The 49,866-nt window shown below is 62.1% G+C and carries 46 protein-coding genes (1 of these 46 cut by a window edge); 23 read left to right on the top strand and 23 right to left on the bottom strand.

Annotated elements, in window-relative coordinates:
* Positions 1–307: 307 nt before the first annotated feature.
* From E8E68_RS19750 to E8E68_RS19720, 7 genes are all read right to left on the bottom strand, one after another.
* Positions 308–907 carry a hypothetical protein gene (locus E8E68_RS19750; RefSeq protein ID WP_110743088.1) on the bottom strand — a complete coding sequence of 200 codons (600 nt, stop codon included), beginning with the start codon at positions 905–907 and terminating at the stop codon, positions 308–310.
* A complete protein-coding gene (locus E8E68_RS19745) occupies positions 907–1,605 on the bottom strand; it encodes a hypothetical protein (RefSeq protein ID WP_110743089.1) in 699 nt (232 codons plus the stop codon). The genes E8E68_RS19750 and E8E68_RS19745 overlap by 1 nt, the downstream gene beginning before the upstream one ends.
* Positions 1,606–1,699: 94 nt before the next feature.
* Complete coding sequence (gene pstB, locus E8E68_RS19740) at positions 1,700–2,461, bottom strand: phosphate ABC transporter ATP-binding protein PstB (RefSeq protein ID WP_017148287.1); 762 nt, start codon at positions 2,459–2,461, stop codon at positions 1,700–1,702.
* 76 nt (positions 2,462–2,537) lie between these two features.
* Entirely contained in the window at positions 2,538–3,431 is an 894-nt protein-coding gene (gene pstA / locus E8E68_RS19735) for a phosphate ABC transporter permease PstA (protein ID WP_280344002.1), read from the bottom strand.
* Positions 3,428–4,396, bottom strand: a complete 969-nt coding sequence (gene pstC, locus E8E68_RS19730; RefSeq protein WP_266031983.1) for a phosphate ABC transporter permease subunit PstC — start codon at positions 4,394–4,396, stop codon at positions 3,428–3,430. Before pstC ends, pstA begins: the two co-directional genes overlap by 4 nt.
* Positions 4,397–4,466: 70 nt before the next feature.
* Positions 4,467–5,498 carry a phosphate ABC transporter substrate-binding protein PstS gene (gene pstS, locus E8E68_RS19725; protein WP_110743092.1) on the bottom strand — a complete coding sequence of 344 codons (1,032 nt, stop codon included), beginning with the start codon at positions 5,496–5,498 and terminating at the stop codon, positions 4,467–4,469.
* Positions 5,499–5,866: 368 nt separating this feature from the next.
* Entirely contained in the window at positions 5,867–6,100 is a 234-nt protein-coding gene (locus E8E68_RS19720; RefSeq protein ID WP_110743094.1) for a hypothetical protein, read from the bottom strand.
* A 315-nt stretch (positions 6,101–6,415) separates the two neighbouring features.
* Here E8E68_RS19720 and E8E68_RS19715 point away from each other — a divergent pair, with 315 nt between their 5' ends.
* A complete protein-coding gene (locus E8E68_RS19715; protein ID WP_110743300.1) occupies positions 6,416–7,642 on the top strand; it encodes an MFS transporter in 1,227 nt (408 codons plus the stop codon).
* A 33-nt stretch (positions 7,643–7,675) separates the two neighbouring features.
* Here E8E68_RS19715 and E8E68_RS19710 read toward each other — a convergent pair whose 3' ends face one another.
* The 6 genes from E8E68_RS19710 to E8E68_RS19685 form a co-directional block, all read right to left on the bottom strand.
* Entirely contained in the window at positions 7,676–8,566 is an 891-nt protein-coding gene (locus E8E68_RS19710; protein ID WP_266031981.1) for an alpha/beta hydrolase, read from the bottom strand.
* A 26-nt stretch (positions 8,567–8,592) separates the two neighbouring features.
* Entirely contained in the window at positions 8,593–9,726 is a 1,134-nt protein-coding gene (locus E8E68_RS19705; RefSeq protein WP_266031980.1) for an aminotransferase class V-fold PLP-dependent enzyme, read from the bottom strand.
* A 121-nt stretch (positions 9,727–9,847) separates the two neighbouring features.
* Positions 9,848–10,717 carry an isocitrate lyase/PEP mutase family protein gene (locus E8E68_RS19700; protein WP_266031979.1) on the bottom strand — a complete coding sequence of 290 codons (870 nt, stop codon included), beginning with the start codon at positions 10,715–10,717 and terminating at the stop codon, positions 9,848–9,850.
* Between the two features lie 120 nt (positions 10,718–10,837).
* Positions 10,838–11,446, bottom strand: a complete 609-nt coding sequence (gene ttdB, locus E8E68_RS19695; RefSeq protein ID WP_110743098.1) for a L(+)-tartrate dehydratase subunit beta — start codon at positions 11,444–11,446, stop codon at positions 10,838–10,840.
* On the bottom strand, positions 11,443–12,351 hold the full coding sequence (gene ttdA / locus E8E68_RS19690) for a L(+)-tartrate dehydratase subunit alpha (RefSeq protein ID WP_110743099.1): 909 nt from the start codon (positions 12,349–12,351) through the stop codon (positions 11,443–11,445). The genes ttdB and ttdA overlap by 4 nt, the downstream gene beginning before the upstream one ends.
* A 10-nt stretch (positions 12,352–12,361) precedes the next feature.
* Positions 12,362–13,708, bottom strand: coding sequence for a dicarboxylate/amino acid:cation symporter (locus tag E8E68_RS19685; protein ID WP_280343991.1), 1,347 nt, complete (start codon positions 13,706–13,708; stop codon positions 12,362–12,364).
* A gap of 194 nt (positions 13,709–13,902) precedes the next feature.
* Here E8E68_RS19685 and E8E68_RS19680 point away from each other — a divergent pair, with 194 nt between their 5' ends.
* From E8E68_RS19680 to E8E68_RS19670, 3 genes are read left to right on the top strand one after another with little or no spacing between them, the layout of a single operon-like run.
* Positions 13,903–14,832: a LysR substrate-binding domain-containing protein gene (locus E8E68_RS19680; protein WP_266031977.1), complete on the top strand. Its 930-nt coding sequence runs from the start codon at positions 13,903–13,905 to the stop codon at positions 14,830–14,832.
* 26 nt (positions 14,833–14,858) lie between these two features.
* Complete coding sequence (locus E8E68_RS19675; protein ID WP_266031976.1) at positions 14,859–16,214, top strand: MATE family efflux transporter; 1,356 nt, start codon at positions 14,859–14,861, stop codon at positions 16,212–16,214.
* Positions 16,215–16,254: 40 nt separating this feature from the next.
* The gene (locus E8E68_RS19670) at positions 16,255–16,896 is read left to right on the top strand and encodes a TetR/AcrR family transcriptional regulator (RefSeq protein ID WP_110743103.1); all 642 of its coding nucleotides are present in this window, start codon (positions 16,255–16,257) and stop codon (positions 16,894–16,896) included.
* Positions 16,897–16,929: 33 nt separating this feature from the next.
* Here the strand turns inward: E8E68_RS19670 and E8E68_RS19665 are convergent, their stop codons facing one another.
* Together E8E68_RS19665 and E8E68_RS19660 are read right to left on the bottom strand one after the other, a co-directional pair.
* Positions 16,930–19,638 (bottom strand): glycoside hydrolase family 3 C-terminal domain-containing protein, encoded by a 2,709-nt coding sequence (locus tag E8E68_RS19665; RefSeq protein ID WP_266031975.1) that lies wholly within the window; start codon positions 19,636–19,638, stop codon positions 16,930–16,932.
* On the bottom strand, positions 19,635–19,877 hold the full coding sequence (locus tag E8E68_RS19660; RefSeq protein ID WP_266031974.1) for a hypothetical protein: 243 nt from the start codon (positions 19,875–19,877) through the stop codon (positions 19,635–19,637). The genes E8E68_RS19665 and E8E68_RS19660 overlap by 4 nt, the downstream gene beginning before the upstream one ends.
* Before the next feature lie 489 nt (positions 19,878–20,366).
* On the opposite strand from E8E68_RS19660, the gene gspE reads away from it, so the two are divergent.
* The 11 genes from gspE (at position 20,367) to gspD (ending at position 30,181) form a co-directional block, all read left to right on the top strand.
* Positions 20,367–22,055, top strand: a complete 1,689-nt coding sequence (gspE, locus tag E8E68_RS19655) for a type II secretion system ATPase GspE (RefSeq protein WP_280343985.1) — start codon at positions 20,367–20,369, stop codon at positions 22,053–22,055.
* Position 22,056: 1 nt separating this feature from the next.
* A complete protein-coding gene (locus E8E68_RS19650) occupies positions 22,057–23,256 on the top strand; it encodes a type II secretion system F family protein (RefSeq protein WP_280343982.1) in 1,200 nt (399 codons plus the stop codon).
* A 10-nt stretch (positions 23,257–23,266) separates the two neighbouring features.
* Positions 23,267–23,689 (top strand): type II secretion system major pseudopilin GspG, encoded by a 423-nt coding sequence (gene gspG, locus E8E68_RS19645; RefSeq protein ID WP_110743108.1) that lies wholly within the window; start codon positions 23,267–23,269, stop codon positions 23,687–23,689.
* Between the two features lie 2 nt (positions 23,690–23,691).
* Positions 23,692–24,132 carry a GspH/FimT family pseudopilin gene (locus tag E8E68_RS19640; protein WP_110743109.1) on the top strand — a complete coding sequence of 147 codons (441 nt, stop codon included), beginning with the start codon at positions 23,692–23,694 and terminating at the stop codon, positions 24,130–24,132.
* Positions 24,129–24,491 carry a prepilin-type N-terminal cleavage/methylation domain-containing protein gene (locus E8E68_RS19635; protein ID WP_280343977.1) on the top strand — a complete coding sequence of 121 codons (363 nt, stop codon included), beginning with the start codon at positions 24,129–24,131 and terminating at the stop codon, positions 24,489–24,491. Before E8E68_RS19640 ends, E8E68_RS19635 begins: the two co-directional genes overlap by 4 nt.
* Positions 24,488–25,096 carry a type II secretion system protein GspJ gene (locus E8E68_RS19630; RefSeq protein WP_280343974.1) on the top strand — a complete coding sequence of 203 codons (609 nt, stop codon included), beginning with the start codon at positions 24,488–24,490 and terminating at the stop codon, positions 25,094–25,096. Before E8E68_RS19635 ends, E8E68_RS19630 begins: the two co-directional genes overlap by 4 nt.
* The gene (locus E8E68_RS19625) at positions 25,093–25,806 is read left to right on the top strand and encodes a type II secretion system protein GspK (protein ID WP_266031969.1); all 714 of its coding nucleotides are present in this window, start codon (positions 25,093–25,095) and stop codon (positions 25,804–25,806) included. The genes E8E68_RS19630 and E8E68_RS19625 overlap by 4 nt, the downstream gene beginning before the upstream one ends.
* A 74-nt stretch (positions 25,807–25,880) precedes the next feature.
* Complete coding sequence (locus tag E8E68_RS19620; protein ID WP_266031968.1) at positions 25,881–26,846, top strand: PilN domain-containing protein; 966 nt, start codon at positions 25,881–25,883, stop codon at positions 26,844–26,846.
* A complete protein-coding gene (gene gspM / locus E8E68_RS19615; protein WP_280343969.1) occupies positions 26,827–27,441 on the top strand; it encodes a type II secretion system protein GspM in 615 nt (204 codons plus the stop codon). Before E8E68_RS19620 ends, gspM begins: the two co-directional genes overlap by 20 nt.
* Positions 27,438–27,950, top strand: coding sequence for a type II secretion system protein N (locus E8E68_RS19610; protein ID WP_280343966.1), 513 nt, complete (start codon positions 27,438–27,440; stop codon positions 27,948–27,950). Before gspM ends, E8E68_RS19610 begins: the two co-directional genes overlap by 4 nt.
* A complete protein-coding gene (gspD, locus tag E8E68_RS19605; protein WP_280343963.1) occupies positions 27,947–30,181 on the top strand; it encodes a type II secretion system secretin GspD in 2,235 nt (744 codons plus the stop codon). The genes E8E68_RS19610 and gspD overlap by 4 nt, the downstream gene beginning before the upstream one ends.
* A gap of 161 nt (positions 30,182–30,342) precedes the next feature.
* Here gspD and E8E68_RS19600 read toward each other — a convergent pair whose 3' ends face one another.
* From E8E68_RS19600 to E8E68_RS19585, 4 genes are all read right to left on the bottom strand, one after another.
* Positions 30,343–31,038 carry an anti-sigma factor gene (locus E8E68_RS19600; RefSeq protein ID WP_266031964.1) on the bottom strand — a complete coding sequence of 232 codons (696 nt, stop codon included), beginning with the start codon at positions 31,036–31,038 and terminating at the stop codon, positions 30,343–30,345.
* Positions 31,035–31,589, bottom strand: coding sequence for a sigma-70 family RNA polymerase sigma factor (locus E8E68_RS19595; RefSeq protein WP_280343960.1), 555 nt, complete (start codon positions 31,587–31,589; stop codon positions 31,035–31,037). The genes E8E68_RS19600 and E8E68_RS19595 overlap by 4 nt, the downstream gene beginning before the upstream one ends.
* Before the next feature lie 104 nt (positions 31,590–31,693).
* On the bottom strand, positions 31,694–32,221 hold the full coding sequence (locus tag E8E68_RS19590) for a DUF3455 domain-containing protein (RefSeq protein ID WP_266031962.1): 528 nt from the start codon (positions 32,219–32,221) through the stop codon (positions 31,694–31,696).
* A 152-nt stretch (positions 32,222–32,373) separates the two neighbouring features.
* Positions 32,374–33,756: a PLP-dependent aminotransferase family protein gene (locus tag E8E68_RS19585; RefSeq protein WP_280343956.1), complete on the bottom strand. Its 1,383-nt coding sequence runs from the start codon at positions 33,754–33,756 to the stop codon at positions 32,374–32,376.
* 121 nt (positions 33,757–33,877) lie between these two features.
* Between E8E68_RS19585 and E8E68_RS19580 the strand changes: the two genes are divergently transcribed.
* Both E8E68_RS19580 and E8E68_RS19575 read left to right on the top strand, forming a co-directional pair.
* The gene (locus E8E68_RS19580; protein WP_266031960.1) at positions 33,878–34,747 is read left to right on the top strand and encodes a DMT family transporter; all 870 of its coding nucleotides are present in this window, start codon (positions 33,878–33,880) and stop codon (positions 34,745–34,747) included.
* A 170-nt stretch (positions 34,748–34,917) separates the two neighbouring features.
* On the top strand, positions 34,918–36,771 hold the full coding sequence (locus tag E8E68_RS19575) for an ABC transporter ATP-binding protein (RefSeq protein WP_280343953.1): 1,854 nt from the start codon (positions 34,918–34,920) through the stop codon (positions 36,769–36,771).
* Between the two features lie 67 nt (positions 36,772–36,838).
* Here the strand turns inward: E8E68_RS19575 and E8E68_RS19570 are convergent, their stop codons facing one another.
* Positions 36,839–37,609 (bottom strand): IclR family transcriptional regulator, encoded by a 771-nt coding sequence (locus E8E68_RS19570; protein ID WP_280343950.1) that lies wholly within the window; start codon positions 37,607–37,609, stop codon positions 36,839–36,841.
* Between the two features lie 155 nt (positions 37,610–37,764).
* Between E8E68_RS19570 and E8E68_RS19565 the strand changes: the two genes are divergently transcribed.
* Genes E8E68_RS19565 through E8E68_RS19550 form a run of 4 tightly spaced genes read left to right on the top strand, consistent with a single transcriptional unit; the run spans position 37,765 to position 42,333 of the window.
* The gene (locus E8E68_RS19565; protein WP_280343947.1) at positions 37,765–38,574 is read left to right on the top strand and encodes a shikimate dehydrogenase; all 810 of its coding nucleotides are present in this window, start codon (positions 37,765–37,767) and stop codon (positions 38,572–38,574) included.
* 4 nt (positions 38,575–38,578) lie between these two features.
* Positions 38,579–40,312 (top strand): FAD-binding protein, encoded by a 1,734-nt coding sequence (locus tag E8E68_RS19560; RefSeq protein ID WP_280343944.1) that lies wholly within the window; start codon positions 38,579–38,581, stop codon positions 40,310–40,312.
* Positions 40,297–40,617: an NIPSNAP family protein gene (locus E8E68_RS19555; protein WP_280343940.1), complete on the top strand. Its 321-nt coding sequence runs from the start codon at positions 40,297–40,299 to the stop codon at positions 40,615–40,617. The genes E8E68_RS19560 and E8E68_RS19555 overlap by 16 nt, the downstream gene beginning before the upstream one ends.
* A 42-nt stretch (positions 40,618–40,659) precedes the next feature.
* Entirely contained in the window at positions 40,660–42,333 is a 1,674-nt protein-coding gene (locus tag E8E68_RS19550; protein WP_280343938.1) for an FAD-dependent oxidoreductase, read from the top strand.
* Between the two features lie 9 nt (positions 42,334–42,342).
* On the opposite strand, the gene tssM is transcribed toward E8E68_RS19550, so the two are convergent.
* The 3 genes from tssM to vasI are packed head-to-tail and all read right to left on the bottom strand — an operon-like array spanning position 42,343 to position 47,965.
* Entirely contained in the window at positions 42,343–45,969 is a 3,627-nt protein-coding gene (gene tssM, locus E8E68_RS19545) for a type VI secretion system membrane subunit TssM (RefSeq protein WP_280343935.1), read from the bottom strand.
* On the bottom strand, positions 45,966–47,423 hold the full coding sequence (gene tssA, locus E8E68_RS19540) for a type VI secretion system protein TssA (protein WP_266031952.1): 1,458 nt from the start codon (positions 47,421–47,423) through the stop codon (positions 45,966–45,968). Before tssA ends, tssM begins: the two co-directional genes overlap by 4 nt.
* A complete protein-coding gene (gene vasI, locus E8E68_RS19535; protein WP_280343933.1) occupies positions 47,411–47,965 on the bottom strand; it encodes a type VI secretion system-associated protein VasI in 555 nt (184 codons plus the stop codon). The genes tssA and vasI overlap by 13 nt, the downstream gene beginning before the upstream one ends.
* Positions 47,966–48,362: 397 nt before the next feature.
* Here vasI and tssB point away from each other — a divergent pair, with 397 nt between their 5' ends.
* Both tssB and tssC read left to right on the top strand, forming a co-directional pair.
* The gene (gene tssB, locus E8E68_RS19530; protein ID WP_266031951.1) at positions 48,363–48,866 is read left to right on the top strand and encodes a type VI secretion system contractile sheath small subunit; all 504 of its coding nucleotides are present in this window, start codon (positions 48,363–48,365) and stop codon (positions 48,864–48,866) included.
* Positions 48,867–48,883: 17 nt separating this feature from the next.
* Positions 48,884–49,866, top strand: partial view of a type VI secretion system contractile sheath large subunit gene (gene tssC / locus E8E68_RS19525; protein WP_280343929.1) — the 5' portion only. It continues 508 nt past the right edge of the window; the window shows 983 of its 1,491 coding nt (coding positions 1–983); the start codon lies at positions 48,884–48,886; the stop codon falls past the right edge of the window.

Genomic DNA, 49,866 nt, shown 5'->3' with positions numbered 1-49,866 from the left:
TTGAGGCTGATGCAGTACCTGGGGAAACAACTGGCTTGCTCAATTTTTAGAATCTAGCGCAGTGACCATTGTGGGAGCGGGCTTGTCCCGCGAACACCGGCAGAGCCGGTGCCATGCACCGTGTTGGATGCTTCGCGGGGCAAGCCCGCTCCCACAGGTCCCCCGCAGGCTTGAGGCTGATGCAGTACCTGGGGAAACAACTGGCTTGCTCAATTTTTAGAATCTAGTGCAATCCCTGTGGGAGCGGGTAAGACACAAGCGGGTTTACCCACGAAGGCTGCTACGCGGTCGCTGGCATTGCGTCCGTTCAGGAAGCGAGTGCCTGCGAACGCTGGCACGCGGGCATTTCGTAGCGGTGTGGTTGCTGCCAGGCCAGCCGTGCCTGCACATCTACCACCGCGTCCTTCACCTTCTGCGCCCAGTGCTCATCCTTCGGGCACACCACCACCACGCGGAAACCGTGGTCGACACCTTCCAGGCGCACACCTTCGGAATCATCTACGTGCAGGTCGATATCAAAAGCCGAAGGCAGCTTGGACGGTGAGTTTTCCAGCCCGTTCTGGGCCAGGATCCGCTGGTGCCGATCACTGTTGACCACACCATCGACATGAATGCCGTAAAGCATCAGCCACCGGCGGATGTAAGCCGGGGTGCGCCCCGACGAGGTATAGATCCAGATGCTGCAGCCTTGGCGACGCAGGTCGCGGATCAGTTCGCGGGTGCCGCTGCGCAGCGGCTCGCCCAGCCAGCGATGGACGAAACCCGGCAGCTTGCTCTGCTCCGCGGCGGCGTGCTCGGCCAGGCAGGCCAGCGTGTCGTCGATATCGAACGAGACGCGTACCTGACCGCGATTGAGCTTGCGTTCAATGGCTTGCCGCCCGCGCTCGAACAGGGATGCCTGTTGCATCAGCGGCCCCTCTCGCAGACCGACACCGGGGTGCCGCGCAGGAAGAACGTGTCGGCCGCAGGCGCCTTCGCTTCAAGGAAAGCGGCGTACTTTTTCTTGATCTTGGGTAGTTCGTACAAGGCCTTGACACCGTGTTTGGCGGAGTTGCGTATGACCGAGGACGGGTTGAAGTAACCCTCGGCGTTGTCCAGTGACAGCACAAATGGCGGTAGCCCGGCCCGCATCAGCAAATAGCTGACAATGAGCGAACCCGTGCGGTTGTTGCCTTCGATGAACAGCTGCGGCTTGCTGAGAATCCGTACATACACACCGGCTGCCCGCTTCCAGATCGAATCGCTGCGGTACGAGCAATACCAGTTGTACAAATCCTTGATGCCGCCTTCAACGTTGTTGAAAAAGTGTGCTTCGGTTGCCGCAAGGTGCGGGGCGAATTCCACACGGCGGGCTGGGTCGCTGCCACACAGCACAGTGGCATTGATCTCCAGCATCAGGTTCAGCTGTTGCAGGTCGAACAGGTCGATACCGCGAGCGACATAGTCGTCAATCAGCGCGTAGCCTTCAACCACATTCAGCAACACCTCGTCGGTAAACGGGTCCCGCGGTTCGGTGAAATGCTGGCTGAGTTCGGCAAAACGGCTCTGCACCTCGCGCAGTGCGCGCTCTACCGCTGACAGATCTAGACGACGCGTCGCTCGCATTGGAAATCCCGGGTAACACTTTAACGGAAGGTAACGCGACCGGGTCTTGCAACCTTCCTGGTCGCAACACCCGGCCACCTTGTACAGGAGCGACTCAGCTGAACTTGCCGCTGATGTAGTCACTGGTCAGTTGCTCGCGCGGGTTCTGGAAGATTTGCGCGGTTGGCCCCATCTCCACCAGGTAGCCGGTGCGGGTACCCTGGGAGATATCGACCGAGAAGAACGCCGTGGTGTCAGCCACACGAATCGCCTGCTGCATGTTGTGGGTCACCAGGGCGATGGTGTAGTCCTTCTTCAGCTCGACCATCAGCTCTTCCACGCGGCGGGTGGCGATCGGGTCGAGTGCCGAGCACGGCTCATCCAGCAGCAGCACTTCCGGCTCGGTGGCAATGGCGCGGGCGATGCACAGGCGCTGCTGCTGCCCGCCGGACAGCGACAGGCCGCTGACCTTGAGCTTGTCCTTCACTTCGTCCCACAGCGCCGCGCCTTGCAGGGCGTGCTTGACGCGGTCGCCCAGGTCACCCTTGTAGCGGTTCAGGCGCAGGCCGAAGGCGACGTTGTCAAAGATGCTCATCGAGAACGGGTTGGGCTGCTGGAACACCATGCCGATGTACCGGCGCACCACCACCGGATCGACGCCCTTGCCGTAGACATCCTGGCCAAGGAAGTGCACGTGGCCTTCGAAACGGAAGCCCTTCACCAGGTCGTTCATGCGGTTCAGGCTGCGCAGCACGGTACTCTTGCCGCAGCCCGACGGGCCGATGAAGCCGGTAATTTCGTTCTTGCGAATTGGCACATGGCTGTCACGCACGGCCATGAAGTTGCCGTAGAAGATCTTGTCCAGCTTGCAGTCCATGACAATCGGGGTGGCTTCGCTGGCCACGGGAGCGGCTCGTTGCACAGTGGATACGTTCAAGTGGATGCTCCCTTTCTCAGTACTTGGGCTTGCCGAAAACACGGCTAAGAATGTTGATGACCAGCACGATCATGACCAGCACCAGCGAGGCCGCCCAGGCGAGCTCCAGCTGGTTGTCGAACGGCATGCCGGAGAAGTTGTAGATCAGTACCGCAAGCGAGGCTGTGGGGTTCATCACCGCCAGGTCGCCGTCGTGGTAGATCCAGTAGTTGCTGAACAACGCGGTGAACAGCAGTGGCGCGGTTTCGCCAGCGGCGCGAGCCACGGCCAGCATCACCCCGGTAAGGATGGCCGGCAGGCCGGTGGGCAGGACGATCTTCCAAATTACCTGGGCACGGGTGCAGCCCATGCCGTAGGCGGCATCCTTCATGATCTTGGGCACCATCTTCATCGACTCTTCAGCGGTGAGCACGACGATCGGCAGCATCAATACCGCCAGCGCCACGCCGCCTGCCGGTGCCGAGTAGGTACCGGTGGTCATCACCACCAGGGCGTAGGCAAACACCCCGGCCAGGATCGACGGCAGGCCGGTGAGCATCTTGGCAGCAAAGCGCGCGGCATTGGCCAGTTTGCTGTCCGGGCCGAGCTCGGCGAGGAACACCGCGGCCAAAATACCGACCGGCACGGCGATGGCGGCTGCAATGCCGACCATGACGAAGGTACCGGCCATGGCGTTGCCGAAGCCGCCGCCCATTTCGAAGCCGGTAGGTGGCAATTCGGTGAACACTTCCAGGTTGAGCCGTGCGCCACCGCGGGTGATCAGCATGTACAGCACGGAAATCAACGGCACGCTGGCCACCAGCGCCGCGAACCAGGCCAGCGTGGTCAGGATCAGGCTGCGCAGGGCACGGCCTTCCAGCTTGCGCTGCAGGCTGGGCAGCGCGGCTACAGGGTTCGTCAGGTCAGTCATTGTTTGTTACCCCGCTGGGCGTAGAGCATGATCATCGAACCGAGCACGTTCACCAGCAGGGTGATGAACATCAGTACCAGTGCTGCATACATCAGCACCTCGACCTCGTTCGGGCCGGCTTCCGGGAAGTTCAGCGCCAGCAGCGCCGCCAGGGTATTGGCCGGGGCGAACAAGGACACGGAAATGGTGTTGGCATTGCCGACCAGCATGGCCAGCGCCATGGTTTCACCGAGTGCACGGCCCAGGCCCAGCACCAGCGAACCGAAGATGCCGGTGGCGGCGGAAGGCACCATCACCTTGAGGATGGCTTCCCAGTGGGTGGTACCCATGCCGTAGGCCGCCTGCTTGGTTTTCATCGGCACGCTGGTCAGCGCATCCTGGGAAACGGCAGCGATGGTCGGCAGGATCATGATTGCCAGGACCAGTGCCGCAGGCAGCAGGCCAGGCCCGCTGAGGGAGGTGCCGAAAAACGGGATCCAGCCCAGCTCGCTGTTCAACCAGGTAGTCACTGGCCGAATCGCCGGGATGACCACATAGATGCCCCACAGGCCGTAGACCACGCTGGGGATGGCGGCGAGCAGCTCGACGATGGTGCGAAACACCGCGGCAAGCCTGGCCGGAAGGAAATCCTGGGTCAGGAAAATGGCCATGCTGACGCCGAAGAAACCGGCGATCAACAGGGCGATCAAGGCGCTGTACAGCGTACCCCAGATCGCCGGCAGAATACCGTACTTGCCTTGGTTAACGTCCCAGACGCTGCCGAACAACACATCAAAACCGTGCTTTTCAATGCCGGGCAGTGCCTTACGGCCGACTTCGTAAACCAGCGCGAAGACCAGCGCCAGCACCAGCACCACACCAATGCGCGCAAGCGCACGGAAGGTGCGATCGACCAGAAAGTCTTTCGCAGACGGTGGCTGGCACGCGGAATCGGGGTTATCCGGTATGGCAAAGGGTGTGTTCATGGGCAAGTTCCGGGACAAGGGACAAACACCCCCGGCATGGCTTCATGCCAATACCGGGGGCGCCTGGGTATTACTGGATGTTGGCAGAGGCTTTACGCACCTGGTCGACAACCGACGGAGGCAGCGGGATGTAACCCATCGAGTCGGCGATGGTCTGGCCTTTGGTCAGGCTGTACTCGACCATTTCACGCATGGCCTTGGCTTTTTCCGGGTTGCCGTTGTCCTTGCGGAAAATCATCCAGGTATAGGAAGTGATCGGGTAGGACTTGGCACCGTCCGGGTCAGGCAGCCAGGCCACCAGGTTTTCCGGCATGTTCACCGCAGCCAGTGCTTCAGCACCGCTCTCGGCATTCGGCACGACGTATTGGCCAGCCTTGTTCTGCAACATGGCGAAGTCGACCTTGGCCAGCTTGGCGAAACCGTATTCGATGTAGCCGATGGCGCCCGGGGTCTGGCGGACGGTGGCGGTTACGCCGTCGTTCTTCGGCGACTTGATGAACTTGTCGGTGGCCGGCCAGTTGACGGTGTTGCCTTCGCCCAGCCCTTGCTTGAAGTCAGCGTTAATGGCCGACAGGTGCTTGGTGAAGACGGCAGTGGTGCCGCTGGAGTCGGCACGCACGACCACGGTGATCGGGGTGGCAGGCAGCTTCAGGTCAGGGTTGGCCGCAGCGATTTGCGGGTCGTTCCACTGGGTGATCTTGCCGAGGAAGATGTTGGAGTAGACGTCGCGCGGCAGCTTCAGCCCTTTAGGGTTACCCGGCAGGTTGTAAGCCAGGACGATTTCACCGGCGGTCATTGGCAGCAACTGCACGCCTTCGCCAACCTTGGCGATGTCTGCTTCGCTCATGGCCGAGTCGCTGGCGGCGAAGTCGACGGTCTTGTTCAGAAAGTCCTGAACACCCGCCCCGCTCCCTTTGGACTGGTAGTCGACAGTGACGCCAGCAGTGTTCTTGCTGAAGTCCTTGAACCAGGTCAGGTAGATAGGCGCCGGGAAGCTCGCACCGGAACCGGTCAGGCGAACGTTCTCCGCGGCGAAAGCCCCGGAAGTGGCGCAAAGCGAAACGGCAACGGCGAGTGCAGCAGACTTCATCAGGCGAATCATCGAAAAGCGCTCCTTGTGATGGCCGGCACACTTTGCATCAGCTGTGTTACAGCTTTGTGACTATTAAGTGGCAGAGCCTGCGGTAGAGCTTTTCAGCCGTGCCATGACGGCAGGTTGATGTCATGCCTGGGTGAAACGAACGGCTCACGCACAACGCCTGGCAAGCACCTGCGCGCTCCGAACGGGTAGCGGATAACACTCGCGGACTTCTGGCAACTCACGGGCAAGTCAGAGCAAGCAAAGCCAGATGATGGGAGCGCGCAGTGAAGGCATCAAAGGACGCTTAAGCATTGCCAAGGCTCAGCGGGCAGCGGCGCTAGGCAGCCACAGTTGAAGAGGCGTGGAGTGCTGCGCGTTCACATCCACTGTCAACCATTCCCGGCGATACCGGCGTCATCGGCACCCCGGCAGCGGTTGCGGCAGGCACATTCGAACTCCGCTTGGGCACGGGTAGGGAAATTCACGCTCAGGCGGACCTTTTCCAACGTGTCGTAGAGGTCATAGCCCTCCCCCAATGCGGCGGGAAAGCCAAGCCGCCGAGGATAAACCTCTTTCTGCAGTGGCACTGCGGGAACCACAACGAAGCGTGTCTGCATGATCATCCCTCTTCGGCAGTGCTTAAGTATTAGTACTGCTATGTGAAAGCATCAAGATGACTCATGCAATATTTTGGGTCAGCAGCGCGCCTCGGGGTGATGGGAGGGTGCCGGGTGCGAACGTGGCATCACCCGTTTTTGCGCGCCAAAGAAAGGTGCGACCGATAGCGGCCGCTCTGCGCAAGGCGTTTCATCGATTGCAATGATGATTACTATCACCCGGGCGGCCTGTCGAGCTGGCATGCCTGCCCCCTATAATCGCCGGCAAATCTCCCCTCTTGCGCCTGTTTCAGGCGACATCCCTCCTTGGAATTCGACACCATGCCAAGTGCCAGCCAGGCCCCTCGGGGCGTTCCCGAACACAATCAACAAAGCGTCGCCCAGCAGTGGCTGGCGATTCTCTCGGTCGCCGTCGGTGCCTTCGCCCTGGTCACCAGCGAGTTCCTGCCGGTGGGGGTACTGAACGACGTGGCCAGCGACCTCGGCATCAGTGCCGGCCTTGCCGGCCTGATGGTCACCCTGCCTGGCATCATGGCCGCGCTGGCCGCCCCGATCATTTCCGTGGGCGTTGGCGGGCTGGACCGGCGTTACCTGCTGATCGGCCTGACGCTGATCATGATCATCGCCAATGCCATCGTTGCCTACGCGGGTGACTTCAACCTGCTGCTGGTCGGCCGCGTGCTGCTAGGGGTAAGCATCGGCGGCTTCTGGGCCACCGCCATCGCCCTCAGCGGGCGCCTGGCACCTGATGGCATGGGCGTGGCCAAAGCCAACTCGATCATCATGGCCGGGGTTACCCTGGCAACGGTGGTCGGCGTGCCTGTGGGCACCTGGCTGAGTGGCCTGATGGGCTGGCGCATGACCTTCCTGGTTACCGCCCTGGTGGGTGTCCCTGTGTTGCTGGCACAAGTGTTCCTGCTGCCACGCCTGATGCCGGAAAAGGCCATTCGCATCAGCGACCTTCCGGCCCTGTTCATCAACCCGCAAGCGCGAGTCGGCCTGATTGCCGTATTGCTGATCGGCCTGGCGCACTTTGCCGCGTACACCTATGTTGCGCCGTTCTTCAAGCAGAATGCCGGCTTTGATGGGCCTGCCATTGGTTCGTTGTTGCTGCTGTATGGCGTGGCCGGCTTCATGGGTAACATTTTTGCCGGCTTTGCTGCCAACCGCAGCGTGCGGCACACCTTGATGCTGGTCGCACTCATGATCGCCGCCAGTACCGCCCTGTTCCCGTACTTCGCCACCGGCATGACGGGCGCTGCGATGCTGATCGCACTGTGGGGCTTTGCCTTCGGCGCGTTCCCAGCGTGCGCCAATATCTGGATGTTCGTCGTCGCGCCCAAGGATGTCGAGCGCGGCATGCCGCTGTTCGTGGCCTTGTTCCAGGTGATCATCGCCGTGGGCTCGTTCTTCGGTGGGCAAGTGGTCGACCACATGGGCACGGCGGTGCTGCTGAGCCTGGCCACAGCACTGGTGGGCTGTGGGTTTGTCACGGTGCTGGTGCTGGGTCGCAATGTCAGCAACAGCCTGGCGGCGCAGCCGGGCTAAGGTTGCCCAGCAGACTCCGATACCCGGCAAGACTCATCGACCAAGGAAGTCAGTAACCGCACCGGTGAACGCCCGCGGCTGGTCCAGCATGACGAAGTGGAAGCTGCCATCGATACGCGTGAAGCTGATATGCGGCGTTCCCGCATAGGCGTTACGGAAGGTCGCATCAACGCTGGCAGCGGGCATGCCATACAAGGGGTCATAGGCATACACGACCTCGACCGGTACCTGGATACGGCCAAGCTCAGGGCGCAGGTCGGTAGTCATCAGCTCATAGGTGGCATCGGCTACGGTTTGGCGGTCGGAGCGCAGCGCTGCGTCAATCAGCGCAGGCCTGGCCGCCGGAGTCTTCGCCAACCGTTCAATGGCTGTGCGTTGCATCGCTTCGGCCTGTGGCGCCGGGGCGCCCAACTGCGCATCACGTAATCGCGCAGCGTGTGGTGCAGCGGTTGCGGCGGTCGCAGCAGGGTCGATCAGCAGCGTATAGAAGGGCAGCGCATCGACCACCATCAGCCGCCCTACCCGCTCGGGATGGCGTGCGCCAAGCATCAGTGCCACCTCGCCACCCAGCGAATGGCCAATGATGGCTGGCGCCTCAAGCTGTTGGCTATGGATGTACTCTGCGACTGCTTCGGCTACTGGGGCAACTACGCGCCCGTCTACAGGAGGCACGCCAGGGGCACCGGCAAAACCTGCAACCTGCACCCGATGCAGGCGATACTGCTGGCGCAGGTTGCTGGTGAGCCCTGCCCATACTTCGGATGACGAGGCCAGCCCCGGGATCAGGATAACGTCCGGCCCGGCACCTTCGACCGTTACCGAAATGCGTTCCCCCCCCACAGACGTCGGCTGGCTTGGTGCGGCCAAGGCCGCAGTCAGCGACACGCTGGTACCGATTGCCGCAAGCAAAGTGCGGACACGCATGTTTGCCACTCCTTTGACTTCAACCTTCAGTTCACCATCACGTCTTCCAGTGCCTGCTGAAGTGTACTGACCGTGCGCTCGATATTGTGCAGTTTTTCCAGCCCGAACAGGCCGATGCGGAAGGTCTGGAAGTCGGCCGGCTCGTCACATTGCAACGGCACCCCGGCGGCAATCTGCAGGCCGTGGTCGGCAAACTTCCGACCGTTCCTGATATCGGCATCATCGGTGTAACTCACCACTACACCCGGGGCCTGGAAGCCGGTTGCCGCTACGCTCCTGATGCCTTTACCGGTCAACAGGGCGCGCACCCGTTCACCCAGTGTCTGCTGTTCGTTGCGCAGCTTGTCGAAGCCGTAAGCCTGCATCTCGTTCATCACATCGTTGAACCGTGCGAGGGAGTCGCTAGGCATGGTCGCATGGTAGGCATGGCCGCCCTGCTCATAGGCCTGCATGATTTGCAGCCACTTTTTCAGGTCGCAGGCAAAGCTGCTGCTTTGCGTCTGCTCGATGCGTGCGAGCGCCAACGCACTGAACATCACCAAGGCACAGCAAGGAGAAGCGCTCCAACCCTTCTGCGGCGCACTGATCAACACGTCGACCGCGCACGCCTCCATGTCCACCCAAAGCGTGCCGGAGGCGATGCAGTCCAGCACGAACAGGCCCCCCACCGCATGCACGGCGTCACCGACCGCCCGCAGGTAATCGTCGGGCAGGATGATCCCGGATGATGTTTCGACATGGGGGGCGAAGACGATCTGCGGCTTGTGCGCCTCGATGGCTGCCAACACTTCGTCCAGAGGGGGTGGCGCGTATGCTGCCTGGCGACCGGTTTCGACCGGTCGAGCTTTCAGCACCGTGGTAGCCGCCGGGATGTTGCCCATCTCGAGGATCTGGCTCCAGCGGTAACTGAACCATCCGTTGCGGATAACCAGGCATCGCTGGCCGGTGGCAAACTGCCGGGCTACCGCCTCCATGCCGAACGTACCGCTGCCCGGTACTACCGCGACAGCCTGGGCGTGGTAGACCTGCTTCAGGGTGCTGGAAATATTCTTCATCACACCTTGAAACACCTGCGACATGTGGTTGAGCGAGCGGTCGGTGTACACCACCGAATATTCGATCAGCCCCTCAGGATCAATACCGGGATAGAGCTTTGACATGCGGTGATTCCTTCGGCAGAGGTGTCAGTGGTATCGACCCTGCCTCAAGCCTTGGCAAATGACAAGGTCGATTGGCCAGTTGTAGCCCCTGCTCGAGGTCACCGCCACCCAACCCGAACGCCTATGTGGCGGGAAACTGCATGAACATTGAGGCCTGGTCACTGTAGATTTCTTGCAACGCGTATTTCTTTACCAGCGTAGTAGCACATTCACTCGCGGTGCTGTTCGGGTTGCGCTGGGCCCGCAAGCTTTCGAAGGTTGCTTGAACCGCTGCAAAGTAAGCCATGTGTCCGTCCACGACGATGCGAGTGCCAAGGTCCGCCAGGCCGGGGGCATCTCGCAACTCGCTGTTACCGTAGGTGATGAGCATGATCGGCGTGCTGAGCCCATCCGCAATAGCGGCGAGGCTTTCAAAATGCTTCACGCCCACGAGGCAAATGGCATCAGCGCCGGATTGTTCAAATGCCCTGGTTCGTTTGATGACATCCGTCAATGACTGGGCCCCCGCATGCGTGCGGGCGACTATCGCCAGCGACGTATCGGCCCTCGCTTCTTTGGCCGCGCGTAGTTTACCGACCGCCTCATCAAGACCGATAAGTTCGACCGCTCGCCCGCCAAAGCGCGCAGGCAGTAAAGTGTCTTCGATGGTGATCGCTGCAACGCCCGCCCGCTCGAGTTCGGTAACGGTACGCATCACGTTCAGCGCGTTGCCATAACCGTGATCAGCATCGGCAATAATGGGCAGACGGGCGACTCTACCAATGCGTGCGGCCTGCTCTGCAAACTCGCTCAGCGTGATTAAAGTCACGTCTGGGGCACCTAATACCTGCAGCGAAGCAACGGACCCACCTAAAATTCCCACTTCGAAACCTAGGTCCGCAGCGATGCGAGCCGACAAAGGGTCGAACACTGAAGCCGTACTGATACAAGTTTGACTTTGGAGTATTCTGCGAAAGTCATTACGCAATTCATGGTGGCAGTGGTTTCGCATGGCGATCTCTTGAAATGATCCAGTCAGCCGTGAAGTGAGGCTGTGCCAGGATCCAGAGGTGTCGTAAGGAAATTGAGAGAGGGGGCAGTTCAGGCCTGTTCGCTGAACTGCCCAGGCTCATCACTTGATGAATCGAACTTGGCTGTTGATCTTCTCGATGACCGCACCTTTGCGTTCGTTGAAGCGTGCCTTGTTCTGCTCGAACAGGTTGTTGCCCTTGGTGTCGATAGAGATGATCAGAGGCCCGAACTCACGCACCCGGTTGACCCAGAGCGTCTCCGGCATGCCCAGATCCTGCCATTCAGCCCGCTCGATTTCCTCGACCTGGGTGGCGGCCAGCACTGCGCACCCACCAGGGAACACGGCGTGCACCGCTTTGTTCTCCAGGCACCCGGTGGTGGTCTCAGGGCCCATGCCGCCCTTGCCTACGATCAGCTTGACACCGGTCTGCTCGATGAACTGCTTTTCGAACTTTTCCATGCGCATGCTGGTGGTCGGGCCGATGGAGACCATCTCGAAGGTGCCATCTTCTTTCTTCTTGACGATGGGGCCAGCGTGGAAAATAGCGCCACCCCGCAGGTCAACCGGCAGCTCCCGGCCCAGCTCGATCAGCCGGCGGTGAGCGACGTCACGGCAGGTCACCAGCTGGCCGGTCAGGTAGACCACATCACCGACGTTCAGGTTAGCCAGGTCTTCATCACTGATCGGGGTATTGATGATTTTTTTCACAGTACTACCCCTTCGTGGGAGAGGATGTCGTAGGTCAGGTCAGCGTTGATGCGGATCTTGCCGCGGCGGTGCGCCCAGCAACCGGTGGACACCGCCACCCCAATGGTCGAGGGGTGGCGCGCCGAAGACTCGATGTTCACGCCCATCACGCTGCTGTTGCCGGTCAGGCCCTGCGGGCCGATGCCGATTTCATTGAGGCCTTCTTCCAGCAGTTTTTCCATCATTGCCGCGCTTTCGTTCGGGTGGCTGGAGTCCACTTCGCGCAGGATGGCCTTCTTCGACAGGCGTGCTGCGGTCTCCACCGAGGTAGAGACACCCACACCTACCAGCAATGGAGGGCAGGCGTTGACACCCCGCGAAGTGATGACATCGAAGACAAATTCTGTCACCCCTTCATAGCCTTGGCCTGGCATCAATACCTTGGCCGAACCCGGCAGCGTGCAACCGCCACCGGCCATGTACACGTCGACGATGGCGTAGTCGGCATCGGGGATAATTTCCCAGTCCAGCCACGGGATCTTCGAGCCGGTGTTGGTGCCCGTGTTCTTCTCGATGAAGGTTTCCACCGCATTGTGGCGCAGAGGGCCGCGGATGGTGGCTTCCTTGGTTGCGTTTTCGAGGATGCCTTCCATTTCACCGAGCAGCGGGAAGCGTGCACCGGCCGAGATGAAGTATTGAATCACGCCGGTGTCCTGGCAGCTGGGCCGGTTGAGCTTGTCGGCGTATTCCTGGTTGTCGGCCATCGAGTCGTACACCGCAATGGCCAGCGGATTGGTTTCTGCGGCACGCAGCTTGGCGGTTTTTTCTTTGACGTCCTTGGGCAGGCGTTTGCCAATGTAGGCAGTAAACTTGGCCAACGTGTCAGTCAATGATGAGACGGCTGCTTCTTTCTCTGTGGTATCCACGGTTATTTCCTCAGTGCATCACAAGGTGTTTTTTTTCAGGGCTGTCGGCGGGTTGTGTCGCCATAGCCGGTAACTCTGTCTTTTCTTGCTCCCCGAAGGCTTTGCCATCCAGCACCTGGTTCATCCGATCGCTATCGAGTGCACCCACCCATTTCGCAATGGCCATGGTTCCGACCGCGTTGCCGATGGTGTTGGTGATGGCGCGGGCCTCGGACATGAAACGGTCGACGCCGAGCAGCAGCACCATGCCGGCGACCGGAATGTTGTCCATGGTTGCCAGGGTCGCGGCGAGCGTGATGAAGCCTGAGCCAGTTACCCCGGCCGAGCCCTTCGAGGTGAGCAGCAGCACGCCCAGTACGATCAGTTGATCCATGAGGGACAATGGCGTGTTGGTGGCTTGGGCGATGAAGATCGCGGCCATGGTGTAGTAGATGCACTGGCCGTCAGGGTTGAAGGTAAGCCCGGACGGGATAACCAGGCCGACGACGGGTTTGGACACCCCAACCTTTTCCAGCTTGTTCATCAATTGCGGCACTACCGACTCGGATGAACTGGTGCCGAGCACGGTGAACAGCTCTTCGCGCAGGTACTTGAGAAACTTCCACAGGCTGAAGCCCGACATCCGCGCGATGCTGCCCAGGATGATCACCACGAACAGGAAGCACGTGAGGTACATGGTCGCCATCAACTTGCCTAGCGACACGATTGAACCCAAGCCGTACTTGCCTACGGTGAACGCCATTGCCCCACAGGCTGCCAACGGCGCGACGCGCATGACCAGGCCAACGATGTAGAACATGCCGTGGGAGAAGGCTTCCAGCACGTCAACGACCGGCTTGCCCCGTTCGCCCAAATTGGCCAGGGCAATGCCCAGCAACGTGGAAAACAGCAGGATCGGCAGGATCTCATTCTTGGCGAAGGCGTCGACTACGCTGCCTGGAATCAGGTGCAGCATGAAGTCGGTAAAACCGCCCGCGCCCGTGGCTGCGGCTGAGGTGTAAGTGGAGATTGCCTGGGTATCCAAGGTGGCAGGGTCGACGTTCATCCCCTGCCCCGGTTGCACCAGGTTCACAACAATCAGGCCCAGTACGAGCGCAAAGGTTGACAGTACCTCGAAGTAGATCAGGGCTCGCGCACCTACCCGGCCCAGTTCCTTCATGTTTTCCATCTTGGCAATGCCCAGCACCACCGTCGCAAAGATGATGGGCGCGAACACCATCTTGATCAGCTTGATGAATGCATCACCCAACGGCTTCATGTCCGCGCCGACCTGCGGCCAGAACACGCCCAACAGGATGCCGATCGTGACCCCGATCAGAACCTGCACGTACAACTTGCTTACCAATCGCTTGGCCATTGCCGTCTCCGAATTATTGTTGTGAGTCGGATTTATGTGGCGACTGGGCTACACAGCGCGAGGCAAGCTCGCGCACAGGCTGGCAGCTAATAGCCCAGATTTTTTGTGGTTAATCACGCAGGGCTTAAGTTAATGGTTTTTTCAGAATGGTGTAATACAATGAAATTAAACTCATTGTTTACCTGGAGTTAATTATGAACCCCGTGTCTGAGCTTGCTTTCTTCAGTCAGCTCGTCGGGGCAGGTAGCCTGGCGGCCACGGCTCGCGAACTGAACCTCACGCCACCTGCAGTGACGAAGCGTCTTGCGCAATTGGAAAAGCGCCTTGGGGTTCGATTGCTGAACCGGACCACACGCAGCATCAGCCTCACGGCAGAGGGTGAGACCTATCTGGTCAATGCCAAGCGGATCCTGGAGGAAATCGAGGAGATGGAGCGTCAGGTCTCAAGTAGCCGCGCTGAACCAAAGGGATTGCTGCGTGTGAACGCGCCTCTTGGCTTTGGGCGTACCCATGTAGCGCCAGCCATCTCATCCTTCGCCAAGCGTTACCCCGAGGTGGAAGTCCAGCTGCACCTGAGCGACCGTCCGATCAATCTCCCGGATGACGCGATCGACGTGGCTATCCGTTTCGGTGACCTGCCGGACTCGAGACTGATTGCTCGAAAGATTGCCAGCAACCGCCGACGTCTCTGTGCCACACCGGGCTACCTGGACGCCTTCGGAAGACCCGAGTCTCCACGCGATCTGATGAAACATAACTGCATCGTATTGCGGCAGAACGATGCGGCATTCGGAACTTGGCGATTGAGTCGGGGGAAGCAGATCGAGTCGATAAAGGTTCATGGTGGCTTGAGCACCAATGACGGTGAGGTCGCACTGTGCTGGGCTTTGGAAGGGCATGGGATACTCATGCGCGCAGAATGGAACCTGGCTGATCACTTGCGATCCGGAAGGCTCGAAGAGGTGCTAGGGGACTACGAAACGCCTCCGGCGGACATCTATGCGGTTTATCTGGAGCGCCTGAATCTTTCTGCGAAGGTGTCATTTTTCATTGAGCACCTCAGGGAATGCTTCAAGAGCAAGGCGGATCAGCAGGCAAACAGCCTTGCGGCCTGGGCGCGTTGACACGGCTTTCCAGCAGATAATCCACCATGAAGACCTCAGTCATCACCTTCACACGCGGCAACATCGGCCACCATGTACTGGTGATGTCGTCGACAAGTGCTATCGCCCTGCTCGCCACGTTTCTCACGGATATCCTTACGCTTACCTATATCGCCCTGCTACACGACGAACCCTTGGTGGCCGCCGTCGGCATCGCCAAGACCCTGGCGTTTTTCAACGCTAGCCTGGTGACCGGCATCATCGTCGCCGCAGGCACCATGATTTCCCGCCGCATAGGCCAAGGAACCTGTGCTGCGCTACCGGCACTGATCAGCCACATGTTGCTCCTGTCGACATTGGCCGCGACCGTGATAGCGCTCATCCAGTGGCGCTATCTGGACTTTTTCGCCGACTTGCTGGGGGCAAATCTTCCGGCCTCCGCCGTTGCCCGCCCGTTCATCGCCATGACCTTGCTGGCCGCGCCACTCATGACCATCACCCAGGCGGCGGCCCAGGCGTTGCGTGCCAGCGGACACAGTGGCCGGGCCTTGGCCGTGGTGCTGACCGCGGCCCTGTGCCTGGCGCTCGTCGACCCGATACTGATTTTCGTGCTCGATCTAAAGCTGTGGGGCGCCGGACTGTCCTGCTTGTTCTCAGGCATCGTCGGGAGCGTTGTCGGCCTGGTTCAACTGCGCCGGCATGTGGGGCTGACCATGAACATACGCTGGCGCCTGGTACGCCTATATGGTGTGCGGATCAATCGAGTCGCCCTGCCCTTTACCCTGGCAAGCCTGGCCATGCCGCTGGCGCTTACCTACGCCATGGCGCAATTGGCCAAGTACGGCGTCTCGGCGATGGCCGGCATGGCGCTTATGGATCGGATATTGCAGATCACATACTGCCTTTATTTCGCCCTGCCGAGCGCGCTGGTACCGATCCTTGCGCAGAACCTGGGCGCCGGTGCCAGCCTGCGGGTACAGGCAACACTGCGCAGCGCCTGCAAGCTGGTGATCGGCCATGGCCTGGCAGTTTGGGCACTGTTGCTGGTAGCGGCGCCGTGGCTGGGGCCGCTGTTCGGGCTGTCCGGGCCTGGGCAACACCTGGTCGAACAGCTGTGCCGCTTCGGCCCCGGGTTGTGGCTGCTCATCGGCCTGGACTTCATTGCACTTTCGCTGTTCATCAGCAGTGGTCGGGTGTGGTGGGTACCCGCCTTTGCCTGGCTGCGCGCCACCGTGGGCAGCGTGCCGTTCGTATGGGCAGGTGCGCAGGCCTACGGGGCCAGCGGGGTCATGCTCGGGCTATGGTGTGGCAACGCACTGATCGCGGTCATTTCAATCGTTACCGCCGTTACCATCAATCGCCGGGCACGTATTGGCCGCACCGACACTGGATGTTTGCCATAATCAGAGCCCTGCACACCTCAACACCGTTCCCAGTGGGTTTATGTCAGAACAGGATCACAACGAGTCGGCCGTCGCACCGGCCACCAAACGCCGCCGCGCGCCGAAGGGCGAGATGCGCCGCGCTGCGCTACTGGATGCTGCCACCCTGGTCTTTGCCAAGGATGGATATGGCGCCGCGTCCATGCGGGATATCGCCGAGCTTGCCGGCATCACCACGGTCGGCCTACTGCACCACTTTCCCAACAAGGTCTCGCTGCTGCGAGCACTGATCGACCGCCGTGATCAGCGGATCACGGACCAATTCGCCACGCTTGAGATCGCGCCGACGCTGGACAGTTTCCTGGCCTTCGTGCGCATGAGCATGACGTTCAGTGTCCAGAGCCTGCCGGAATGCCAGGCAGCGATGATGATCGGTGTCGAGAGCCTATCGGAGCGGCACCCGGCCTGGCCTTGGTACATGGAAAAGTTCGAACTCACCCATGCCCACGCCCGAACGCACCTGGCCACGCTGATCGAGCATGGCCAGGTGCGGCCGGATGTGGATGTGAAAGCGCTGGCCACTGAAATCTTCGCCGTCATGGACGGCCTGCAGCTCCAGTGGCTGCGCGCCCCCGAACAGGTCGACGTGGGCGCGACGTTCGATGCCTACCTCCAGCGCCTGGCGGATACCATCCGCCCCTGAGCGACCGGTCCGTCCATGAACCGGCGGGCCGCTTCAGTAGGCCTGCGAAGCGCTGACCTGCACAGCCGCACGCAGCGGTGTCGGAAGCGGGTTGCTGTCGCGGGTGGTCAGGTGCTGTGGGATCAGGGTCAGCAAGGTGCGTTGCAGGGTCAGGTGCTCGGAATCCGGGCCCACCCAAACCTTGAACTTACCGGCATCGACATCCCAGCTGTCGGTGTTCTGCACGAAGTACGCCAGCGAGCGCGAATCGATCGGCAGGCTTACAGTCTTGCTCTCACCGGGTTGCAGATAGACCTTGGTGAAGCCCTTGAGCTCCTTCTTCGGACGGTCGACTTGCGGGTCGATCGGCTGAATATAAAGCTGGGCGACTTCAAAGCCAGCCTTGTCCCCGCTGTTGGTCAGGGTGAACTGGGCATTGATGGTATTGCCCGGTGTCATCACGTTGCTCGACAGCTTCAGGTCCGAATAGTCAAACGTGGTGTACGACAAGCCGAAGCCGAACGGATACAGCGGTTTGGCGTGGGTTTTGTCATAGCCTCGATAGCCCAGGTACAAACCCTCGCTGTAGTCGATCTCGGTCAGCGGGTTGTCGCCGCGGTAGGCCGCCGGGTCCGGATACGAGGCATAGCTCGGGTTGTCTTCGATGTGCTTGTCGATGGTCACCGGCAGCTTGCCCGACGGGTTGACCTTGCCGTACAGGATCTCTGCCAGCGCCTGGCCACCCTGCTGGCCCGGGAACCAGGCGTGCAGTGTCGCGCCCACCGTGTTGGCCCAAGGCTGCATGTTGGCAACGCCACCGCCGTGCATGACCACGATGGTGTTGGGGTTGGCCTTGGTGACGAACTTGATCAGGTCAGCCTGCTGGTCCGGCAAGTCGTAGCCGTGATCGGAGCCTTCGCCTTCGTTTTCGTAGTTGGTGCCGGCGGCGACCACCACGGCATCGTATTGCGCCAGGTCCTGCGGCGGACGCAGGGACGCCCAGCTCATCTGCACGCCGGCCAGACCGCCCAGCGCAGGGGTGAAGTTGCCTTGCACGCGGCGGTACTCGAGCTTGACAGTGTACGACTTGCCCGCCACCAGGGCTGCGCTCTGGCCGGAGGTGACCAAGGCGTTGACCACGTCGGAGGAGTACGGCACACCGTCGCTTTCCACCACCAGCTTGCCGTCGACCCAAAGCTTGTACGGGCCATCAGCACGCACCTTGAACACATGCTTGCCGGAAATGGTTGGCTTGATGGTGGCGGTGAAGCGCGCTGAGAACGCGCCGGCGGCCGGGCTGAAGCCGCTCACTGCGGTCGTGCCGTTGTCGGTCTCGTTAGTGCTGGTGGTCCAGTTCAGGTTCACCCCAGGCTCGACCCGGGTAAGTACAGGCGAGCCGCTCAGGGTGGCATTGCTGAAATACTCGGCTTTGACACCGGCATTGCTGACCTTGCCACTGCCCGGCTGATACCACACCGCCGTTTTCGGATTCAGGCTCAGCGCCGACAGATAGGTGACGTTGCTGCTGCTCGAGGCCAGCTGCTGCAGGCCGCTCAGTTCGGTGACATAGCTGTTGGGCGGCGAATTCGCCGTGCCGAACGGCGAAGCGGGTGCCTGGGCGGCCCAATCACCAATCACCGCGATTTTGGCCGTGCGCGCCAGTGGCAGCAAGGGCTTTCCGGCCGCCGTCTGAGCGTTGCGCAGCAGCACGATGGATTCACGCGCGAGGTTCAGCGAGGCACGCTGACCGTACTCGGTGTGCTCCAGGGGCTGCGCGCTATTCATATGTTCCTGCAGGTCGTAGCTAACGATGCCCCGCAGGTTGCGCTTGACCTTGTCATCGATCACATTCTGGGTGAGCTGGCCGCTCCAGAGGTACGGCAGCAGGTTGGCTTCGGTAAACTGCAAGCCCGACGGCATATCGATGTCGGTGCCGGCCCAGGCCCCTTTGAACGGGTCGTGGATAGCGTTGAAGTCACTGATCACCATGCCCTGGTAGCCCCACTCACCCTTGAGTACCTCGGTGATCAGGTGATGATTTTCACAGGCGTAGTCACCATTGACCTTGTTGAAACCGCACATGATCGAGGCGACGTTAGCGTTCTTCACCATGGACTCAAAGCCCGGCAGATACAGCTCGCGCAGGGTGCGCTCGTCGGCAACGACATTGACCGCCTGGCGGTTGGCCTCCTGCTCGTTAGCCAGGAAGTGCTTGCCGCTGGCCTGAATACCCTGAGCCTGGATGCCGTTGACCACGGCCGGCGCCAGCACAGCGCCAAGGAACGGGTCTTCGCCGCTCAGGTATTCGGCCGAGCGGCCGTTGTAGGGCGTGCGGTACAGGTTGACCCCTGGCGAAAGCATCTGTTGCCCGCCCGAAATGCGCGTCTCATAGGCAATGGCCAGGCCGAACTCCTTGGCCCGATTGATGCTCCAGCTCGCAGCAAGTGCAGACTGTGAAGGGTACTGAGCGCCGAAGGTAGCATTGTTGACGTGCACACCCATCGACGAGTCGTAGGCTACGGTGCCCTGGATGCCCCACTTGAGCAGCGGCGGGATCATGTGGCCATCATTGACCCGGGTGAAGTTGATCTTCTCGGCGGTGTTCATATTGTCGAGGATTGAGCTGACCCGCGCCTCGACTTCGTTGCCGCTGGCCGGTGCTGCGGCCAGTGCGCTGGATGCCTGGATCACGCCAAGCGCCAACAGGCTCAGGCCCAGGGTGTGTTTCAGGGGATTCACGCGGCGGTTCCTTGTAGGGCTCATGGCTGGCTGACCTGGGTCGGGGCGTCGCTGGTGTCGACAGGGGCATCGATCACGGCGTTCGAGGCTGCGGCCTCCTGGCTGACCCGATCGACGCCGGTGATGCGGTCGCGCTGAGCATCGAGCTGTTCGCGCGCGCTCTGGGTGGTCGCCTGTTGGCGAGTAGTCGAAGTGTCTGCAAAAGCATTGATATGCGTGGCCAGCAGTGCGGAACAGGCGAGCGGCAGCAATAGTCTATTCATCGAATAGTTCTCGATTGAAAGGTTTGAAATGAACGACATGGCCCGGGCCCAGGCATGCAGCGGGCATAAGTCTGGGCACTGTGAGGAAAAGTTCAAGCCGCCAGAAACATTCGGGCGAAGCGCAAGCCGAATAGACGCGAAAAAGAGGACTAATAGTGCTTTATTTCATATGTTATTAACGCTTCAAATCATAGAATTAACGGGGTGATTGGTTTTCTGTTGCCAAAATATTCACAAGAAAAGGATTTTTGGTCTTTTTTCACCAGATTATAGCAATAACAACCCTATCACAAAACCTAGTTGCAGTTAGGTTTAACAGTCTGATAAGCTCTCCCAGCAAACAGTAAAGTCCACACTCATTAGCGGGAATTTATCTCGACATACACTCTATTGCGCCTTTAAACACAACGACGTATTCTCCGGCCGTCTTTGAATTAGCAACTAATTGAATGCCTGCATATAGCCAGTACACTGCATAAAGCCATCATCATGAACTTGGAAATCCCTACCGCCGACGCGCTATGTGAGTGGCTGCAAAGTGCAGGCGCACTGCACGCGGCCGATATACAGCGCGCCGCCCGCCTGGGCGTGGCTCAGGGCATTTCCGAGGATGAAAAACTGCACACACTGTTGCGCCTTGGCGCCGTCAAGGCCGACCAACTGGCCGCCGCCTACGTTCACTTGACCGGCGCCGCGCGGCTGGGTGACGAGTCGGTCGAAGGGATGCCCAGCGCGACAGAACGGTTTGCCCGTCACCATGGCGTTGTCACCTTGAGCGAGACGGCCACCCATGTACGGGTGGCGACAGCCGTTCCCGTTTCCGCCTATGCCCTGTCGGCATTAGGCTATCTCGCCGACAAGGCCGTCGAGCCAGTCATCGGCACTGCCGAACAGGTGGGCGGTTTGATCGAACAAGCTTACGGGGCCGGCCGCTCAGCGATGGGCGCACTGGTCGAGGCACTGGACGACGACAGCGTCAGCGAAGGCGACATCGAGCACCTCAAGGACATGGCGTCCGAGGCGCCAGTGGTGCGCATGGTCAACCTGATGCTGCAGCATGCCGTCGACCAACGCGCCTCGGACATCCATGTCGAACCCTTCGAAAACCAGTTGAAGGTGCGTTACCGGGTCGATGGCGTGCTGCTGGAGGGCGAAGCGCCCCCCAGTGGCTATGCCCCAGCGATCATCTCTCGCCTGAAGATCATGGCCCGCCTCGACATCGCCGAGCGCCGTCTGCCCCAGGATGGCCGGATCATGCTGCGCATGCAGGGGCGCGAACTCGACCTGCGGGTATCCACCGTACCCACCAGCTTCGGCGAATCGGTAGTGATGCGCCTGCTCGACCGACAGACCGTCCGCTTCGACTTCGCCAGCCTCGGCATCAGCGGCCCCGTCTTGCGCCGCATCGAGCACCTGCTGGCACGCCCGCACGGAATTTTCCTGGTCACCGGCCCGACCGGCTCGGGCAAGACCACCACGCTTTACACCGCGCTCTCCGGCCTGAACAGTGCAGAACGCAAAATCATCACCGTCGAAGACCCGGTCGAATACCAGCTCACCGGCATCAACCAGATCCAGGTCAAGCCCGCCATCGGCCTGGGCTTCGCCACTGCCCTGCGCTCAATCGTGCGGCAGGACCCAGATGTGATCATGATCGGCGAAATGCGCGACCTGGAAACATGCAGCATCGCCATCCAATCGTCCCTCACGGGGCACCTGGTCTTGTCGTCGCTGCATACCAACAGCGCGGCAGCAAGCATCACCCGCCTTCTTGACATGGGCGTCGAAGGCTATCTGCTGGCCTCGACCCTGCAGGGCATCCTTGCCCAGCGCCTGGTACGCCGCCTCGACCCGCGCACCCGCATTGCCTTCGAAGCCCCGGCTGAACTGGTCGAGCGCCACCAGTTGCAGCGCTACACTGACCAGCGGCCGATTGTGCTGTACCGCCCCGACGAGCAAAGCCCGGGCGGCGGGTACCATGGCCGCAGCGCTATCACCGAGCTGCTGGTGATGGACGACGATCTGCGCAGCCTGCTGATGCGTCAAAGCGATGCCGCTAGCCTTGAGGCGGCGGCGCGTGACAAAGGCTTGGTCACACTTTACGAAGAAGGCCTGCGCCAGGCCCTGGCCGGCATCACCTCGCTGGAAGAAGTATTGCGCGTCACGGGTGGCGACTGACATGCCGGTCTATGCCTACAGCGCGCTGGACAGTGAAGGCCGCAAGCAACGAGGTGAAGTGCAGGCCGCCGACCAAGCCCTGGCTGCGCGTCAGTTGCATCAACGCGGCCTGCTCGTGCTCAGCCTCAAGCCAGCCAATCGGCTGCTGCGCACCGGCACGCGAAGCAGCGTGCTCAAGCCTGCAGAACTGATCAGCTTCACCCAGCAGCTCACCACCCTGATCAGCGCCGGCCAGCCGTTGGACAAAGCCCTCGCTACCCTGTTGAAGAACCTGCGCAAGCCAGCGGCAAAGGCCCTGATCGAACGCGTGCGTGACCAAGTCAAGGCCGGCGAGCCGCTGTCCCTGGCGCTGGAAGAACACCCGGCTACCTTCACGCCCTTCTATACCAGCCTGGTGCGTGCAGGTGAAGCGGGCGGTGTCCTGGACGTCACCCTGACACAACTGGCCAATTACCTGGAGCGCAGCCACACACAGCGCGCCGAAGTGCTCAATGCCCTGATCTATCCCGCGTTCCTGGTGATTGGCGTGATCGGTTCGCTAGGATTGCTGCTGGCCTATGTGGTGCCGCAGTTCGTGCCGATCTTCCAGGACCTCGGCGTACCGATCCCCTGGGTGACCCGGGCGATTCTGGCGTTGGGCGACTTCGTCAACGCCTGGGGGCTGACCAGCCTGGGCACCTTGACCGCCGCCTTCTGGGCACTGCTGGCGATGCGCCGCAACGGACAACGGCGCATCGCCCAGGACCGCTGGCTATGGTGCAGTCGCCTGTTCGGCCCGCTGCTGCAAAAACTCGAAACCGCGCGCCTGGCACGCACCCTTGGCACCTTGGTGAGCAACAGCGTCACCCTGCTGGCAGCACTGTCGATCGGCCGCGACGTCAGTGCCAACCATGCGCTGCGCGATCACGTTGGGCAGGTCGCCGAGGCAGTCCGCCAGGGCTGCAGCCTGCCCCACGCACTGTCCGCCGCCCCACTGTTGCCAGACTTGGCCCTGCAGATGATCGAGGTTGGCGAGCAGTCCGCCAGCCTCGGCGCCATGTTGCTCAAGGTTGCCGATGTCTACGACATAGAAAGCAAACGCACCATCGACCGCCTGCTGGCTGCACTGGTACCGACCCTGACCATCGTCATGGCGGTGCTGGTAGCAGCGATCATGCTCGCCATCATGCTGCCGCTCATGAGCCTCACCAGCACAATCTAGGAAACCACCCATGCGCTCCCGTACCCGTACCACCGCCCGTCAGGCGGGCTTCACCCTGCTCGAAATGCTCGCGGTCATCGTGCTGCTGGGTATCGTCGCGACCATCGTCGTGCGCCAGGTCGGCGGCAACGTCGACAAGGGCAAGTACGGTGCCGGCAAGGCGCAACTGGCGAGCCTGAGCATGAAGGTAGACAGCTACGCGCTGGACGTCGGTGCGCCGCCGGCCAACCTGGAGCAGTTGCTGCACAAACCGGCCAACGCCAGCCAATGGGCCGGCCCCTACGCCAAGCCGTCCGATCTGCTCGACCCGTTCGGGCATGCCTTCGCCTATCGCTATCCGGGCCAACACGGCAGCTTTGACCTGATCTTCCTTGGCCAGGACGGCGCTCCCGGTGGCGAAGGCTACAAGGCCGACCTGGGCAACTGGCAGTAACCATGGCCGCGCCGCTGCACCACCAGCGTGGTTTCACGCTGTTCGAACTGTTGCTGGTGATCGTACTGATTGGCGTAGCCACCCCATTGCTGGCAATCGGCATCAGCCGCGGCCTGCACAGCGCCCAGGAGCGAACGGCGCTGGCCAACATGGTCAGCGCCCTGCGCAGTGCGCGCATGCAGGCTATCGGCAGCGGCCAGCCGGTGCGTGCCGGCTTCGACCTGCAGCGGCGCGAGGTACACAGCGCCGGGCATGCGCCCGCCCGTTGGCCTGAAGATTTCAGCGTGCGCCTGCACACCGCAGAAGGCCTCGGCGCCGCCTTTGAGTTCTACCCCGATGGCGCAGCCAGTGGCGGCAACATCCAAATTGCCCGGGGCGAGCGGCACTGGCGTATCGATGTCGGCTGGCTGACCGGTCGCGTGACGCTGAAGTCCCTGCCATGAACCGACAACGCGGGTTCACCCTGCTGGAAATGCTCGCTGCCATCGCCCTACTGGTCATCGCCGCATCGGTCCTGCTTGGCGCCTTTGCCCAGAGTGGCCGCTCGCTGCAACAAGTGGCGCGCGCCGACCGGCAACACAGTGCCGCACGCTCGCTGATCGATGACATCGACCTCGGCACGCTCGAACCAGGCCAGCAGCGCGGCCGTTGGCACGGCCTGCCTTGGACAGTGGATGTGAGCCTGGCAGCTCTTCCGCCAGGCCGGGTCACCCTGTACCGGCTCGACCTGACCGTGGGCGAAGGCCGCTATGCCTCGCACTACAGTACCTTGCGCGCCCGCACCTCAGAGGGCCGCAAATGAAGCGCCAGGGCGGCTTCACATTGCTGGAGGTGTTGGTGGCGATCAGCTTGCTGGGCCTGCTACTGGGCCTGGTCGGCAGTGCATTGGTGGCTTCCAGCCGCGCCGTGACCACGGCTCAGCGCTACAGCGACAACCTGGACGAACGCCGCGCCACGCAGCGCTTCTTGCGCCAGTCCCTGAGCCAAGTGCTACCGCTGACCGGGCGCACGGCCGAAGGCCGCCACACCAGCACTTTCGAAGGCGCTGGCGACAGTGTGCTGTTCTATGCGCCGCTGCCAAGTTCGGTGGGCGGTGGGCTTTACCGCCAGCGCCTGCGGGTGCACGGCCATCGTCTCGAAGTGCAGCTGGCCAGGCTCGATGGCCGACAGTTGCAGCCCTGGGGCGAGCCACAGCGGCTGCTCGATGGCGTCGAAGCGCTGACCCTGCAGTACCGCGGCCACACCCCGCTGGGCAAGCCGACCGGCTGGCTAGCGCAATGGCCCTGGCCAGAGCGGGTGCCGCAGGCGGTGCGGGTCGACCTCCGTCTGCACGGCGGCCAGCAGGCCTGGCCAACGTTGCAGGTGAACCTGCTGCTGGACCTGTCCGGCGACGGAGGTCGGCCGTGAAGCGCCAGCGCGGTGCCGCACTGCTACTGGCGTTGTGGGTGATCGGGCTGCTGAGTTTACTGCTCGGTGGCCTGGCCGTCGCGGTGCACCTGCAACAGCGCCAGGCCCTCTGGCAAAGCCGACAGGCCCAGGCGGCGCTGGCCGCCCAGGCTGGCCTGGAGCTGGCCGTGGTCAACCTGCTGAGCCGTGATACTCAGCGCTGGCAACCCGATGGCCAGCTGCATGTCGAGCACTTTGCCGGCAGCACACTGCGCATCAGGGTGACCAGCGAGCGCGGCAAGCTCGACCTCAACGCGGCCCCGCCCGCACCGATCGAACGGCTGCTGCGCGCAAGTGGCGCCAGCGCCGAACAAGCCAAAACCATCACCCACGCTTTAAGGACGAGGCGCAACGAGGTACCCCTGCGAATGCTCGAAGAATTTCGTCAACTGCCCGGCATGAGCTACGCGCTATACGCGCACATGCTGCCGTCGATAACCGTGTGGTCGGGCAATGCCGAGCCCGACCCGAACCTGATCGAGCCGAAGCTGGCCCGCGCCCTTGGCCTGAGGCCGGGCAACAGCGTAGTCGCCGACGCCGGGCAGATCCTCAGCGCCAGCAGCGAGGCGACCCTGGCAGGTGGCTTTGCCGCACGCGTGCAGGCCACCTTTATCCTGCTGCCGGCCCACACCGGCGGCAAACCCTATCGCGTCCTGCGGTGGCAAGAGTGATGCCCTTGGCGAAACGCTGTGCGGCAGCCCTCGCTGCCTATCGGCAGGCCTGCGATGAATCGTGGCGGCACAGCATGGCCAGGCGCTGGCTGCTGGCCTGGCGCGCAGAACTGACAGGCCTGTTGCCGGCTGCGCTGGCCGAACGCCTCGGGCAGCGCAGTGCCCCGCAGGTACTCGGCTGGCCCTTGCCCATGGACCTACAGCCCGGTTGCCCCACCGTGCTGGTGCTGAACACCGGGCAAGTGCTGGCGCAGCGCATCTGCCTGCCGCAGGCAGCCACCCGCAACCTCAGGGAAGTGCTGACCTACGAGATCGACAAATACACCCCGTACACCGCCGAGCAGGTGTATTTCGTTGCCCGAGTGGTGCGCCAGCAGCCACCGAACGCCGAGGTCGAGCTGGTGGCCATCGCTCGCCAGCGTCTCGATATCCTGCTTGCCGCGTGCCGTGAACGTAGCCTGCCGTTGCTGGCCATTGACGTTCAGGGTAGCGATGGCCAGCGCCTGGCCGTTGACCTGCTGCCCGCCGGCAGCGACGCCGGCCTGCCCCGCCCGTCCCGCCTCGATCAAGCCTTGTGGCTGGGCCTGGCGGCCTGCTGCCTGCTGCTGATTGCTGTGTTCATCGCGCAGCGCCAGAGCCTGGTGACGACCATGCAGCAGCAAGTCACCCGCCAACGCATGGCCGTGCAGCACATCGAACAACTGCGCCAGGCCCTCGACAGCAGCGTCGGCGCCGCTTCGTACCTGGCCAGCCGCAAGGCTGGCCAGCCCACCGTGAGCGCGCTGCTGGCTGACCTCACCGATTGCCTGGGCAATGAAACCTGGATCGAGCAACTGGAGGTCCACGATGCTGGCGAGGTGACGTTCTCCGGCCAGAGTGCGCGCAGCAGCGCGATAATCGCCCAGCTCAAGACCTGCCAGACCCTGGAACATGCCCAGTTCCAGGGAGTTATCCAACCAGACAAGGCCACCGGCCAGGAGCGGTTTTCGATCAGCGCCCGGCTCAAGCGGGAGGTGCCCCATGCGCCCGCTCAACCCTAGGGAACGCAAGATCGTTGCGCTAGGCTTGCTCGGCCTGCTGCTCTGGGCCGGTTGGTCCCTGTTCGTCGACAGCCTGTTGCTGGCGCCGCTGCGTGATCTTGATGAGCAGGCGCAAACCTTGCGTGAACACCAACGCCGCTACGCCAGCCTGATGCTGCAACAGCCGCAGCTGGAAGCGCGACTGCGACAGGCGCGCAACGACCCGGCGCAGCGCGACAGCCTGCTGCCCGGTGACGACCCCAATGCCGTGGCCGCCGACCTCATGCAACACGCCGTCGAACAGGTACGCCGCCAGGCCTCGAACGGTGCCGGCTGCGAGGTGACCCAGCGCATGCCGATCGCTCCTGCGAACAGCGAAGATGGCCGGCCCGAGCCGTACCGCCCGGTCAAGGTCAGCTTGACCCTGGCCTGCGCCATCGAACCGCTGGCTGCACTGATGCATGCCTTGGAGTACGGCCAGCCCAGCCTGTTCATCGACCAGTTGAGCATCCGCCGCAGCACGGGGGCTCCAGCTCAAGGCCCGGCCGGGCGCCTGGAAGTGCATTTGCTGATTCGCGGCTATTTGCATGCTGCCAGTCCAGGAGCACAGCCATGAAGGCACAGACCCTGCGACTGACACTGCTGACCGCCAACGTGATGGTGCTGGCCAGCGCGGCTTGGGTATTCATGACTCCCGCCCAACCGCATTGGCTCGAAGCCCACGCACGCGCCAGCGCCGCCCCCAGCCCTCCGCCCGTGCGCCCGGCCGAACCCGCCAAGGCGCAGTTGGCCGCGGTGTGGCTGCATCCGCTGTTCAGCCCAGGCCGCCAGCCGGATGCCCACGGCTCGCAAGCCCAGGCGCCGGCACTGGCGGGGATGACCCTGAGCGGCGTGCTGCTGGACGGCGAACGCCGTTTCGCCTATGTGCGCGACGGCAGTAGACCGGCCACCAAGGTCGCCTTGGGCGGCACACTCGCCAGTGGCTGGACCTTGAGCCAGCTCGGCGCCACCCATGCAACGTTCACCCGTGCCGGGCAGACCCATACGCTCAACATGCCCCTGCTGCGTCTGCCTGCCCCCTCCACCGCACCCGCCCTCACTCTTCCGCGTACGACGACACCATGACCATGCCGCTATCTTCCCTGTTCCCCCACCTCACACTGCGGGCGCCTTTGCTCGGACTGGGTGTCGCCATCAGCCTCGCGGGCTGCGCCCTGCCCGGGCAAGACCTGCACAGTGACCCTGCTCTGCTGCAGCAAGCACTTGAAGGTGCCGGTGCCCCGGCCCCGGCGAGCCAACCGAATGATACGCCCCCAACACCAGCAGCGAGCGCTGCACCGAGTCGGCAGATCATCCAGGGCAACCAGCGCTTCACCCGTGCTGCGAGCCGGCCGGCCGCGACCGCTGGCAACGACCAAGGCGATATCGTCTTCAACTTCACCGATCAGCCGATCGAGGCGGTGATCAACAGCGTGATGGGCGACCTGCTGCATGAGAACTACAGCATCAGCCAGGGCGTGAAAGGCAGCGTCAGCTTCTCCACCTCTAAACCGGTGAACAAGCAGCAGGCGCTTTCGATTCTGGAGACCCTGCTGTCCTGGACGGACAACGCCATGATCCGCCAGGGCGAGCGCTACGTGATCCTGCCCGCCGACAAGGCCGTTGCCGGCAAGCTGGTCCCGGAAGCCGCTGTGGCGCAGCCACCCGTAGGCCTCGCTGCACGCCTGTTCACCTTGCGTTACATCGGTGCCAACGAAATGCAGAAGCTGCTGCAGCCGTTCGTGCGCGACAATGCCTTCCTGCTGGTGGACCCGGCACGCAACGTCATCAGCTTGGCCGGCACCCCGGAGGAGTTAGCCAACTATCAGGACACCATCGACACCTTCGACGTCGACTGGCTCAAAGGCATGTCGATAGGCGTGTACGGCCTGCAACGCGCCTCGGTGGCCGAACTGATGCCGCAGTTGCAGAAGCTGTTCGGCCCGGACAGCGGCATGCCGTTGTCCGACATGGTCAAGTTCATGCCCAACGAACGTACCAACTCGATCGTCGCCATCTCCTCGCAGCCGCAATACCTGCAGGAGGTCGGCGACTGGATCCGCACCATCGACGAAGGGGGCGGCAACGAGCCGCAACTCTTCGTTTACGACGTGCGGAACATGAAAGCCGCCGACCTGGCGCGCTACCTGCGCCAGATCTACGGCTCGGGAAAGGTCAGCGACGATACGCCGGCCAAGGTCGCCCCAGGCCTGAAGACCACCAGCTTGACCTCGCTGAACGGTACTGGCACGCAGGGCCTGAACGGTAGCGGCATGAACGCACGAGTGAGCCAGGCCGATGACGAACAGAGCGAAGCCTATGACGAGCCCGCGGAACAGGGCGGCGACAGCGAGACCGGCAACGTTGCCGCCGAAGCGGGCGAAGACGGTGCCAAGCGCCTGGAAGAAACCGTGCGTATCACCGCGCAGAAAAGCAGCAACCAACTGCTGGTGCGCACCCGCCCGGCCCAGTGGAAGGAGATCGAAGCCGCGATCAAGCGCCTGGACAGCCCCCCCATGCAGGTGCAGATAGAAACCCGCATCCTCGAGGTCAAGCTCACGGGGGATCTCGACCAGGGTGTGCAGTGGTATTTAGGCCGCCTGGCTGGCAACTCGTCCAGCACCACCGTGGCCAACGAAAGCGGCAGCCAGGGTGCGCTGGGCGCGGGTGGCGTGGCCCTGGGCAGCAGTTCGATGTTCTACTCGTTCGTCAGCAGCAACCTTCAAGTGGCCCTGCGGGCCCTGGAGACCCGTGGCCTGACTCAAGTGCTGTCGGCACCATCGCTGGTGGTGCTGAACAACCAGCAGGCGCAGATCCAGGTCGGCGACAACATCCCGATCAGCCAGACCACCGTTAACACCAGCAACTCCGACACCACCCTGAGCAGCGTCGAGTACGTGCAGACCGGGGTCATTCTCGACGTGGTGCCACGAATCAACCCCGGCGGGCTGGTGTACATGGACATCCAGCAACAGGTAAGCGACGCCGATGACAGCGCGGTGACCACCACCCAGCCCAACCCGCGCATCTCCAGCCGCGCGGTGTCGACCCAGGTGGCGGTGCAGAGCGGCCAGACAGTGCTGCTCGGCGGCCTGATCAAGCAGGACAACACTCAGTCGGACACCCGCGTCCCGGGGCTGTCGCGCATTCCCGGCCTGGGCTGGCTGTTTGGCAGCAGCTCCAAGAGCCGTGACCGCACTGAGCTGATCGTGCTGATCACCCCGAAGGTCGTCAACAACCCGGAGCAAGCGCGCCAGGTCACAGCCGATTACCGTCAGCAGATGCAACTGCTGAAGGCCCAGGTGACCGGTTCATGATAGTGCAACTGCCAGAGCCGACGTTGACGCTCAGCGGGTCTTCGCTGCCGATCCGACGTATCGTGTTTCGCTCCCCCTTGGCAGGCACCCTCCTCCTCGGGTCAAGAGCGCCGCTGAACATGATCAGCCGCCTCTGCTTCGGCAGATTGTGGACATCCCGCTCATATCACTTTTACCGCACGGCCAATGAATTTCACCGGCCCCGTCGGCCGTCCGGTAGGTGAACCGCCAGATTTCTCCAGCGTCAGCTCGAACAACTGGTTGGCCTCCAGCGGTGGCAGGCTCTGAAGCGGAACACGGTAGGGTTCACCAGGGTTGACCAGGCCTAGCGAAACCGGTGCGCCCCACTGCTCGCCCTTGGTCCAGAACTGCAAGGCCATGCCTTCGGGAACGGCATCCTTGCCAAGCGGGATCAACTCGATCGTGCGGCTATCGCTGGTCTGCACCACCCAGCCGGGCGCCTGGCTGCTCGGCGCCACCAGCACCACCACGAATTGAGTGGCTGGCGGGGGGGCGGTTAGCAAGGTAAACGCCAGCAACACGCTTGCAGCCAACCCCGCAGCACTTAACCCTTGCCACAGGCCGAGGCGCTGCCACCACTTGCCCGGCTGCAGCTGTTGTGCAGCCAGTTCATTCAGGCTGCGCTGGATTCGGCCCCATAGGCGGGCGCTCGGTGGCTGCGGCGCTGCCAGTGCGGTCAGCTCCAGCAAGCGTGCCTCCCAGGCATCCACCGCGGCGCGCAATGAAAGGTCGGTGCGCAGGCGTTCGGTTACTGCGGCGTGTTGCTCCGGCGACAATGACCCCAGTACGAACTCGCCAGCCAGGGTGTCCAGTGCTTCGGCAGTATCCGGCTTCATTCCAGGCACTCCCGCAGCGCCTTCAGGCTGCGCTTGATCCAGGCCTTGACGGTGCCCAATGGCGCGCCCAACAGCCCAGCGATTTCGGCGTGGCTGCAGCCGTCCACATAGGCGTGCAGGATGCAACGCTGTGGTGCGGGTTGCAATTGTTCGAGGCAACGGTAGATTTTCGCCGAACCCGACCAGAGGTCAATGTCATCGAACGCCCCGTGCGGTGCTGGCGCGGTGTCGATGTCGATGTCGGCGTCATCCAGCACGGTTTCGCGGCGAGTGTCGCGGATGGTATTCAGCGCCAGGTGGCGCGTGATGCTGTAGATCCAGCCTCGCGCCGAGCCGCGCGCCGGGTCGTAGCTGGCAGCGCGGGTCCATATGCGAATCATCGCATCGTGGACAATGTCTTCTGCGGTGGCGTCATCACGCGCGATGCGCCGGGCAACCCCCAGCAGGCGCGCGCCCTCATGATCGTAGAGCGCCTGCAGGGCCCGCCGGTCACCCTGTGCACAGGCCAGCAGGCAGCGATGGAAGTCGAAGGGGGCGACGGGCGAATTCAACGTGTGCGGCTTCCTTGTGTCATGCCAGGTACCCCGGCCATCCAGCCGGGGGGCTTGCCGATGAGCGTAGATGAACGATTGCAAGACGTCTGCCCGAATGCGCTTTACCTGGTGGTCCAGAACACATAGTCGGCCTGGTACTGGACGACCTGCCTGGCCCCCTTGTTCTGCGCTGTGCAGTCGCTTGTTGGGGCCACGCCGCCGCGAGTGGCCAGGCGCTGAATATAGCTGACCCCCTGCATCGCGCCCTTGCCCTCTGCGGGGTTCGCCTTGACCAGTTGATAGGGTATGGCGCCTGTGCCTGCGGGTGCCACCGCCACCTGGGTGCCGGTGACTTTCGAGCCATCTTTCGCCTGCCAGGTGGCGGGTGGGCCAAAGTAATCACCCACCTGCTTGCCGGCGCGATCATTGAGTACTGCCTTGGGGCCGACAAACGTCCATTCGGTCTGCCCAGGGGCGTTGGCCTTGTCGCGGCACTCATAGGTAATCTCGCCAGCGCCAACGGTCTCGAGCATGACGCGATGGCCATCAGGGACCTTGACTGCCTCTGGCAGCGCGGACTGGGCGTGGGCAGGCTGCAGCGCCAGGGCGATGCTGCAGGCGAGCAGGCAAGCTGAGAGTTTTAGGTTCATGCGCAGAGCTCCTGAAAAGTCATTGGGCTGGGCAGTCACAGGCTACCCACTCTCAATACCCGCCAACCGGCGTACTGGATGCACCCATTAGAAAAAATTCTGCGATGGCCATCCGCTCGGCCCATTCCGGAGGGTGTCCAAGAGGGTTGCGTCTAAGCACCCAGCGCCCGTTTCAACACTTCGTAAATTTTGGCATCGGCCGATTGGGCAACGTTGAAGCGCACGAAATCACCCGCAGCCATGGACTGGCTGAACGCATTCCCAGGCGCCAGCACCACACCCTCCTTCACGCAAGCCCTGGCCAAGGTTGCTGCATCCTTGCCTCGAGGGAGTTGGCACCAGACATACATGCCTGCCTGGGGGGTTATCCAGGGCTGGATACCAATGGCCCGAAGCCTCGCTACCGTCCTGTCCATTGCCTCGGCCAGCCTGAGGCGGACGCTTTCCATGTGTTTGCGGTACCCGCCATCAGTGATCACCTGATGGATGATGTCCGCGGCCAGGCGACCACCCCCGAATGTGGTGGCAATCTTGAGATCGGCCAGGCTCTCGATCCATTCACTGCGAGCAGCGATATAGCCGCATCGAATCGAAGCGGAAATGGTCTTGGAAAAGCTGCCTATCTGGATGACCCGAGACAGGCCATCGAAGGCAGAGAGCCGTGGAGCCGGCGTATGTTCGAAATCCCCGAAGATGTCGTCCTCTACAATCACCAGGCTGGAGCTGTCGGCCAGCTTCAGCAGCCTGTGTGCCGTAACCGGAGACAGGGCGGCCCCGGTCGGGTTATGGATGCCGGCATTGGTGATATACAACCGGGGAGCATGCTCCAGCAGGGCAGCGCCGAACGCATCGATGTCCGGGCCGGTCGCCGTGAAGGGAACGCCGACGATGTTCACCCTGTGTGCTTTGAGCAGTGCGTGAAAGTTGAAATAACACGGGTCATCCACCAGCACGGTATCCCCAGGCTCCAGCAGAAAACGGCAGATCAGGTCGATGGCGTGGGTGCCGGACTCCGTGAGCATGATCTGTTCAAGCGGCGCTTCGATACCGATGCCTGCCAGCCTTCGCGACAAGAACTGCCTGAGGGGCGGATGCCCAAGCGGAGACGCGTACTCGGTCAGTGCCAACATGTCCGCACGGGCAATGGTTCGCAGCGCTTTACGCATGCCCGTTTCGTACATCCAGGATGCCGGTAGCCATCCGCATCCCGGTTTCAACGCGTCGCTGGAGGTTGCCAGCGACTGGCGCGAAATCCACAAGGGGTCGACTTCACGATCGAGCCTGGGGCCGAGTTCGGTGAGTATCAATGGCGCCACGGGGCCGGCCACGTAAAAGCCCGAGCCCGGGCGAGAATTGAGCACGCCCTCTGCCATCAACCTTTCATAGGCCTCGAGAACGGTAGAAACCGAAACCTGCATGGTCTGAGCCATGGCGCGGACCGAGGGAACCCTCGCGCCAGGTGTGTAGGTTCGAGAAGCTATCCGCGACTGGATCTCAGCCATGACCGATCGAATTCGCGTTCCGTTGCCTTTCATCACACCCCCAACTGTGCTGGTTCCATATACATAACAGTTCGGCTGAACTGTATTGGATTGTACATGGCCTGCGTAAGCCTGTCGGTGATGTACTGAGCACTGGCTTAGCGAGGACATACCCATGGAAAAATCAACAAGCGGATGGATCAATGGCTTCATAGGTGTCGCCATTTTCGCGGGTTCGCTGCCGGCAACCCGTGTTGCAGTGGCGGCCTTCGAACCCACCTTCCTGACCTGCGCCAGGGCAACCATCGCCGCCCTTTTGGCTGCGCTTTTCCTGATCGTACTCCGGCAACCTCGGCCAGCGCGCGGGGATTTGTCGTCATTGGCGGTCACAGCACTTGGCGTGGTTATCGGCTTTCCGCTACTGACGGCACTGGCCCTTCAGCACGTCACCTCAGCCCATTCCATTGTCTTTGTCGGGCTTCTGCCACTCTGCACCGCAGCGTTTGCTGTCCTGCGGGGCGGTGAGCAACCTCGGCCACTGTTCTGGGTGTTCTCGCTGGCAGGTGCCGGGCTGGTCGCTGGCTACGCGTGGATGAACGGCGGAGAAGCGTCGGCACTGGGGGACGTGCTGATGATGGCTGCGGTGGTTGCCTGCGGGTTGGGCTATGCGGAAGGGGCGCGTCTGTCTCGGACACTGGGTGGCTGGCAGGTGATCAGTTGGGCATTGATCGTGGCGTTGCCGCTAATGCTGCTGCTGACCATCGCCAACCTTCCAACCCTCGATGCCCTCGCCAAGGTAACCGCCCCTGCCTGGTTCAGCTTCGGCTACGTGTCACTGTTCAGCATGCTGATCGGCTTTGTATTCTGGTACCGAGGGCTTGTGCAGGGTGGCATTGCGGCGGTGGGCCAACTGCAACTCGTTCAGCCGTTCATGGGGCTTGCCCTGGCCGCGTTGCTGCTGCACGAACAGGTGAGCTGGATGATGCTCGTGGTCACGCTGGGCGCTGTCATCTGTGTTGCCGGTGCAAGGAAATACGCCCGCTGAGCCGGCGGCAATAAAACTGAACCGGAAATCGCCTTTTTTGTCATCCGTCGGCATAGGCGCGCCGTCACACGGCGGCTGCTTCAACACGCCGAGCAATACTTGCCCGATACATGTCATTTACTATCTGTTCACGACACGGCCAAGTAGAACCTGATTTTCCGGAGACAAGCATGCTTCGTATCTTTGAGCGCTGGCTCGACCCCTTCCCTCCCGACGAGGTGCCACCGCCGCCCATGGGGTTGTTGCGCTTCATGTGGGCCTGCACCCGCGGCGCTCGTGGCTACATCCTGGCGCTGGCACTGCTCAGTGCCGGGGTGTCGGTGTATGAGGCCTGGTTGTTCGCCTTCCTCGGTCAAGTGGTCGACCTGCTCTCGGCCTGGCAGGCTGGGGGCACCGTTGGCCCGGAGGAAACCCGCGTGCTGTGGGGCATCGGCATCGTCCTGCTGGTCAGCGTCGGGCTGGTGGCGCTGCGCACCATGGTCCAGCACCAGGTACTGGCAATCAACCTGCCGCTGCGGCTGCGTTGGGACTTTCACCGGTTGATGCTGCGCCAGAGCCTTTCGTTTTTTTCTGACGAATTTTCCGGCCGCGTCACCACCAAGGTGATGCAGACAGCGCTGGCGGTACGCGATGTGCTGTTCACCCTGATTGAAATCCTGCCTGGCATTGGCGTGTACTTCATCGCGATCATTGCCTTGGCCGGTGGCTTTGCCCTGAAGTTGATGCTGCCCTTCATTGCCTGGGTGGTGCTGTTCGGCCTGGCCATGCTGTACTTCGTACCCCGCCTGGGCAAGGTCGGGCAGGAGCAGGCCAATGCCCGCTCGTCGATGACCGGGCGGGTATCCGACGCCTACACCAACATCACCACGGTGAAGCTGTTCTCGCACTCGAATCGCGAAGCGCACTTTGCCCGTGCTGCCATGGAGGATTTCAAGCAGACCGGTTTCCGCCAGATGCGCCTGGTCAGCCAGTTCGAAATCGTCAACCAGGCGCTGGTGGTGGGCCTGATCATGGCTGCCGGCGGCTATGCCCTGTGGCTGTGGCATCAGGGCCAGGTCGGTACCGGGGCCGTCGCAGCGATTACCGCCATGGCTTTGCGTATCAACGGTATGTCGCACTGGATCATGTGGGAAATCACCTCGCTGTTCGAGAACATCGGCACCGTGCAAGACGGCATGGCCACCCTCACCCGCGGCCCCCAGGTAAAAGATGCGCCAGATGCGGCACAGCTGGTGACCAAGGGGGGCGCGGTAAGCTTCGATAAGGTCAGCTTCAACTACAACGGCGAGCGCCAGGTACTGAATGACCTGAGCCTGCACATTCGCCCGGGCGAGAAAGTCGGCTTGGTCGGCCGCTCCGGCGCCGGCAAGTCCACCTTGATCAACCTCCTGCTGCGTTTCTACGACGTGGACAAGGGTGAAATCCGCATCGACGGGCAGAATGTGGCCAAGGTCACCCAGGACAGCCTGCGCAGTGCCATCGGCATGGTCACCCAGGACACCTCACTGTTGCACCGTTCGATTCGTGACAACATTGCCTACGGCCGCCCCGACGCGACCGACCCGCAAATTCGCGCCGCGGCGGCCAATGCCCAGGCCGATGGTTTCATCAGCCAACTCAGCGACCGCCACGGCAACAGCGGTTACGACACCCTGGTGGGCGAGCGCGGCATCAAGCTGTCGGGCGGTCAACGCCAGCGCATCGCCATTGCCCGGGTGATGCTGAAGAACGCGCCAATCCTGTTGCTGGACGAAGCCACCAGTGCACTGGACTCGGAAGTGGAAGTGGCCATTCAGGAAAGCCTGGATGAAATGATGCAAGGCAAGACCGTCATTGCCATCGCCCACCGTTTGTCGACGATCGCCGCCATGGACCGGCTGATCGTGATGGACCAGGGGCACATCATCGAGCAAGGCACCCATGCCGAACTGCTGGCAAGGAAGGGTACCTATGCGCGCTTATGGCAGCACCAGAGTGGCGGGTTCCTGGGTGAAGACCAGGGCGTCGCCGAGCAGGTGGAATAGCGCGTTGACACTGCGCAGGCGCGGGCTTGCCCGCAATGCGGGCACGCGGTACCGGGGCTTGGCCAGCTCAGTCCAGCACCGGCCGCAACAACGCCTGCGCCTCATACAATGCCGGCAGATAGCGCAAACGTATTTCATCCATGCTCAACCGCGAAGCGTGAGTGGTGATGGTGAGCGTCGCTTTCAGCTGACCCGCTCGGTCCAGCAACGGCACGCCCAGCACCCGCATGCCGATTTCGTACTCCTGGTCGACAATGCAGAACCCCTGCCCCTTCACCCGCTGCAACTCTGCCTCCAGTGGGTCTCGGTCAGTCTGCGTATAAGGGGTCAACGCCCGCAGCGGATTACGCGCAAAGTATTCATCCCGCGCGCCCTCATCCAGCCAGGCCAGCCATACCCGCCCACCGGCCGTGCAATACATCGGCACCCGTGAGCCCGGCCTGATCGACAACGACGCCACATGGCTGTAGCGGCTGCGCACCAGGTGAATGATCTCGTCACCATCGCGGGTCCCTACCGACACATGTTCCTGGGTCTGCCGTGCCACCTGCTCGACGATCGGCCGTAGCATGCGCGGCAACTGAGCCGAGTCCACATAGGCCTGGCCAAGGCGCAAGGCCTTGGGCGTCAGCCAGTACTCACGGCTGTCCGTTTCGGCAAAGCCTTCGTGCACCAGGGTCAGCAAAAAGCGCCGCGCGGCGCTGGGTGTGAGGCCGGACAACCTGGCCGCTTGCGGCACGCTCAGGCGCGGCTGCTCGGCGCTGAACAACTGCATCAGCGCCAGCCCCTTCTGCAAGCCGGCGATCAGGTCACGGGGATGAACAGGGGGGGTGTGCATGCGTTGGCCTCATACGCTGGGAGCAAAAAACGTCGATTACTGCGATAACCGGATCATAGCTGCGATTATCGCATCAATCGCCCGATCAACGCATTGTCGCCTGACCTCACCTGCCTCACGCTTGCCTCCACAACAACGCCAATAAGGAGGTCAGCATGATTCGTGGTTCCAGTGAACTGGTTGCCATCGTCGGTTCGCCCATCGCCCAGGTGAAGTCCCCGGAAAACTTCAATACCTGGTTCGCCAACAACAACTGCAACGTCGCCATGCTGCCCATTGATTTGCATGAGGCAGCGCTGGACAGCTTTGCCGGGGCTTTGCGCGGCTGGCAAAACCTGCGCGGTTGCGTGGTCACCGTACCGTACAAGCAAGCCCTGGCCGGCCGCTTGGACGGCCTGAGCGAACGCGCAACAGCACTGGGCTCGGTCAATGTGATTCGCCGCGAGCGCGACGGGCGCCTGATGGGCGACAACGTGGACGGCGCGGGCTTTATCGGTGCCGCGCGCAAACACGGCTTCACGCCGGCGGGCAAGCGGGCGTTGGTCATCGGTTGCGGCGGTGTCGGCAGTGCCATCGCCTATGCGCTGGGTGAGGCCGGCATCACCAGCATCACCCTCAGCGACCCCAGCACCGCGCGCATGGGTGCGCTGTGCGAGCTGCTCGGCAAGGCCTTCCCAGGGCTGACGACAAGTACGCAGTGGAGTGGGCTGGAAGACTTCGACCTGGTGGCCAACGCGTCTCCCGTCGGCATGGGCACCTGCGCAGAGCTGCCTGTGTCAGCCGCCCTGCTGGCCACTCTGCAGCCCGACACGCTGGTTGCCGACGTGGTCACCTCGCCAGAAATCACCCCTCTGTTGAACCGTGCCCGACAGGTCGGTTGCGCAATCCAGACCGGGCCGGAAATGGCCTTCGCCCAACTGGGCCACCTTGGCGCCTTCATGGGCGTCACGCCGCTGGAGATCTGAAGCCATGGCGACTCATGAACCTACACCACACAATTTTGACCTGGTTGTACTGGGCAGCGGCGCTGGTGGCTTTGCCGCTGCCGCCACGGCGGCCCGCCACGGGCTGAAGGTGCTGGTGGTGGAGAAAGCCGGGCACTTTGGTGGAACCTCGGCTATTTCCGGTGGCGCGGTGTGGCTGTATGGCACCGATCAGGCTCGCGCGGCCGGGGCCGAGGACTCCGCCGAAGCCATGCGCACCTACCTCCAGCACGTGATCGGCGCTGGTTACGACCCTGCCCTGGCGGACGCCTTCATCGACCAAGGCCACAAGGCCCTGCGCTGGCTGGAGCAGCATACCGAGCTGCGCTATGCCCTGCGCCCGCACTCGCCGGACTATTACCCGGACGCTCCCGGCGCCACCCAGTTTGGTCGGGCGCTGGAAATGGTCGAATACGACGGCAAGCACCTCGGCCCGCGCTTCAAGGACCTGCAGATGCCTCCGCCCGGCATGCTGCTGTTCGGCGGCATGATGGTCAACCGCGTGGACATTCAGCACTTCCTTAGCATTCGCCAGTCGCCCAGGTCGCTGTGGCATTGCCTGAAACTGATGGCGCGCTATGCGCGAGACCGTCTGCAGCACCCGCGTGGCACCCGGCTGACCACCGGCAACGCCTTGATCGCCCGGCTTGCCACCAGCGCTTTCGGCTGCGGCGCCCATTTGTGGTTGCACAGCGAAGCCGTAGAACTGATCGTCGAACAGGGTGTGGTCACTGGCGTGCTGGTAGAGCGCGAAGGCCGCCGCGAGCGGGTGTTGGCCCGGGGCGGCGTGGTGTGCGCCATGGGCGGGTTCGCCGCCGGCGCGCTGGCCGCCGACTATCGCCCGGCTCAGGGCGCGCCACACCTGAGCATGTCCCCCCCTGGCAACGACGGTGCCGCCCTGCGCCTTGGCCAGGCGGTTGCAGCAGCGACCGGTGAAGGCTTGGCAGCCAATTTCTTCTGGGCACCGGTTTCCGAATTGCGCCATGCCAGTGGTCAGCGCGAGCGCTTCCCGCACCTGGTCACCGACCGCGCCAAACCGGGCGTGATTGCGGTAGACCCAACCGGGCGGCGCTTCGTCAACGAGTCCGACTCGTACCACCATTTTGTGCAAACCATGTTCGCCAAGGGCATTGCCTGCTGCTGGCTGGTCTGCGATGCCGAAGCGATGAACCGCTATGGGCTGGGCCTGGCGCGACCCAAGCCGGTAAACAACCAGGCGTTGATCGATGCCGGCTACTTGTACCAGGCCGCTACCCCGCAGGCCCTGGCCCAGGCCATAGGCGTCGACCCGCAAGTGTTTGCGCACACCTTGGAGCAGTTCAACCGTGATGCCGGCAATGGCATCGACCCTGTGTTCGGCAAAGGTGGCAACAGCTACAACCACTACATGGGCGACCCGCTGCACACGCCGAACCCCTGCCTGGCGCCACTGGCCAGCGGCCCGTTCTACGCCATCCGCATCCACACCGGCGACCTCGGTTCGGCCCGCGGCCTGGTTACCAACGCCAATGCCAATGTACTGAACCGCAACGGCCAGCCCATCCCCGGGCTGTACGCGGTCGGTAACGACATGAACTCACTGATGAAAGGCACCTACCCCGGCCCTGGCATCACTCTGGGCCCTGCCCTCACCTTCGGCTGGCTCGCTGCCAACCACATTACCGCGCGCCTGCAGGCGCCGACCACCCAAACGGAGACCCCAGCATGTACTACGAACTGAGAACCTACACCCTCGACCCACTGAAGATGGCCGACTGGCTGGCCCTCTACCAGAGCCACGCCCTGGAGGTGCAAAGCGAACACCTGGGCGAGCTGGTGGGCTTTTTCACTACCGAGTTCGGCGACGTCAACCAGGTGGTGCACCTCTGGGGCTACACCAGCCTCGACGAGCGCATCGCACGCCGTGCTGCCATGGCAGCGGACCCACGCTGGGCGGAATTCTCGCGGCGCAACCGCGAGCTGGGGGCGGTACTGCGCCTGCAATCCCGGCTGCTGCGGCCCACCGGCTTTTCGCCGCTGCAGTAAGCCATACGCCGTCTCTTTCAACACCCCTAGCGGAACACTGACATGCAATCCCTCGAATGTGACGTACTCGTCATTGGCTCCGGTGCCTCTGGCCTGGCTGCCGCCGTTACCGCCGCGCATCATGGCCTGCGCGTGATCGTCGCGGAAAAAGCCAGCCAGCTGGGTGGCACCAGCGCCTGGTCGGGGGGCTGGCTGTGGATACCGCGCAACCCGCTGGCCATCGCCGAAGGCATCGTTGAGGCTGACGATGCCCCGGAGCGCTACCTGCGTGGGCAAACCCACAGCAGCGCGCTGGATCCGCGCCAGCGCGCGTTCCTGCGTCATGGCCCAGAAATGGTGGCATTTTTCCAGCAGCACACTGCCGTGCAATTCCAAAGCGGCAGCCGCATGCCCGACATGCGTGAAGGGGACGGCAGTGCACGCGGTGGCCGTTCGCTGTGCGCCCTGCCCTACGACGGTCGTCTGCTGGGGCCATGGTTGCACACCTTGCGCCCACCGTTGGACATCGTCAGCCTGGCCGGCATGGGCATCGCTGGAGGCGCCGACATGGCCGCCTTTTTCAACGCCACCCGCTCGCCCAAGGCGGCGCTGCATGTCGGCAAGCGCCTGCTGCGTCATGGGCGTGACCTGCTGCTGCACGGTCGCAGCCAGCAGCTGGTCAATGGCAACGCGCTGGTGGCACGCCTGCTGCGCAGCGCCCTCGATCTTGGAGTGACCTTGCTGACGGGCAAACCAGCCACTCGCCTGCTCGGCGAAGGCCGGGTCAGCGGCGCCCAGTTCGCCGATGGCCACGTGATCCATGCGCGCCGTGGCGTGGTGCTGGCTTGCGGTGGTTTCCCCCATGACCGCCAGCGCATCGCGCAACTGATGCCGCACGCACCCGATGGTGACCAACATTACTCGGCGGCACCCGAGGAAAACACCGGTGATGGCCTGCGCCTTGGCGAACACGCCGGGGGACGGGTCTCCACCGATGCGGCGCAGGGTGGTGCCTGGGCGCCGGTATCACGGGTGCCGCGACGCGATGGCAGTTTTGCTCACTTCCCGCACCTGATCGACCGCGCCAAACCCGGGTTCATCGCCGTGCGCCGCAATGGTCGGCGCTTCGTCAACGAAGCCGACTGCTATCACGACTTCATGAACGCACTGTTTGCCGCCACGCCGCAGGGTGAACCTGTGGAGGCCTGGCTGATCTGCGACCATGCCGCGCAACGCCGCTATGGCATTGGCTGGGCCAAGCCCTTCCCTTTCCCGGCCCGCTTCTACCAACGCAGTGGCTACCTGCACAGGGGCGCCAGCCTGGCGCAACTGGCGCAGCGCTGCGGCATTGATCATGCGCAGCTGCAACGCACAGTGGCGCGATTCAACCAACATGCGGCCCAGGGCCTAGACCCTGCTTTCCAGCGTGGCGTATCTGCCTACAACCGGGCCCAGGGCGAACCGTTGCATGGGCCCAATCCGTCGCTACGGCCACTGCTGAAGGGGCCGTTTTACGCGGTCAGGCTGTTACCGGGCAGCCTGGGTACCTTTGCCGGCCTGGCAACAGACGCTGCAGCCCGCGTGCTGGACCGCGCGGCACAGCCGATCCCCGGGCTGTATGCGGTAGGCAACGACATGCACAGCGTGATGGGCGGGCACTATCCGAGCGGCGGTATCACCTTGGGGCCGGGGATGACATTCGGCTACCTGGCTGGCAAATCGTTGAGCGGTCTGTAACCCCATTTTTTACAATGACCTCTCAGCCGACAGCACCACCTGCCCCCCACCGGCGGGCTGTTGCAACAAACCCCGAGGCAAGTGAAAACCCTTGAATGGTTGCTGGGTTATGGGATTGAAGGCTTTTTCCGCATTCAGCCGGTAGCGCATCATGCCATCGCCAGCCCTGAAGCTCAGGTCGACGCTGGTCGCCGTTCGCCCATTCAGCGAGCCACGGCTGAGCAAGCGGAACATCGACCAGGGACCCCGGTATTCCAGGCTGCTGCTATTGCCATTCTGCCTTAGCAGGGTCAGGTTGCTACGCACGTGCTGCCTCAGCGTGTTGGGCCAGACGATCCCAATGATCTGGCCCGGGCCGTGGGTGTAGGAAATCAACTGGCCATCCAGGTCCAGCAGGCTGGTACGTTGATTGGCGCTTAGCCCCAAGGGCTCGATGCTGAACTGCACACTCAGGCTACCGCGGTGATCGAAGAAGGTTTCGCGAATGCGGTCTGCCACCGCCAACTGCTCGATCACATCGCTGCGGATCAGCGACTGCCCCTGCTGGCCGGACTGCAAGGCTTCGAGGTTATCCGTCAAAAACACCTTCAAGTACTGGTCGTGGAACTGTTGCAGTCGCCCTTTTGGCCCGAAGAACGCCTCAAAGTCCTCCAGGGAAGCATCAGGCGCTTTCACCACAAAGGGATAACGCCCTGCCAGACGTTGCTGGAAGAAACTGTAGACCTCCGCGTCCCAGCGACGCTCCAGCTCGCGCAGTGCTTCAACATTCAATACCTGCGCAGTCTGGTCCGCCACCTTTCTCACTTGCTGGTTGAGCGGTTCCGGCAAACCGGTGGCTACCCGCTGCAGAGTGCCAATCGGGTCATGCCCCGTGAGGGAAAAGCGATGATGCACCGCTTGCAATGCAGCCTTGCCGCGGTCCGGGCTATCCTGCACCGCCTTGGCATAGTCGTGAACAGCCGCCAAGGCACCGAGTGTTTCAGCGTAGTAGCTCGGTTTTTCCCCTGCTGGCTGCAACATGGCATTCAGCCCGGCAAACGCACGTTGGATAGCCAACACGTGCGGGTGGTCGGCGTTGCGCCTTGCCAATTGCTTAGCCGCTACCCCCTCCGGGGTTTCGGCGCCCACCGCCGGTAGCAGCTGGGTATTTTCCCGCACCGTATCCAGCAACCGCTGCAGCGGCGCCGCTGGCCCTGTCAGGTGCGCCAGTAGGGTCACGCCGTGGTCCAGGTCACCGAAGTCTGCAACCGTAAAGGCCTGCAAGGCGCGCCGCCAGCTGTCGATGTAATCATCGCTGTAGAGGTTGCGCAAGCGTTCGGCCAGTGCATCCCGGTCGGCTGCCGAGTAATCGAGCTGGGCGCGTTCGCCCAGCGCCCATTGATCGATCATTGCCATTTCGGCGAGGCGTTGACTGCGCGGTTCGAAGAATTCACGGAAACCTTTGGCGGTGAGCATCGGAGCCAACAGGATGCCACTATCGCCTTGCCTGGCCCCCGAGGATGGCTGATACACCACATCGAAGGCTGGCCCCACCTGATGACGCAGGTCCAGGCCAGCCTGCAGCTGCTCTTCAGCTTGTTGCTTGAGCCCGGCATACACCCGCTGCGCCAACGGCACCTTGCGTAATGCCTGCTGCACATCGGTGACGGCTTGGCGGGATGGCGGCAAATCGGCATCGGCATAGGCCAGTGCGTATTGCAGGTGCAGCATGAGGTCGCGCTGCAGCTGACCTTGCCCAGGGAAGGCCTGTTGCCACTGACGGGCCATCCACGCTTCGACCCACTCCACCCGGCGGTTCTGGCGGTCTTCAAGCATTCTGTAGACCCTGAGTGCGGCCATCTGCTGCTCACTGCCCGGGGGGGCGCTGTTCATGGCATCGATCACACCGTTGGCCAATGCTGGCAGGAAGTGCCTGGCGAGCAAGTCCAGGTATGCCTCATCGATACGGGGGCCGATTGCACGCCCCTGGTACAGCCCGAAATCAGCAACACCCGGCCACGCGGCGCGATAGTCACCAAATACCGATACTGCATCACGGATCTGGTCCAATGGCTTCAAGAGATTGCGCCCGGTCGGATCCACTCGCTGCTCCACTTCGTAGTGGCTGAACTCGCGGCTCTTGGCAAGCACCGAGGTTGCCTTGGCGGCATTGACGGCAAAGTAGTACTGCCAACTGGCAACGACCACACAGAATGCCAGCACCCCCGTACCCGAACCGACCCAGAGTAGTTGGCGTTTGGTACGCGCCACCCTGGCGTTGTCCCCGGCAACGCCGACCTCCGGGTAAATGACGCGCTTGAATGCCTGCTGGACGAAGTCGGCCGACGCCCTGCCCTGTGCCTTGCCTTCCCACAGGGGTAGCTTTGTCGTGTAGGGCTGTGCCGCCTCACGGACGAAAGCATTGAGCATGTCACCCTGCTGGACGACCGAAGAGAAATACACACCCCGCACCAGTGCAGGTGTGGTGAAGCGGTCACTCGCCAGCGCCTCACGGAGGAAACCCAGCAGTATCGGCTGCAACCCAGCCAACTGCGCATGCAAGCTAAACAGACGCGCACTGGGCGGACCGTTATCCAGCCAACGGAGCTGGTCAAGCACCTGCTCAAACAGCATCCTGATCAATTTATCGTAGTGTTCACCAAACTCGACCAACCAGGCATCGAACGAGGCGACCGTATCCAGCGTGAACGTGAAACCCAGTAGGTTTTCCCGCCCGCGAGCCGTGAGTTTGCCGTAGAGCTGATCGAAGCCATCCAGCAGGTCAAACTTGGAGAGCACCACATAAAGCGGCAGACGCGAACCCAGTTGACGACTCACCTCGTACAAACGCGTACGTAACACATGGGCCAGTGCCACACGGTCTTCAGGCGTTCCATGCAGCAGCACCGGCAGGTCAATGACCAGTACCACGCCATTGAGTGCTCTTTGACTGCGATTGCGCAGCAGCCAGTCCAGCAGGTGATGCCACAATCTGGCCGGGGTGCCGGGCGGTACTTCCTGGTCGGATTTCAGGGTGTTCTCGGCAGGCGCGCCAGCCGAGACTTCTTGGCTGATAAAGCTACCAGGCGGGTCGATCATCACGGCGTCATCGCCACCCCACCAGCCCACAGGATAGGCAAGCGCATCATCCTTACGACCAAGAGCAAGGGCCCTGCCCATGCGGTTCGAGCAGAAATTCTGCCCGGTGCGATCAATCAAACTGGTCTTGCCCGCGTGTTCGCCGCCCAGCACCAGATACCAAGGCATTCGGTACAGTGCCCTTCGCCCGCCAGCATGGTCCAGATAGCGTTCAAGCGCATGGTTCAACGCGTTCTCTTGCGCCTGCACAAACGGCAACGTGCGATCCAGCTCGGCTGACACTGCTTGCTGGCACTGCGCCTGAAGCCGGCGAAAACGCGTGCGTAACACAAGCAACCAGCACGACAGCATGGCCATCGCCAGCACAAGACTTGCCACAATACGATAAGCCCGGTTGGCCAAGGGTTGATGCTCTCGCCAGACCCATTGCGGGCCAAACCACCAGATGGCAATCAGCAGTAGCACGGCACCTAGCGCCAGTAGCAGCGGCAGTGCCAGGCCAATACGGTTGGCAAAGGGCGAACCCCAGCGCTTGAGGTGTTTCCAAATTGGGTTCATCGCGGATCCGCGTCCTTGTTCTGATCGGCCAATGCCGTGGATATCGTGTAATGCTGAAGCCGCTGAAACAGCTCGGGCTCCCAGGCATCCGCTGTGGTGCGCTGCATCGTTCGTGCTATGGCGGCGCACAGGTCCTGGGCCAACCAGGACACGCCCTGCCCCGCCAACAAGTCAGCAGCGATAAGCGTGGTTCGAGAACGCTCCCGCGGTGAATGAAGCCCCGCCTGCATCCCTTGCAGCTTCAGCAGAGCCTGCTCGACACCCATGCCCTCCAGTTCAGCGCTGAGGTCCTCTCGCAAGCCCCGAAACGCCTGGAAGGCCGCGCCCTGCTCAGCCGTAGGCCGATTGCCCCTGAGCCACGCCAGGCATTGATCGTCGACAAACGCAGTGCCATCGCTGAAACACAGTTGCTGCAACGAGGGCAGCCGCTGGACAAACCGTGCGGTGGTACTGCGAATGGCTTCGCTGACCTCCGGCATTGCCAACTGCGACGCCACACCTGCCGCCAGGTAACTTCCGCGCATCCAGTAAGGGGCGGCCGTAATGCTTTTCTCGAGCCGATGCAACAAAGCAATGTCATGCGAGGCTCCAGCTGCGGCACTTTCGTAGCCGGCGACCACGTCCGCCGGCAACGCCAACAGCCCTGTGCAATTGCGCTGTTTTGCGGCTGGGGCAGCCTGGATATGGCTCCACAAGCCGAAACGACGTAACTGATAGCCCGTCGGGTCGTAAGGATCCTGCTGATTGATGAGCTCGGCCATGCTCAGTACGGTACCCCGCGTTTCCCGTTCGTTGCCGATCGCTAGACAGGGCGCGGGCCTGGTACTGACGTCCGCCAGCGGCGCAGTCTGGATGCTTGCGGCAGGCTCGGGAGCTTCGCCAATACCACTGGCCATGCTTGAGTATTTGCTCAGCAAGCGCGTCAATTCGCCCAGCGCAGCACCCTCCAGTCGGGCCTGCCCAAGTTGCTGTTCCAGACGTGTCAACGCGCCCTGGGCCGCCGCCGTGCAAGCTGGGGAATAGGTGAAACGGTCTAGGTGCGGCAATGCCTCGATCAGGCGATTGAGCGTGAGGGCAACCAGCTTGCGCTTGCCGAGCAAGCCTTTGGGGCCAGGGTTGGGATGAGCGGTTTCCCAATAGCCCTCAACCATCCCGGACAGTAACGCCAAGGTCATTCCCCAGCGCGCCCAGCAACGACTGCGCAACCACGCGGCACTCAAATGCGCAACGATACGCAAATGCTTGCAGTGCTGCCCCAGGTACTGACAGGACGCCTCCTCGATGTAGGCCCAGTCGATTGAAGCCTCCTGCAAGCCGCCCAGCTTGACCATCTCCTGGTCAATGGCCTGGTAGGTTTCATCCTCCATGTCGAACAGACCAGCGGGAGTTTCCGGATCGATCGGCGTGAGCAAGCAGGCGAGTTGCTCATCCAGCCCGCCCGTTACCAGCGACATGCGCTACGCACCCTGCCGATCAGAACGTCCAGGCCCTGAGCGTCGAACATCAGGCCATCCACCTCGGGGTGGTCGCTGAACAGCTGTATGCGCCGGGTGCCAAGCAGTTTCTTGATCTGCTCGATGGCTGGCAGCCCACGCCCTGCGTCGAGCACCCGGCCGTTCTCCATCACCTGCCAGGGTGTTGCAGCCGTGGACACTTCCATGCCTTGCAACTGAACCTGAACCCTTCTTGCATCCAGGGGCCGTGCAGTAATCAACTGCAGCCTGGAGATGCTCTGTATGCAACTGATCGCCAGGTATGCACGCGGTTCGGTCGACGCAATGGCTGGTGCTGATATCACCAGCCCTTGCAACCGCCCCTCTGCCTCACGTGCACTGGCGAGAAAGGTGAGGTCATCCGGTTTTCGCGCGCTCTCGTTTGCCAGCACTCGTAGCACGCTGGGCGCATCTTGCTCCGGGGCTGACCACTGCCGCGGTGTTGCATGGGCAGGTGTGTTAGCCGCCTCGTCAAAACATGCCAGGCGCGCCACATTGGACATGATTCGGGGGCAATCCCGAACCGGGCTCGCCAACGCCGGAGGCAAGCAAAACATCAACGAAAGGAGAGCACCACAGGAATAGCGGGCAGTCATCGAAATTACATCCCTTTGCAATAACACATACATCCCACGTGACAAGTCGAACTTTCCTACAAGTTTAACTTACCGCAGCCAATATCATTCGAAGCGTCAGCCAACATGAAACTTCGCAAAGCCTAATACATGGCAAACCCACCCTACAAATAAATATTTTTTAACACCTTGCCGCTCGACTCAGCACGGACTCAAGGCGCATGGTTTAAATACGAAAGTGATCCTGCAAGGTTACCCGCTTATATAAAACACTCACTGCCATAACACCCCACAGGAAAACACAAACAATCAAGGATATGAGTCCATGAGCAGACCCTCCGGCTCCGTTGCTCCGAAAGAGCGCATCAACATCAAATATGTACCGGCCACCCGTGACGAAAAGTCTGAAGTGGAGTTGCCTCACAAGATGCTTGTGCTCGGCGACTTCGGCCTGGATGACGACCGTGCCCTTGAAGACCGTGCTGTCATGCGCATCGATAAACACACATTCAACAACGTGTTGAACGACGCCGGCGTGCGCCTGGAGTTGTCCGTGCCGTCAATGCTCGGCGCAACCCCGGATGCAGAGCTTGCAGTAGCGCTGCAGTTCAGGTCGATCAACGACTTCGGGCCCGACCGCATCGCTCAGCAGGTACCCGAGCTGAACAAGCTACTGCAACTGCGTGAGGCGCTGGTTGCCTTGAAGGGCCCGCTGGGCAACGTGCCAGCCTTTCGCAAGCAACTGCAGCATCTGCTGAATGATGAGCAGGCCCGTAAACAACTCGCCAAAGAGCTCGACTTGGTGCTGGAAGCGCCAAAAGAACACTGAGACATCGGAGCGTCTACATGCCAAAGCCAAACAGCACCATTCCCCATGCGGGTGCAACTAGCGACACCGTTAATAGCGCTGTCCTGCTCGACCAGATTATGGCAGAGACCAAACTGATCCCCGCCCAGGAGGGTTATCAGATTGCCCGCCAGGGTGTCGCTGCCTTTATCGCTGAAGTCCTCAAGACCCATGATCCGGATCCATTGATCAACAAACATCGCGTCGATCAGATGATTGCAGAGCTGGACCGAGTTCTCAGCAAACAGATGGACGCCATCGTGCACCAGCCAGCGTTCCAGCAACTGGAGACTTCATGGCGCAGCCTCAAACTTTTGGTCGACCGTACGGACTTTCGCGAGAACATCAAGCTGGAGGTCTTGCATGTCAATAAAGCGGATTTGCTGGACGATTTCGAAAACGCCGCAGATATCACCTGCAGCGGTATGTACAAACACGTTTACACCGCAGGTTATGGTCAGTTTGGGGGCGAACCGGTTGCCGCCATGGTCGGCAATTACAGCTTCGGCCCGTCATCCCCGGATATCAAGCTGCTGAGCTACATGGCCTCCGTCGGCGCCATGTCACACGCACCGTTCCTCGCTGCCCCATCACCGGAATTCTTCAACCTTGCCAGCTTTGAAGAGTTGCCCAACCTCAAGGAGATCAAAGATATCTTTGCCGGCCCACGGCATGCCAAGTGGCGCGCTTTCCGAGAAAGCGAAGATGCCCGCCACGTCGCCCTGGCCGGGCCACGCTTCATGCTCCGCTCAGCCTACCACCCTCAGGAAATGGCGATCGAGAGTTTCAACTACGCAGAAGACATCGCCGGGAGGCACGACAATTATCTGTGGGGCAACTCCGCCTTCCTGCTGGCCGGTTGTATCAATGACAGCTTTGCCCGTTACCGCTGGTGCCCGAACATCATCGGCCCTCAATCGGGTGGGGCCGTCGAAGATTTGCCAGTGCACCTTTACGAATCGCTGGGCCAGCTGCAGGCCAA

The sequence above is a fragment of the Pseudomonas sp. BN607 genome (assembly GCF_029871175.1).
In the GTDB taxonomy this organism is placed as follows: domain Bacteria; phylum Pseudomonadota; class Gammaproteobacteria; order Pseudomonadales; family Pseudomonadaceae; genus Aquipseudomonas.
Note: the sequence above shows the minus strand (reverse complement) of the source record. Positions and strands in the feature narration are given on the sequence as shown.

Coding starts and splice junctions, on each gene's coding strand:
- E8E68_RS19750 (WP_110743088.1), bottom strand. CDS start 907: ATGCAACAGGCATCCCTGTTCGAGCGCGGGCGGCAAGCCATTGAACGC.
- E8E68_RS19745 (WP_110743089.1), bottom strand. CDS start 1,605: ATGCGAGCGACGCGTCGTCTAGATCTGTCAGCGGTAGAGCGCGCACTG.
- pstB (WP_017148287.1), bottom strand. CDS start 2,461: ATGGACTGCAAGCTGGACAAGATCTTCTACGGCAACTTCATGGCCGTG.
- pstA (WP_280344002.1), bottom strand. CDS start 3,431: ATGACTGACCTGACGAACCCTGTAGCCGCGCTGCCCAGCCTGCAGCGC.
- pstC (WP_266031983.1), bottom strand. CDS start 4,396: ATGAACACACCCTTTGCCATACCGGATAACCCCGATTCCGCGTGCCAG.
- pstS (WP_110743092.1), bottom strand. CDS start 5,498: ATGATTCGCCTGATGAAGTCTGCTGCACTCGCCGTTGCCGTTTCGCTT.
- E8E68_RS19720 (WP_110743094.1), bottom strand. CDS start 6,100: ATGATCATGCAGACACGCTTCGTTGTGGTTCCCGCAGTGCCACTGCAG.
- E8E68_RS19715 (WP_110743300.1), top strand. CDS start 6,416: ATGCCAAGTGCCAGCCAGGCCCCTCGGGGCGTTCCCGAACACAATCAA.
- E8E68_RS19710 (WP_266031981.1), bottom strand. CDS start 8,566: ATGCGTGTCCGCACTTTGCTTGCGGCAATCGGTACCAGCGTGTCGCTG.
- E8E68_RS19705 (WP_266031980.1), bottom strand. CDS start 9,726: ATGTCAAAGCTCTATCCCGGTATTGATCCTGAGGGGCTGATCGAATAT.
- E8E68_RS19700 (WP_266031979.1), bottom strand. CDS start 10,717: ATGCGAAACCACTGCCACCATGAATTGCGTAATGACTTTCGCAGAATA.
- E8E68_RS19685 (WP_280343991.1), bottom strand. CDS start 13,708: ATGGCCAAGCGATTGGTAAGCAAGTTGTACGTGCAGGTTCTGATCGGG.
- E8E68_RS19680 (WP_266031977.1), top strand. CDS start 13,903: ATGAACCCCGTGTCTGAGCTTGCTTTCTTCAGTCAGCTCGTCGGGGCA.
- E8E68_RS19675 (WP_266031976.1), top strand. CDS start 14,859: ATGAAGACCTCAGTCATCACCTTCACACGCGGCAACATCGGCCACCAT.
- E8E68_RS19670 (WP_110743103.1), top strand. CDS start 16,255: ATGTCAGAACAGGATCACAACGAGTCGGCCGTCGCACCGGCCACCAAA.
- E8E68_RS19665 (WP_266031975.1), bottom strand. CDS start 19,638: ATGAGCCCTACAAGGAACCGCCGCGTGAATCCCCTGAAACACACCCTG.
- E8E68_RS19660 (WP_266031974.1), bottom strand. CDS start 19,877: ATGAATAGACTATTGCTGCCGCTCGCCTGTTCCGCACTGCTGGCCACG.
- gspE (WP_280343985.1), top strand. CDS start 20,367: ATGAACTTGGAAATCCCTACCGCCGACGCGCTATGTGAGTGGCTGCAA.
- E8E68_RS19650 (WP_280343982.1), top strand. CDS start 22,057: ATGCCGGTCTATGCCTACAGCGCGCTGGACAGTGAAGGCCGCAAGCAA.
- gspG (WP_110743108.1), top strand. CDS start 23,267: ATGCGCTCCCGTACCCGTACCACCGCCCGTCAGGCGGGCTTCACCCTG.
- E8E68_RS19640 (WP_110743109.1), top strand. CDS start 23,692: ATGGCCGCGCCGCTGCACCACCAGCGTGGTTTCACGCTGTTCGAACTG.
- E8E68_RS19635 (WP_280343977.1), top strand. CDS start 24,129: ATGAACCGACAACGCGGGTTCACCCTGCTGGAAATGCTCGCTGCCATC.
- E8E68_RS19630 (WP_280343974.1), top strand. CDS start 24,488: ATGAAGCGCCAGGGCGGCTTCACATTGCTGGAGGTGTTGGTGGCGATC.
- E8E68_RS19620 (WP_266031968.1), top strand. CDS start 25,881: ATGGCCAGGCGCTGGCTGCTGGCCTGGCGCGCAGAACTGACAGGCCTG.
- gspM (WP_280343969.1), top strand. CDS start 26,827: ATGCGCCCGCTCAACCCTAGGGAACGCAAGATCGTTGCGCTAGGCTTG.
- E8E68_RS19610 (WP_280343966.1), top strand. CDS start 27,438: ATGAAGGCACAGACCCTGCGACTGACACTGCTGACCGCCAACGTGATG.
- gspD (WP_280343963.1), top strand. CDS start 27,947: ATGACCATGCCGCTATCTTCCCTGTTCCCCCACCTCACACTGCGGGCG.
- E8E68_RS19600 (WP_266031964.1), bottom strand. CDS start 31,038: ATGAAGCCGGATACTGCCGAAGCACTGGACACCCTGGCTGGCGAGTTC.
- E8E68_RS19590 (WP_266031962.1), bottom strand. CDS start 32,221: ATGAACCTAAAACTCTCAGCTTGCCTGCTCGCCTGCAGCATCGCCCTG.
- E8E68_RS19585 (WP_280343956.1), bottom strand. CDS start 33,756: ATGAAAGGCAACGGAACGCGAATTCGATCGGTCATGGCTGAGATCCAG.
- E8E68_RS19580 (WP_266031960.1), top strand. CDS start 33,878: ATGGAAAAATCAACAAGCGGATGGATCAATGGCTTCATAGGTGTCGCC.
- E8E68_RS19575 (WP_280343953.1), top strand. CDS start 34,918: ATGCTTCGTATCTTTGAGCGCTGGCTCGACCCCTTCCCTCCCGACGAG.
- E8E68_RS19570 (WP_280343950.1), bottom strand. CDS start 37,609: ATGCACACCCCCCCTGTTCATCCCCGTGACCTGATCGCCGGCTTGCAG.
- E8E68_RS19565 (WP_280343947.1), top strand. CDS start 37,765: ATGATTCGTGGTTCCAGTGAACTGGTTGCCATCGTCGGTTCGCCCATC.
- E8E68_RS19560 (WP_280343944.1), top strand. CDS start 38,579: ATGGCGACTCATGAACCTACACCACACAATTTTGACCTGGTTGTACTG.
- E8E68_RS19555 (WP_280343940.1), top strand. CDS start 40,297: ATGTACTACGAACTGAGAACCTACACCCTCGACCCACTGAAGATGGCC.
- E8E68_RS19550 (WP_280343938.1), top strand. CDS start 40,660: ATGCAATCCCTCGAATGTGACGTACTCGTCATTGGCTCCGGTGCCTCT.
- tssM (WP_280343935.1), bottom strand. CDS start 45,969: ATGAACCCAATTTGGAAACACCTCAAGCGCTGGGGTTCGCCCTTTGCC.
- tssA (WP_266031952.1), bottom strand. CDS start 47,423: ATGTCGCTGGTAACGGGCGGGCTGGATGAGCAACTCGCCTGCTTGCTC.
- vasI (WP_280343933.1), bottom strand. CDS start 47,965: ATGTCCAATGTGGCGCGCCTGGCATGTTTTGACGAGGCGGCTAACACA.
- tssB (WP_266031951.1), top strand. CDS start 48,363: ATGAGCAGACCCTCCGGCTCCGTTGCTCCGAAAGAGCGCATCAACATC.